The organism is Algibacter lectus (assembly GCF_900112395.1).
In the GTDB taxonomy this organism is placed as follows: domain Bacteria; phylum Bacteroidota; class Bacteroidia; order Flavobacteriales; family Flavobacteriaceae; genus Algibacter; species Algibacter lectus.
On the sequence record NZ_FOLN01000005.1, the window covers coordinates 1 to 57,671 of the forward strand.

The following is a 57,671-nucleotide window of genomic DNA, read 5'->3' on the forward strand; positions in this document are numbered from 1 at the left end:
AATAATTATTTAACTTTTATTTTAAAAAGATTTAATACCTCCCTAACCTAAATACTAAACAATATACTTATGAACTTTCTAGCTAATTACGTTGCCGTTTTTAGCGGCTGCAAACTTACAACCTTTTCTGAAACTCACAATGTTTTTTATTTCTTTTTTTAAAAGTTTTTTACCGCTTTTAAAATCTTAATCAATCAACCTGCTTATGAACGTTACCCGTTTAAAGTTTTACCTTTTTTAGCGGGGTGCAAATATAGATCCCTTTTTGGTTCTGACAACCTTTTTTATGAAGTATTTTTGAATTAATTACTAAAAAAAATGTTACGCAATTGATTTACAGAAGCTTAATTATTATTTTTATACCATAGGGCATTGACTTTTATCTATTGAACAGCAATAAAGCCTTGTAAAAACATTTTATAAGGTGTATTTACTCTACAAAGCACTTCGGGGAGATCGCTTTATTTGATTAAAACCAATTTCCCTCATAATATCTATTATATATATGACTATATAATCTTAGCTGTTCTATATAAGGTATAATATAAACTTGTCTTTGATGTTTAGCTCTCCATAACTAATACTGGTTTTCTTCTCCTCCCCTATTCTTTTTACTATTCAACTTATTCATTATATATAGGTGTATTAATTTCACTTAACAGAGAACCTATATATATATGATGCTTTAGAAATGCTCTTTCCGAATTTATTTTTACGTTAGGGATTGAACGGCGTGTTTGAGCTCCCGACCTTAGGAGGAGCGAGTAGTGAAAGCCCGACTCTATATGCACACTTAAAAGTGCATATAGAGTAACCCATATTTTATTCTATTTTAATTATTACTCTTATATATATTGTGTGGGTTTGTTTATACTATTATCTTTGCATACGGATTTTAATTTATTTTATGATACATATTACATTACCTGATGGCAGCGTGAAAACGTTTGATGAGAACGTGACACCTATGGATGTTGCGAAAAGTATTAGCGAAGGGTTTGCTAGAAACGTGATTTCGGCAAACTTTAATGGTACAACTATTGAAACCGTTACGCCGTTGACCACGGATGGTTCGTTAGTTTTATATACTTGGAAGGATGATGAGGGAAAAACTGCTTTTTGGCATAGTTCTGCTCACGTTTTGGCTCAGGCTATTGAAGAGCTATATAGTGACGCTAAACTAACCATTGGACCTGCTATTGATAATGGTTTTTATTATGATGTAGATTTTGGTGAGCAAACTGTTTCGGAAAAGGACTTTAAAGCCATTGAAAACAAGATGTTAGAAATTGCTCGTGGTAAACATGAGTTTAAAATGAGATCAGCTAGTAAAGCGGAAGCTTTAGAACTATATAAAGGTAACGAGTTTAAAACTGAACTTATTGAAAACTTAGAGGATGGCACTATTACTTTTTGTGACCACGCTACGTTTACAGATTTATGTCGGGGCGGACATATACCAAACACTGGTATAATAAAAGCTGTTAAAATTTTAAGTGTTGCTGGTGCTTACTGGAGAGGTAATGAAAACAACCCGCAATTAACACGTGTTTACGCTACATCGTTCCCTAAACAAAAGGAACTTACTGAATATTTAGCTTTACTTGAAGAGGCTAAAAAACGTGACCATAGAAAACTTGGTAAAGAATTAGAGTTATTTACGTTTTCTCAAAAAGTTGGACAGGGTTTACCACTTTGGTTACCTAAAGGAGCTGCCTTACGTGAGCGCTTAGAGAACTTTTTGAAAGCTGCACAAAAGAAAGCAGGTTACGAAATGGTAATTACTCCGCATATTGGACAAAAGGAACTTTATGTTACTTCTGGGCATTATGCTAAGTATGGTGCTGATAGTTTTCAGCCTATTACAACCCCTAAAGCTGATGAAGAGTTTTTATTAAAACCTATGAATTGCCCACACCATTGTGAAATCTACAACAGTGCGCAATGGAGTTATAAAGATTTACCTAAGCGTTATGCTGAATTTGGTACCGTTTATAGATATGAGCAAAGTGGTGAACTACATGGTTTAACTCGTGTTAGAGGTTTTACTCAAGATGATGCGCATTTATTTTGTATGCCAGAACAGTTAGATAAAGAGTTTAAGGATGTTATTGATTTGGTTCTTTACGTGTTTGGTTCTTTAGGTTTTGAAAACTTTACTGCACAAGTATCTGTAAGAGATCCAAAAAATCCCGACAAATACATTGGTGATGTAGAAAATTGGGAAAAAGCAGAACAAGCCATTATTAATGCTGCCACCGATAAAGGTTTAGATTTTATTATAGAAGAAGGTGAGGCTGCTTTTTACGGCCCAAAACTAGATTTTATGGTGAAAGATGCCTTAGGAAGAAAGTGGCAACTAGGTACTATTCAGGTAGATTATAACCTACCAGAACGTTTTGATTTAACCTACAAAGGCAGTGATAACGAGCTTCACCGCCCTGTTATGATACACCGTGCTCCTTTTGGAAGTATGGAACGTTTTGTGGCATTATTATTGGAACATACAGGTGGTAACTTCCCGCTTTGGCTTATGCCAGTGCAGGTAATTATTTTATCTATTAGCGAGAAATATGAAAAATACTCGGAAAAAGTTTTAAATTTGCTAGAAAATGACGAAATTCGCGCCCTTGTAGACCATAGAAATGAAACTATTGGGAAGAAGATTAGAGAATCTGAAATGCAAAAACACCCGTATATGATTATTATAGGGGAACAAGAAGAGCAAGAAGGCAAAATATCTGTACGCCAACATGGTGGAGAAGATTTAGGAATGATATCCGTTGACGACTTCTCTACAATAATAAAGAATGAGATTAAAAAAACGTTAAAATCGTTTTAACAACAAAATACAATTAAGTTTAATTTAAAATTTTAAGGCCATAGCAATTAGAAGAAGACATCAACCGAGAAGGGTTTCACAAGAGGATAAACACAAGATAAACTCGAAAATTACAGCACAAAAACTGCGTCTTGTAGGAGACAACGTTGAAATTGGTATTTATACCAAAGGTGACGCTATGCGAATAGCTGACACACAAGGACTAGATCTTGTAGAAATATCACCAAATGCTGAGCCCCCTGTTTGTAAGGTTATGGACTATAAAAAGTTTCTTTACGAACAAAAGAAGCGTGATAAGGCTTTAAAATCTAAAGCTACAAAAGTGACTATCAAAGAGATTCGTTTTGGACCTCAAACTGATGATCATGATTACGCATTTAAAAGGAAGCATGCCGAAAAATTCCTAAAAGAAGGTGCAAAGCTAAAAGCATTTGTGTTTTTTAAAGGACGTTCTATTATATTTAAAGAACAAGGCCAAATCCTGTTACTACGTTTAGCTCAAGATCTAGAAGAACTTGGGAAGGTAGAACAAATGCCAAGATTGGAAGGTAAACGTATGACTATGTTTATTGCTCCTAAAAAGTAAATACCCCTAATTTATTAGGATAAAGATAAGTTGCCAAATACATTTGGCAGGAAAATAATTAAGCGAAATAATTAAAATCTAGGAGAAAAAAATGCCTAAAATGAAAACAAAATCTAGTGCTAAAAAGCGTTTCAAGCTTACTGGTACTGGTAAATTAAAAAGAAAGCACGCTTTTAAAAGTCACATCTTAACAAAGAAGTCTAAAAAGCGTAAGCTAGCACTGCGTCATGATACATTAGTACATAAAGCAGACGAAAATAACATTAAAACAATGTTGCGTTTAAAATAAACACAACCTGTTTTAACGTTGGTTAAATAAATTATAAACCCTGGAGTTAGGCTCAATTTATAAAAAGTGTCTATTTATAGACCGCCTACTACAAAAAAACAATTAAAATTATGCCAAGATCAGTAAATTCTGTAGCAAAAAGAGCCCGTAGAAAAAAGGTTCTAAAACAAGCAAAAGGTTACTTTGGACGTCGTAAAAACGTTTGGACAGTAGCAAAAAATGCGGTTGATAAAGCGATGCAATACTCGTATAGAGACCGTAGAAATAAAAAGAGAACATTCCGTGCATTATGGATCACGCGTATTAACGCAGGAGCCCGTTTACATGGTTTATCTTATTCTCAATTTATGGGGAAATTAAAAGCTAATGATATCGAATTAAACCGTAAGGTTTTAGCCGATTTAGCTATGAACAACCCAGAGGCTTTTAAAGCCGTAATCGAGAAAGTAAAATAAGGCGTTCCGCCTATTGTAAAACATATTATTCGCTTAATAAAAAAAAATCCGATTCTTAATTGAATCGGATTTTTTTATGCCTTTTATTTAAAAGAACTAAAGATAGTAGATAGTTTAAAGGTAAATTAACTTCGTTATCTGAAATACCGAAACACAAAGTAACAACACACCAATAACTCTATTTACCCGTGTAGTAACATTGGATACCTTAACCTTTAATACATCGCTAAATTTACTGTATGCGTATAACACTAACAATTTACCAAAGTACGCTCCAATTAGAAACCACACCAATAGCTTATAATCTACAGGGAGATTTAAATCTATTATATTCCTGTTTAAATAAGTGGTTATAAATATCCAATAGATAAGAACTGTTGGGTTAACTAGACCCAAAAAGAAACCCAACATTTGTTTTGAAATTGGTCTTCTTCTCTTCTTAATTATTATACACTCATCATTTTCATCTTTAACGCACTCTGTTCTACCTGAAAGAAGAATGGCACCAACTACAATAAAAATAGCAACAATAGTATACTGTAACCAAATATTCATGTTAATAAACATTTCTATTTGGCTGTTAAAACTGATAGCAAATAATATTAAAATAAGTTCTGCAAAAGCAGCAGGATGTATTATTTTTAGAGCACTATTTACGTTTTCTTTAATAGTTGTGTTTATCACAGCTATATTTGTAGTACCCAAAGGAAGTGCACCAAGTACCGCTGCAGAAAAACCAATAAGTAAATAAAGAATTAAATCCATCACTTCTAACCTTGATTTATACGTTTCCAGTTTATATCTGCCTTTTCCTTTAAGCTATCAGGATATTCATCTAACCAAGATTTAAGCGTATTAATTCCCCATGAATTGTAAAACAAGTACAATTTACCATCTCTAATTTCGTAAGTTTCTGGATCTACGGAAACCTTGTCTCCCTTTACAGCAATGGCATAAGCACAATATCCGCCATATGCCGGAACGTACTTTTCAGGATTTTCATTAAAAGTGTCTAGATTATCTTGTGATGAAAATTTGAACTTCCCGCCTTTGTATTTCGATACATAATCATCATTTCCTTTTTTAGGCGCATTATTAAAATAAGAAACGACATCGAATCCCTCTATTACAAAACCTTTTTTAGTATTAAAATCGATATTTTGAGCTATCATAGTTTGACCAAATATGAAGAAAACTAGAGCTATTAAATTTTTCATTTGCTATACATTTATATTATTCATTTATTTCCCAAGAGTAATTTAAATTATTATAATGTCTCATGGTTACTTAGAAGTCAGTCGCCATGACGAGAACTACCTTTCAAATAAAAAAATTGAAAAGCTTATGTTAAGCTAAAAGAACATCGTATTTATTGCCTATTCTAAAAGTTTGGACAAAAAAAAGCACCTATCTCTTTTAGATAGGTGCTCTTTTCTATTTTATTAGGAATTCTTTTTAATGTTATTTAGTAATTTATTTTAAACACCAAAAGCACTAATAACGATTTGTCTTGCTCCTCCATAATCCCGATGTTCGCATAAATAAATACCTTGCCAAATACCAAGATTTAATTTACCGTAAGTAATTGGTATTTGAACTGATGCTCCTATTAACGAAGCTTTAATATGGGCAGGCATATCATCAGGTCCCTCATAGGTATGCTTGTAATATGGTGCGTTTTCTGGAATCATTTTATTAAAATGACTTTCGAAATCCATTCTAACTGTATCATCTGCATTTTCGTTAATGGTTAAACTTGCTGATGTATGCTTAATAAAAACCTGTAATTGCCCCATTTGAATCTCTACAATTTCGGGAATTGCATGCAGAATAGCATCCGTTATTAAATGAAAGCCTCTTTTATGCGATTCTAATTTAATTTCCTTTTGAAAAATTTTCATCTAAAACAAAAATTTTATCATTATTTGACATCTTTAGCTATTTCTGAAATAGCCTTTTTAAACTCTTTCCAATCAATTTTATCATCACCATCCTTATCATAACCATCAATCAATTTCGATGACACTAAGCCTCGAATAAAACCATTAATCTCAGCTTCCTTAAGTAAAGCTACTATTTCACTTTTAGATAATTTACCGTCTCCACTTTTATCAAAAAAGTTAAATGCGTCTTCTGGAGTTTCAAAATGATTAGTAAGAACTATTTGTATTTTGTTGAGTATTGCTTTTTTTGATGCCATGTTTTTAAGTTTTATGGTTATAAATTAAAAATAAGAGCTACTATGTTTTCTGTTTCTTCTTTTTTGCAGCAGGAAATAACACATTATTAAGAATTAATCTGTAACCCGGTGATGTTGGATGCAAATCCAATTCCGTTTTAGGATCGCCAACACGGTGCTGATAATCTTCAGGATCATGCCCGCCATAAAATGTAAAGAAGCCTTTTCCCTTTATACCATGGATATATTTTGCTTCGCCATTGATTTTATTTTCTCCCATAACCAAAACATTGGATTTTATTTCATCTCGAGTAAAAGATGTTGTTTGCCCCATAAAACCTTTAACTAAAGCGGTATGATTTTGACATAACATAGATGGAATAGGATCCCATTTTGCTGAGAATTCCATAAGAGAAAAATAATCGGTTGTTTTACTTACCTTGCGTTTCTGCGTCATATCAATAGAAGAAAACTCGTAAACCGTAGGACTTCTTTCTAATTGATAATTAGTAAATGCAAATGTTTTATTAAAATCTATTTTATTCTGATACCCTGCATCGCTCCCATCGCCATCAAACATAGGTTCGCAAATATCTACACCTTCGGCAGATAAAGCTATATCAAAACTATCTGTAGCACTACACATAGCAAACATAAAGCCACCACCAACAACATAGTCTCTAATTTTATGAGCTACTGCCGATTTTTCATCAGAAACTTTATTATATCCTAATTTTTGAGCTAGAGTTTCTGCTGCTTTTTTCTCGTTTATATACCACGATGCCGCGCGATAAGCTCCATAGAACTTACCGAATTGTCCGGTAAAATCTTCATGGTGCAGGTGCAACCAATCGAATAATAATAAACCATCGTTTAAAACTTCTTCATCGTAAACAGTTTCATAAGGGATTTCGGCATAGTTTAACACCATAGTTACAGCATCATCCCAAGGCAATTTTCCTTCTGGCGTATAAACTGCAATTTTTGGGGCCTTTTCTAATACAACAGCTTCCATATTTTGGCTAGGGCTACTTATATCTTCCAAAATAGCTTCCGCTTTAGCATTAGAAATAACATCGAAAGATACGCCACGAATTTGACATTCTCTCTGAATAGCTTCCGTATCAGGAAGTAAAAATGAACCACCTTGATAATTAAGAAGCCATTTCACTTTAAGATCTTTATTAAGAACCCAATAGGTAATTCCGTATGCTTTTAAGTGATTTTTTTGATTACCTACACCCATAGGAATAAAAACATAGGATGCGTAGGTTTTACATGCTAAGCATATAAATAATAATGTGAAGATTATCTTTTTCAATTTGAGATTGCCTAAAAATAATTTCTCAGTTAAGTAATAAAAACCAACTGAGAAATTGAATTATATAAGCGAAAGATACTTAATTTTTGTGGGGATAAAAAACAGTATTTATGATTCTATTTGATAAAATCAATACTAATTTTGTACTATTTCTAGGAATAATTTTCCTTTTTTGAGATTGAAAATCTCTATATAAATTCTCTTAGAAACTAATTAATTTTAAAATGGTACTTCGTTATCGTCATCATTAAATGAACTTCCAAAAGCTTGGTCTGGACTCGCCTTAAAATTATCTGCTTGGAAGGTATCATCATTTGCAGCCGCATTCATTTTAGAATGGAATTCAAACGGAGAATCAAAATCATCTAAATTGTCGAACTTACCTAAGTTACCGATAAATTTCAGTCTAATATTTTCTAAACCACCATTACGGTGTTTTGCAATAATAAATTCGGCTTGACCTTCTGTTGGAGAGCGTTCATCATCATCCCATTCATCAATTTTATAGTATTCCGGACGATAAATAAAACTTACAATATCGGCATCCTGCTCAATCGCACCAGATTCACGTAAATCCGATAGTAGCGGACGCTTACTTCCTCCACGCGTTTCCACCGCACGAGATAACTGAGATAGTGCTATTACTGGCACCATTAATTCTTTTGCTAATGCTTTTAAGTTTCGAGAAATCATCGAAATCTCCTGTTCACGGTTTCCTCCATGACTCGATCCACCCGTCATTAACTGTAAGTAATCAATCATGATTAATTTTATACCATGCTGAGAAGATAATCGACGGGCTTTTGCACGTAAATCGAAAATAGAAAGCGACGGCGTATCATCAATAAATAACGGTGCTTTTTCTAAACTCTTTACTTTTACGTTAAGCTGTTCCCATTCGTGTTTTTCAAGTTTCCCTGTTCTTAATTTTTCCGAAGATAAGCCCGTTTCACTAGAAATTAAACGCATAATCAACTGTACAGATGCCATCTCCAATGAGAAAAAGGCAACGGGTACATTTTGATCTACAGCAATATTTCGTGCCATGGATAAAGTTAATGCCGTTTTACCCATACCAGGACGTGCCGCAACAATAATTAAATCGGAAGGTTGCCACCCTGAGGTTAATTTATCTAGTTTGGTAAATCCTGTTGGAATACCACTTAAACCTTCTTTATTAGAAATTTCTTCAATTTTCTTTTTGGCCTGAATTACTAAATCTTGAGCGGTTTCACTAGATTTTTTAATATTTCCCTGTGTAACTTCATATAATTTAGACTCGGCTGTATCTAATAAGTCGAATACATCTTTAGTTTCATCGTAAGCATCTTCAATAATTTCATTTGAAATTTTTATTAAACTACGCTGAATAAACTTTTGCAGAATAATACGAGCGTGAAACTCAATATGCGCAGAAGATGATACTTTTTGAGTTAAAGAAATAAGATAAAAATCGCCCCCAGATTGCTCTAGTTTTGCATTTTTCTTTAACTGCGTTGAAACGGTTAATAAATCGACTGGTTCACTATTTTCAAATAACGTAAAAATAGCTTCAAATATATGTTGATGTGCTTCTTTATAAAATGCATCGGGTGCTAAAATATCGATAACTTCATCGACACCTTTTTTATCAATCATCATGGCACCTAAAACAACCTCTTCTAAATCAATAGCTTGAGGAGGTATTTTCCCTTTTTCGAGGCTTATTAGTGTGCTTTTATCGACTTTATATCCCTGAACGGGGTTTGGTTGTTTCATAACTACGAAAGTAATTAAAATTGAAGTAGGTTTATAGATTTTTACGGCTATGATTGTTAACCATTGGTTAACAATTTAACTGTTAATAACTTAAATATATTGTGAATAAGCATAAAAAAAATCTGAAGTGATACCCTTCAGATTTTTTTCTTAAGTATGTTTTCTATGGTTTAGTCTTTGTAAACCCCCATTTGTAGATATTTATCCATACGTTGGGCAACTAAATCTTTTTCTGATAACTTTTTCAACACCTCATAATGTTTTGTAATGGCATTACTAACCGATGTAAAAGTTTTTGTTCTATCGCGATGTGCGCCTCCAAGAGGTTCTTTTATAATCTCATCAACAATTTTTAGCTTTTTCATATCAGGAGCCGTTAACTTTAAAGCTGATGCAGCTAATTCTTTATACTCCCAACTACGCCATAAAATAGACGAACATGACTCTGGAGAAATAACAGAATACCATGTGTTTTCTAACATCATAACAACATCTCCAACACCTATACCTAATGCTCCACCTGATGCACCTTCACCAACTACTATAGTTATAATTGGCACTTTAAGGCGTGTCATTTCTAAAATATTTCTAGCAATAGCTTCACCTTGTCCTCGCTCTTCAGCTTCTAAACCAGGATAAGCTCCAGGAGTATCTAAAAGTGTTACCACAGGAATTCCAAATTTTTCAGCAGATTTCATTAAACGTAACGCTTTTCGGTATCCTTCTGGATTAGCCATACCAAAATTTCTGTATTGCCTTGTTTTGGTATTGTATCCTTTTTGTTGACCAATGAACATAAAACTTTGATCTCCAATTTTACCTAATCCGCCAATCATTGCTTTATCATCTTTAAAGCTTCTATCACCATGCAACTCTAAGAAAGAATTACCGCAAATAGCTTTAATATAATCTAAAGTATAAGGACGTTCTGGATGACGAGACATTTGTACACGCTGCCAAGCCGTTAGGTTTTTGTAAATATCTTTTTGAGCTTCTTTAAGCTTTTTTTCTATCTGCGTACATGTTTCTGTAACATCCACTTCGCTTTCTTCACCAATAATTTTACATTTCTGTAATTGATCTTCAAGCTCTTTTATTGGGAGTTCAAATTCTAAATATTCCATAGGAAATTTGTTTTGACTAATTATTAGAGTTAGTCTGCAAATATAAAAACTTTAATTTTGTTAATACATTATGAGCGACTTCTTTTTATCTTTCTACAGTTTTTAACTAGCACATTTAACATAACAACAGTAATAATAACAAGGGCTCCGTAATAAAATGATGGGCTCATTTTTTCTTTCTCCGGAAATAAAATTAAGGCTAAAATAATGCCATAAACAGGTTCTAAATTGTAAGTAAGTACAACGGTGTAAGGACTTATGGTTTTCATTATATAAACTGATGCTATAAAAGCATATGTTGTACAAATGGATGCTAAAATGAAAAGATACCAAAAATCGGAAGTGCTTAAACTGAAAAACTCTGCAGAAAACCCTTCTCCAAAGCATAAAATGTAAATAGTAATGAATAATACACCACTTATAAACTCGTAAAACGAGATAACAGTTGCCGAATGCTTTTTAAGAAAGCTTCCGTTAAGTACAGCAAATAATGACGAAAAAAAAGCAGATAAAATACCTAGAATAATTCCTGTGAGATACTCTACTTCACTTTGTGTAATAATGCAAACGCCTACAATAGCAAGTATACCGAATAGAATTTCGTAGCCTAAAACTTTACGTTTATAAACAATAGGTTCTATTATAGATGCAAAAAATGTACCTGTTGAAAATACCGCTAAAGTTGTAGAAACATTTGAGGCATCGATAGCTCCAAAAAAAGTAATCCAATGTAAGGCAATAATAACTCCTGCTAACGAAAGCCGTAATAAAGCCCTCGGATTTACTTTTAAATTTACCTTAGAAAATAACACATAAACCACAAGTAAAACCGATGCCATTAACATACGAAACCAAACCAAAGAAATTGCTTCAATAGTGATTAACTCGCCTAAAATTGCCGTAAATCCAGCAATAAAAACAAGAATATGTAAATGAAAATAATCTTTAAAATTAGCGCTTTGCATGGTACAACAGGTAAGCTGCTAAAACTCCAAAAATTATATTTGGAAACCATACAGCTATAAGTGGATTAAAATCTGACTGCTCGGCCATTACTCCAAATATTTTATCAAAAAACACAAATATCATGGCTATACAAATACCTACAGCAAGATTAACTCCCATACCACCACGACGTTTTTTAGAAGAAACGGCCACAGCAATGATAGTTAATATAAACACTGAAACAGGTAAACTCCATTTTCTATATAGCACCAATTTAAAACGCCCCACATTAGAAGACCCTCTCGATTCTTCTTTTGCTATAAATTGCTTTAAATCACCATACATTTTAGTTTCTGCCGCGTAGATTTCTGGAATTAAATCACCTACGTCAAAGGCGAAAAGCGTGTCTTTTTTCTTTAAGACTCCTAATTCGTCTTCATTTTGACCAATAATACGCTTGGTATAGTTGGTTAATTCGTAAGTTGAAGACGAATCTTTTTCAACATATTTAATTTTATCGGCGGTAATTTTATAAACAAGTTCATTCTCTTCAAAATGTTCTAAAGTAAAATTTCGTCCTATACTGTTTTTAACATCAAAACTACTAACGTATATAATATCGTTATCATTAATTTGCCTAAAAACATTAGTATTTTCTACAGCACTACGTCCCTTTTTTAAATATTTATAACTGAAATCGTTAAACCCTTTACTAGCATTTGGAGCTAAGTACAAGCCTAAAAGAATAGACAAAACACCAACAATTGTAGCACCTATCATATAAGGACGTAAAAACCTTGTAAACGATACTCCCGAACTTAAAAAAGCAATAACTTCTGTATTATTTGCTAGCTTTGAAGTAAACCAAATTACAGATAGGAATAAAAATAGAGGAAAAAGTAGATGTGCAAAATAGATAGTAAAATCTAAAAAATAAATAAGCACTTCTCCAAAAGGCACTTCGTTTTCTAAAATTTTACCAATTTTCTCAGCTAAATGCACCGTTATACCAATGGGTATAAACAGAAGTAACATCATTAAAAATGTAAACAAATAGCGTTTTAATATGTACCAATCTAATATTTTCATACTTATACAGCTTCAATAAACAAGCAGTGTTTCAATATTTTATTTCTTCTAAAGTCTATTAGCCATTTGTTTTACCATTTGGTTTTTCCAGTCATTGAAATCTCCTGCTAATATATGTTTTCTTGCTTCGCGAACCAACCACATATAAAAACCCAAATTATGTATAGTTGCTATTTGCTTACCTAACAACTCGTTAACCGTAAATAAATGACGTAAATATGCTTTACTATATTCTGTATCAACAAAGGTAATTCCCATCTCGTCGATTGGAGAAAAATCTTCTGCCCATTTTAAATTTTTAATATTGATAGAGCCATGCGCTGTAAATAACATCCCATTTCTAGCATTTCTAGTTGGCATAACACAATCGAACATATCTACACCTAACGCAATATTTTCTAAAATATTGATTGGTGTACCTACTCCCATTAAATATCTTGGTTTTTCTTCTGGTAAAATAGAACAAACCACATCTGTCATGGCATACATTTCTTCAGCAGGTTCCCCTACAGATAAACCTCCAATAGCATTTCCTACAGCACCAGAGTTCGCTATATACTCCGCCGATTGTTTTCTAAGGTCTTTATAAGTACTTCCTTGTACAATAGGAAAAAATGCCTGATTGTAATCGTACTTTAAAGGTGTTTTTTCAAGATGATTAATACAACGATCTAACCAACGATGCGTCATGTGCATAGATCGTTTCGCGTAATTATAATCGCAAGGATATGGTGTACACTCATCAAAAGCCATAATAATATCAGCTCCAATAGTACGTTGAATTTCCATAACATTCTCTGGCGTAAATGTGTGATAACTACCATCGATATGCGATTTAAACTTCACACCTTCCTCTTTTATCTTTCTATTTGCAGAAAGCGAGTACACTTGGTATCCACCAGAATCGGTTAAAATATTTCTATCCCAATTCATAAATTTATGAAGTCCACCTGCTTTTTCTAACACATGTGTTTGGGGTCTTAGGTATAAATGGTAGGTGTTTCCTAAAATAATATCGGGGTTAATATCATTCTTTAACTCCCTTTGATGCACTCCCTTAACCGTTCCAACAGTTCCCACAGGCATAAAAATTGGTGTTTCTATTACACCATGATCTGTAGTTAATTTCCCTGCTCTCGCTTTGCTTTGTGGGTCTTTTGCGTTTAATTCGAATTTCATCTCTATATTTGTATCAGTTGGCAAAGATAATTAACTAAAATCCGAAAGCAATATTTAAAAAAAGGAAATAATTTAACTTTGGCAACGTTTTTGTAATAATAAACGAAATCTTAAAACGAACATTATGAAAAATTTATTTTTAATTTTAGTAGTCGCCATTGTTGTCCCATCAGCAGCTTTCGCGCAAACAGCTAGTGGTATTGGTATTAAAGGAGGTTTAAATTACAATGCTAATGGTAAATATGTTGAGTCTGCAACACAAGCTTCTAAAAATCCAGATAGAAATGTTGGATACCACATTGGTCTATTTGGGAAAATTGGTGACAAATTATATTTGAGACCAGAGATTGTTTACACAAAAACAAAAAGTGATTACGATAATGATAGCTTTGAAATGCAAAAACTTGATGCTCCAATTTTGGTTGGATTGAATATTCTAGGCCCGGTTAGTGTTTTCGCTGGTCCATCATTTCAATATATTTTAGACACCGAATATGAAGATATTACAATTGGTGATATTAAAGAAGATTTTTCAGTAGGCCTTAATTTTGGTGTTGGATTAAACTTCAAAAAAGTTGGTATTGATTTAAGATACGAACGTGGATTTAGTAAAAATGAAGGCACCTTAATTGGTAATGATGTAATAAATAGTGGCCGTTTAGATACGCGACCGGATCAACTAATTTTGAGTTTAGCTATTATTTTATAGTCCAAACTTTATAAAAACCAAAAGCCCTAGTAAAAATTACTAGGGCTTTTTTTATGCTTATTTTTAATATTATCTTGTTACTGTACCAGACAAACTTACTACTGGGCCAGCTCCCATATCTATTACGGTGTGGTTCATAGCATCTGCAGGAACTACATGTGCTAAAGGTTTTAGTGTGAAAGGTGCTGCACTATTATCAGGACTTGGTTCTACAGAAATAACAATTGTTCTTTCTTTTAAATCTGTTGGAAAAGTTAATCCTGATGGTGCATTTTGAAGAAAATCTTCTCCTGGATAACCAGGTCCATTACCTGCATCGCCTTTAAAAACTGAAGTTGCAGCATTATTATCTGCAGCATTTGGATCTGTAAACGTACCTGTACTTACTGGAGTACCATCGAATACAACCCAACCTTCATATACCCATCCATCAGATAGTGTTGGTAAATCTAAACCTTGAACAGCTGCTTCGCCAGAGTTATCTAAAAACCAAACTCCACTTTCTTCGTTAGTTTCATCTTCATCTGTAGGTGTTGCAAGAATATATTTCCCTTTAGAAGATGATAAATCTGCAACTATATTATTTGAATTTACACTTGCTGAACTACCAGAAAAATCTCCTGCTAAAATTTTTGTTGCAGCTGGAGCTGGGTCAGAATCTACTGCCGGTTCAATAGAAAGTACAAATGTTGATGCACTTGCTAATTGATCTGCATCGACAGAAAAAGATTGAGGAAAATCTACTGAGGAAAATGTTCCGGTTGAAACTGGTGCTCCATCAACAATTATCCATCCTTCGTAAACAAAATCGCTACCAAGTTCTTCCAAACCTGTAAGGTTGATTGTTAAATTTGCTGTTGTTGGTGCGTTATCGTCATCGCTATCGCATGATGTTGTTAAAACCCCTAGGGCTAACATTGCTAAAATTGTGTTCTTAATCATTTTATCTTTTTTTAGTGATTGTTTTATACTCCAAAGGTATTTCACTAAAACATTATAAAATGTTAGCCAACTAACATTAAGCACTTTTTTTATAAATTCTTATCTCTTTTCTTTTAAATTCAAGTACGTTTTCATCTCTTAATTCATTTAAAAGCACATTTAAAGTTGGTCTAGAGGTACCAATTAACGAGGCGATATCTTTTTGTGTGTATGGATGGTTTACTACCCGATCTCCTGTTTGGTCACAATCGTAACCATAATCGGTGCATAATTCATGTAGAAATTCTAGAAGACGGGTTTTGGCATCTTTAAAAAGTAATAATTGCAAGCGACGTTCCAATTTTTTCAATTTAAAACCTATTACTTTATAGACTTTAAAACTAAAAGTTTGATTGTCTCGCATTAAATTGTGCATAGTATCTACCCCAACAGGGCAAATGCTTGTTGCGTTATCTACAGATTGAGCAAACTCTTCTCGGGTATCATCGCCTAATATGGCCGTTTCTCCAAACAGTTCTCCTTTGGTTAAAATAGCTTTTACAACTTCTACTCCATCTTCATTATAGTATCCTATTTTAACTTTGCCTTTTTCTATTAAATAGACTTTATTGGCAAAATCTTGCTCGAAATAAATATAATCCTGCTTTTTATAAGCATCGAAAGTATGATCTTTTTTATAATTTTTAAACTTATGCGGACAAAGGACTTTAAAAAGATTTACGTCGTCGAAAAACCAAAGTGAGTTCATATTTAAAAGAAATTAATTTACTCATTAATAGACGCAAAAAGGCTGTAATACTTACATAACTGCAAAAAAAAAGCTCCCATAATATGGAAGCTTTCATGTATATTTTAAATAAACTAGTATTTATTCTTCTTCGTCTGCAGCTTTACTTTCTGCAATTTCAGCTTCTAAATTATCTAGTAAATTATTTTTTACTAATAAATTATACCATTGTAACACCTTTTTAATATCACTAGCGTAAACACGATCTTCATCGTAATCTGGTAAAATTTCAAAAAAGTACTCTTCTAATTTATCTTTACCATCTTTAGGCTTAACCGAACTTTCTTGACCGTTTTCTTTGTTTTTAATATTTAAAAACACTTGTTTCAACGGTACTTCTTCTGTTAAAGTATAAATAGCAATTTCGCTTAAAACGCTAACATTTTGACGCACATTTACAGTAATACGTTTTTTATCGATTAACGATTCTGCTATAAAACCACCTCTGGTTTGCGTTACTAAATTATACAAACCTGGTTTTCCAGATATTGATAGAACTTTATCTAAACTCATAAATTATTTTTTGAAAGTCGCAAATATCAAATGTTTATTGATGTCTTGCAAATATTATCGTTTCTTTTTTTGATCAGGAAAGCGCATTCTGTAATCTACTTTTATCTTGCCTTTAGAAATGTTTGAAAGACGTCCTTTTATTAAACGCTTTTTTAGGCTAGATAGTTTATCTGTAAATAAAACACCTTCGATATGGTCGTATTCATGCTGAATTACTCTTGCCACTAAACCATCGAATGTTTCGGTGTGTGCTTTAAAATTTTCATCTAGATACTCAATAGTAATAACAGGTTTTCTAAATACATCTTCACGAACGTCCGGAATACTTAAGCAACCTTCGTTAAAAGCCCACTCTTCTCCTTCTTCTTTACTGATTTTTGGATTTATAAAAACACGTTTAAAACCTTCTAAACTTTTTTGTTCCTCTTCTGTTAATTCTTCATCATCAGCAAAAGGTGTCGTATCTACTAAAAACATACGAATTGGTAAACCTATTTGAGGCGCAGCAAGACCAACACCATAGGCGTTGTACATGGTTTCGAACATGTTATCCACCAAGGCATCTAGTTTTGGATAATCTTCAGTAATATCGGTCGCTTTTCTTTTTAAAACGGGATCGCCGTATGCTACAATAGGTAAAATCATTCTATGTTTTTTGTTAGTAAATGCAAAAGTACAATTCTATAAATTTACTACGAACTTTTTACTTAGAAAAAACAGATTTTAATCTATTAAGTAAAGTCCGGAAAATAATATTGTAATACTTATTTAGAATACAAATAACTCTGTAAAATAAGTGTGGCACTAATTTCGTCTACCAAAGCTTTATTTTTTCTTTGATTCTTTTTCAAACCACTATCAATCATAGTTTGGAATGCCATTTTAGATGTAAAACGCTCATCAACACGTTTTACAGGTATATTAGGAAACTGTTTTTCAAGCTTACTTAAAAATTTTGCAATAAAAACTTCACTTTCAGATGCTGTATTGTCCATTTGTTTAGGCTCGCCTACCAAAAACAACTCTACCTGCTCTTTAGACGTGTAGGTTTTTAAAAAACTAAAAATCTCTTTAGTATTTACTGTAGTAAGCCCAGAGGCAATAATTTGTAACTCATCGGTAATTGCAATTCCCGTGCGCTTGGTGCCATAATCTATTGCTAAAATGCGTGCCATAAATAAGTTTTGTGCAAAAATAGTTTATTAATACTATTGAAAACTGTTTAAAAACAAAAAAGGCTATCTTTTCAGATAACCTTAATAATATAACTCTTTTATTTTTTTAATTATGCTTTTACTCTTTTTTCGATAGTAGGAAACAATAAACCGATGTTGCTAATGTTTCTTTCCCTATTTAAGTAACTTCTAATATCACTTGTAGTACGCGCTAAAATAGCTTCAAATTCTACTGTATCAATTAATGTATTATCTTCATCAACAGTATCAACCGTAACTTGTTTCTCAGTATCTTCAACAGAAACAATTTCACTAGTTTTTACAGCTACATTCTCGCTGTCTACGCTTTGTGCGTTTCCAACAGAAACTGTAAGAAGTAAAATTAATAGTATGATAAAGTTTGTTTTCATGTTTGATGTGATACTTTGTTGCTACAAATATACAGAGCAACAACATGTTGAAAACAATATATTAGTTGTAACCACACAGATTTTCGTTTACTAGAAAATCGGAATGATTTCAACGTTTAACTGTTGAAATAATCATTTTAAACGACTAAAAACAGATGTGAAAAATATTTTACCGACAAAAAGCCTTAAAGAAAGACAAACAGCGCTTTCAAGTGTGTGCATGTGGTGTGTTTTAACCCAAATTTAACGGCTAAAACCGCAATATTATATTTTAATAGTTACCATATTTTAGTTGATACCTATTATATTTGCGAAAAATAAAACACAAAAATGACACAATTACAAGAGATCATAGAAAAAGCTTGGGAGAACAGAGACCTTTTAAATGAAGAAGCAACTACAACAGCCATTAGAAAAGTTGTTGATTTATTAGATGCAGGTGAATTGCGCGTTGCTGAACCTATTGAAGGTGGATGGCAAGTTAACGAATGGGTTAAGAAAGCCGTAGTTTTATATTTCCCAATTCAAAAAATGGAAACCATAGAATGTGGTCCATTAGAATTTCATGATAAAATTCCATTAAAAACAGGTTATGCTGCAAAAGGCATTCGTGTAGTACCTCATGCTGTTGCTAGACATGGTGCTTATATTTCTGCGGGAACTATTTTAATGCCAAGTTATGTAAACATTGGAGCTTATGTAGATGAAGGAACCATGGTAGATACTTGGGCAACCGTTGGTAGTTGTGCTCAAATTGGTAAAAACGTTCACCTTTCTGGTGGTGTTGGTATTGGTGGTGTTTTAGAGCCATTACAAGCTGCTCCGGTAATTATAGAAGATAATGCTTTTATTGGTAGCCGTTGTATTGTTGTTGAAGGTGTACGTGTTGAAACAGAAGCTGTTTTAGGTGCTGGTGTAACACTAACTATGAGTACAAAAATTATTGATGTTACGGGTGATGAACCTGTTGAATATAAAGGTGTTGTTCCTGCACGCTCGGTAGTAATACCTGGTAGTTATGCTAAAGAATTCCCTGCTGGAACTTACAATGTACCATGTGCAATTATTATTGGTAAACGTAAAGAAAGTACAAACAAAAAAACATCGCTTAACGATGCTTTAAGAGAGCATAGTGTAGCCGTTTAAATAAAATATATCTATACCAGACCTAACCTTGTGTCAAAAAATAACATTTAAATATTATTGAATATGAAAATAGGATATGATTCTAAAAGAGCTTTTCACAATAGGTCTGGTTTAGGTAATTTTAGTAGAGATTTAATTAGTATTATTTCTTCTTATTTCCCTAAAAACCAATACGTATTATACAATCCTAAAAAAGCTAAAATCAATTTTAGCTTAAATGAAAACACAACAGAAGTTTTACCAAGTTCTATTTTCTGGAAAATATTCTCATCTATTTGGAGACAAAAAGGAATATTAAATCAAATTAAAAATGATAAAATTGAGATATACCACGGTTTAAGTGGCGAAATCCCTCAAGGCATTCATAAAATGAATATTAAAACAATTGTAACTATACATGATTTAATATTTATGAGATTTCCTAAACTATACTCCCCAATAGACAGAAGAATCTACTTCAAAAAATTTAAATATGCTGCTGATAAAGCAGATGTAGTTATTGCTATTTCCGAAGAAACAAAAAAGGACATTGTGCATTTTTTAAATATTGATCCTGAAAAAGTTTCTGTTATCTATCAAGGATGCAACAAAGCTTTTAAGCAAGTTTATCCTTCTGAAGCATTAGAACAAACAAGAACTAAGTTTAATATTCCGAAGGCGTTTGTTTTAAACGTAGGTACTATTCAAAAAAGGAAAAATTTACTTAATTTAATAAAAGCTATTGAAACGTTAGACATCGACTTAGTGGTAGTAGGTAATGATAAAAGGAAATACACTAACACAGTTAAAGAATACATAAATAGCAAGAACTTAAATCATAGAGTTCACTTTCTTAAAAATGTTAGTACAGAAGAACTTGCACACATATACCAATTAGCAAATATTTTTGTTTACCCAAGTATTTTCGAAGGTTTTGGTATCCCCATAATAGAGGCTTTATACTCTAAAACACCCGTAATTACAAGTAAAGGGAGTTGTTTTCCTGAGGCTGGAGGACCAGATAGTATTTATATTGATCCTGAAAATGTTAGTGAATTAAGATCTGAAATAGAAAACTTACTTAATTCGGAACAAAAGCAACTGCTTATGGTTTCGAAGGGCTTAGAATATGCCCAGAAATTTGAAGATAAACATATTGCTGAGCAACATGTAGCAATCTACAACGCTCTTATTTAATTACATTTTGCTTACTTACAATACAGAATTATAAACCTTAATTGTCTCTTCTGCAACTTTATCCCAAGTAAACCCTTTAGCGTACTCTTTTGCTAATTTCACTTTATCTTTCTCAATATTTCCTAAATCAACTATGCCTCTAGCTATTTCTTCTGGGTTATGAGGGTCTACTAAAAGCGCATACCCATTTGCTACCTCTGGTGCTGCACCAATATTACCTGTTAAAACAGGTAAACCATAAGCCATAGCTTCAATTATAGGAATTCCAAACCCCTCATAATACGTTGGGAACAAAAATGCTTTTGCATTTTTATACAGCACACTTAAAGTCTCATCTGAAATATAACTTGTAAAAACAACATCGTTTTCAAGATCATGCTCCTTCAAAAACACCTTTATTATTTCCATCTCACTTTCAACAATTTTCCCTGCAAAAACCAACTTAGTCGTTTTACGCTCTCCTGATAACGCAAACCCTTTTATAAGATTGAAACTATTTTTTCTTTTTGAAACTCCGCCTACACTTAAAAAGTAATTTTCTTTACCTATGGAGAATGAATTTAATATATCATTTTCATTATCCAATTTAGTTACTAAAGGTTTAAAAATAGGAGCTAGATGCACTACATGAATTTTTTCTTCTGGGTAATCGAACATTTTTAAATAATCGTCTTTAGTAGCCTGGCTAACAGCGATTATTGCATCTGCATTTTTAGCAAAGTCCTGAAATAATTTATAACGTTTTTCTTGAAAATATTTTGAAGCAAAATTAAACTCTGCAAATTCAGGAAGATGCACAGCTAAATCATGAATTGTAGCTATTTTTTTTGTTCCGTTAAGCTTTAAAAATGGCGTATGCAAACTATGAGAAATTGCTGGTTTAAATGTTCTAGAAAACAATATAGAACCAACATACCAGAAATGAGTTTTCTTTAAAACTTCAGGCTTAAACTTGTTTATTTTTTTTAGGTTGAAAGCTAATTCAACTTCAATATTATGCTTGTTTTTTAAAGCTTTTTGAATACTAATTATATAATGAGGAATCCCTGTAAAACCTTTTGTGCTTAATGTTGAGCCTTCAATAATAATTTTCATAAAACCTTTTTTCAAAATACTTATAATTACAAATATATAATTGCTAAGCTATTTAACGTAAAAAAAAAGTACATTTGTGATATAAGGGGCCAAACTCCTTTTAAGACCTATTCTAAAAACCAATTACACCTTTCAAAACTACATGAAAACAATTTGCTTCTTTAATACAACCAAGGCTTGGGGAGGTGGTGAAAAATGGCATTTAGAAACTTGTAAATACATGCACGATAAAGGGCATAATGTTTTTTTTATTACCAACAAAAACAGTCAACTTTATCACAAATTACAAGAATCTAGTATAAAGCATGCAGGCTTATCAATAACAAATCAAAGTTTCCTTAATCCTTTTGCTATAAACGAAGTGAAAAATATTCTTAAGGAAAATAATATTGATGTTATAATTATCAATTTATCTAGAGATTTAAAAATTGCCGCTCTTGCCGCAAAAAAAGCTGGTTTAGACCGCGTAATTTATAGGCGAGGTAGCGCAATACCTATAAAAAACAAATTTCTAAATAGATATTATTTTAAAAATTTAGTAACTGATATTTTAGCTAATTCACAAGCCACAAAAGAGACTGTATTGGTAAACAATTCCAATTTATTTCCAAGAGAAAAGATTGAAGTTATTTATAATGGTTTGGATATAGAGGCGTTTATACAGAAAGCATATACCCCTATATACAAAAAAGCTGAAGGTGAATTTGTTTTAACTAATTTGGGTCGATTAGAAAATCAGAAAAATCAAAAATTCTTATTACATCTAGCCAAAGAGTTAAAATCTAGAAACCTTAATTTTAAACTTATTATTGGAGGAGAAGGATCTTTAAAAAATGAATTACAAAAACTATCAGACGAACTTAACATCAATGATGTTGTTTTATTTCCTGGTTTTATAGAAAACCCGAAGGACTTAATGTATTCTGGAGACCTATTTGTGTTATCCTCTTTTTGGGAAGGTTTCGGGTATGTTTTAGCCGAAGCTTCTTTATGCAGAAAACCAATTATCGCCTTTGATATCAGTAGTAATCCCGAAGTTGTAAAAGATAACGAAACTGGTTTTTTAACACCTTTAAATGATGTAAAATTATTTGCTGATAAAGTTGATTTTTTAAGTAACAACAAAGAAAAAACGAAAAGCATGGGAGAGGCAGGTTTTAATTTTGCTTCAACCACTTTTAACAGTAAAATTACTCTAGCTAAAATTGAAGAATATCTACTAAAATAACATACTTTAATTTGAAAAAATCAAACAACATATCAGCTTTGATGATTGTCTTTAATGAATCGAAACACATCGAAGACGCTATCAACAACATTGATTTTGCCGATGAAATTATTGTTATAGACTCTTTTAGTACCGATGGTACTTTCGAAAAACTTCAGAAATTAAAGCATGTTAAAGTCATTCAGCGTGAATTTAAAAATTTTGCAGACCAAAGAAATTTCGCAATAAGCCAAGCTACTAAAGATTGGATTCTTTTTATTGATGCAGACGAGCGCATAACAGAAAAACTAAAACAGGAACTAAATTCCGAAATTAATACCTCAAATGATATTATCGCTTACATGTTTAAGCGCAAATACTTTTTTAAACAAAAGAGAATACGTTTTTGTGGTTTTCAAACAGATACAACATATCGCCTATTCAGAAAAGGTTTTTTTAAATACGATGAAACAAAAATTGTTCACGAAATGCCCATAATAAATGGCAAAAGTAAAATTTTAAAAAATGATATGTTACATTATTGCTTTGATAGCGCAGCACATTATAAATCTAAAATGGAACATTATGCGAGCTTGAAAGCCTTAGAACTTTTTAAAAAAGGAAAAAAGCCTAACGCATTCCATTTTTACATCCGTCCACTATATAAGTTCCTTGTAAATTATATATTCAGGTTAGGATTTTTAGACGGCGTCGAAGGTTTGCAAATATGCTACCTAAGTGCCTATGGTGTTTATTATAGATATAAAGAATTAGAGAAGTTATCCTCCTAATTCTTCCAAAACAGCCATTTCTTTTTTAATCGTTTTTTACGATAATATTTATATTGAAAATCTTCCGTTTCTTTCCACATTAAATTAAAGATATCATCATAGTTTTCACCAGAACATTTGGCATATTCGTCACTCATAACTTCAACCATGCTTTTATGTATCGTTAATCGAGAGAAGTTTTTTATTCGAGTATCAAAATCCAAAGTTTTAAAGTTCATTCTATTCAAATCCACTAAGTAAAAGTTATAGGTATCACCATTTCTTTTTATCAATGTATTTCCTGGAGAATGATCTAAAAAATGAATCTCCTTTTCATGCAACTTGTAAGTAAATCTAGTAAAAGCTCTTAAAACATTATCGTAATCTGGGTAATCAAAATCTTTGGTAAGTTCTCTGTAAGTTATATCATAATCCTCTTGCTCGCTAATATAATAACTTTCACCAAAACCAAATGTGTTTTTATATTCGAAAAAAGCAATAGGCTTTGGAGTTCCAACACCCATTTTGGTTAACTTATTGGCGTACTCGAAAGACCGCTGTGCTTTACTTTTTCTAAAAAAATTATAAGCAACTCTATTTATTAAATTTGGAATTTTAAACGCTTTAATATTTAAATTTACACCATCAATATTTATAATTTTAATGATGTTTCTATTACCAACACCTCCATCATAATTATCGAAGTTATGAATCATTTCTGTCAACTTATTTTTATAAGCTTCAGTTAAATCGTTATTAAAAACTTTAATTTCCTTCATTTAAAAAAGATAGAATATATTTTCTATTGTAAATTTGCAACACTGCAAATATAAGGTTCAAAACATGAATGAAGAAATAAATAAAGCTATACAAATTTTAAAAGAAGGCGGACTTATACTCTACCCTACCGATACCGTTTGGGGAATTGGCTGCGATGCCACAAACCCCGAGGCTGTAAAAAAGGTATACCAATTAAAGCAGCGTGAAGATAGCAAGGCATTAATTTGTTTAGTGACCGATGATAGAATGCTTAAAAAGTATGTAAAAAGCATTCCCGAAGCAGCGTTAACCATTATTGATGTTGCCGATAAACCTACCACCATTATTTACGACGATGCCCAAAATTTAGCTCTGAATTTAATTGCTGAAGATGGCTCCATTGCTATTAGAATTCCAGACGACGAATTTTGCTACCAACTTAGCAGAAGATTAAATGGAGCTCTAGTATCTACTTCTGCAAATATTAGTGGCTTTCCTACACCTAAATCCTTTAAAGAAATAGCGCCAGAGGTTTTAAAAGGTGTGGACTATGTTGTAAATTTGCAACGCGAAAAAACATGTGCGAATCCGTCGTCTATTATAAAATTGAGTAACAGTGGTGTTGTTAAAATTATTCGTAAATAATTAATACCAATAAATTCATCACAAGTTTTCAAATAAGGTCTATCTCATCTAAAAAAAGAAATAATTTTTTAAGATAAAATAAGCCTTCAATAAATGGATAACACCATGTTTAAACTATTAAACATTTAGTAAAACCAAATAGCCATTTCAGTAAATTTCTAAGTAGAATATTTACAAAAACAGCATAATTATTTTTTAATAATTTGTTATTAATGGCCACACACAGTATGAATTATAAAGAAGCATTAACAAACCCAATTTTCAAAATCATCTCACAATCTGCCAAAGAATTAAATTTGGATAGTTACGTGATTGGTGGCTTTGTTCGCGATTATATTTTAGAACGTGGTAACGCCAAAGATATCGATGTGGTAGCCATTGGCGACGGTATACAATTAGCAAAACAAGTGGCGAAAAACTTGCCAAACAAACCAAAAGTGCAAGTTTTTAAAACCTATGGAACGGCCATGCTCCGTTACCAGGATATTGAAATTGAATTTGTTGGAGCTCGTAAAGAATCATATACCGAAGATAGCCGAAATCCATCTGTAGAAAATGGCACATTGCAAGACGACCAAAACCGTCGTGATTTTACCATAAATGCCCTAGCTTTAAATTTAAGCGAAACCAATTTTGGGGATTTATTAGATCCTTTTGGTGGCATTGATGATTTAAATAAAAAAATAATCCGTACGCCATTAAACCCAGACATCACTTATAGTGATGATCCTTTGCGCATGATGCGTGCCATTAGGTTCGCAACACAATTAGAATTTACTATTGAAGAAAAATCGCTTAAAGCTATTTCTGATAATTGTGATAGAATTAAAATTATAACCAAAGAACGTATTGTTACAGAATTGAATAAAATTCTAGAAAGCAAAACACCTTCTATTGGTTTTTTACTGTTAGAAAAAACAAAATTACTTCAATATATTTTACCTGAAATTACGGCTTTAAAAGGTATAGATGAAGTTGAAGGTCAACGCCATAAAGATAACTTTTATCACACTTTAGAAGTTGTAGATAATATTGCCAAAAATACCGACAATCTTTGGTTGCGCTGGGCTGCTCTATTACATGATATTGGTAAGGCCCCAACAAAACGTTTTAGTAAAAAAGTAGGTTGGACCTTTCATGCACATGAATTTGAAGGCTCCAAAATGGTGTATCATTTGTTTAAAAGACTAAAAATGCCATTGAATGAAAAAATGAAATTTGTTCAGAAAATGGTGTTTATGAGTTCGCGTCCTATTGTTTTGGCTCAAGACGTAACAGACTCTGCTGTTAGACGTTTAGTGTTTGATGCTGGCGAGTATGTAGAAGATTTAATGACGCTTTGCGAAGCCGATATTACTACCAAAAACCCTAAGAAATTTAACAAATACCATAACAATTTCAAAATTGTAAGAGAGAAAATTATTGAAGTTGAAGAGCGAGATCAGGTTAGAAACTTTCAACCTCCTGTTTCTGGTGAAGAAATTATGAAAGCTTTCAACATGAAACCATCTCGAGAAATTGGTATTATTAAAGATTTTATCAAAGAAGCCATTTTAGAAGGAGACATTCCGAACGAATTTAATGCTGCCTACCAACTCATGTTAGAAAAAGGAAAAGCATTAGGATTACAAATTGCTGAATAAAAAATATAATAGCATGAAAAAAGATAATAAAAAAGTGATTTATTGGCTCCTAACCGGGTGCTTTTTAATATTTATCATGGTTGTTGTTGGTGGTATTACTAGGCTTACGCATTCTGGTTTATCAATTTCTAGTTATAAATTAATTTCAGGAACCATTCCGCCTATGAACGATGCTGAATGGACCGAAGCTTTCGATTTATATAAACAATATCCAGAATATCAAAAGCTAAACAATCATTTTAATCTAGAAGATTTTAAAGATATTTATTTTTGGGAATGGCTGCACCGCGTAATTGGTCGTTTTATTGGTTTAGTGTTTTTCTTACCTTTCCTGTACTTTCTAATCACAAAGCAACTCACAAAATCTACCATAAAAAAAGCTGTTATCCTTTTAATCATGGGTGGCTTTCAAGGTTTTCTTGGTTGGTATATGGTAAAAAGCGGTTTGGTAGACAACCCAGATGTAAGTCATTTTAGGCTATCTGCACATTTAACAACCGCATTTTTAACTTTCGCTTATACATTTTGGGTAGCGCTCGATTTAAAATTTCCATGCAGAAAAACAGTAAATACATCTTTCAGAAATTTTATAAGGCTAGGTTTAGTTGTTTTACTTCTCCAAATTATCTATGGTGCTTTTGTTGCCGGTTTAGATGCTGGTTTTATACACAACCATTGGCCTTTAATGAACGAGGGTAAATTTATGCATGAAACCGTATATATTGAACAAAATCCGCTTTACAAAAACTTTATAGAGGGTAAAAGTGGGGTTCAGTTTGTACACCGCATGCTAGCATATCTTGTCGCTTTTCTGCTCGTATCTATTTGGTATAAAGCTAGAAAAATGGAAACCACCAAAATGCAAAATTACGCCGTAACAGGTCTTTTAATTATGGTAGGTGTTCAGTTTTTATTAGGCGTATTAACCCTTATTTTTCACGTACCTGTTTGGTTAGGTGTGGCTCACCAAGTTGGCGCATTTTTCCTTTTAAGTATCACAACATTTACTTTACATCGTTTCAGTAAATAATTATAAAAAGACTTACCTTTGCACCATATTTTTTTACAATGATTTATAGATTTAGAGTAATACTTGATAACGATACAGACGAAGATGTATTCCGCGATTTAGAAATTCGTGAAAATGATACACTCGAAGATTTACACAACATTATCACGCAATCTTTTGGGTTTGATGGTAGTGAAATGGCATCTTTTTACCGTAGTGATGACCAATGGAATCAAGGTGAAGAAATATCTTTATTTGATTTGAGTGATGATGGTTCTGCGCGTTTAATGAACGAAACTGCCATTAACGATGTTACTTTCGAAATGCAAACGAAACTGATTTACGTTTATGATTTTTTAAGCATGTGGACGTTTTATGTTGAATTAGCTGAAATTGTTGAAGAAGCTGAAGGATCAGATTACCCGAACTTAATGTTTGTACAAGGGCAAGTACCTGACGATGCCCCAGACAAAGTGTTTAAAGCTGAAAATGATGATGATTTTAATGAATTTGACGATGAATTAGATCTTGATGATTATGAAGATTTGGACTTCGATGAACATTGGAATTAATATAGTAAGCAGTAAGCAGTAAGCAGTAAGCAGTAAGCAAAACTAATAATTGCGCTATTACAAACAATTTGGTGCAAGAAAATCATCCTTTTACAAGTTCGATTACGGAATCAACGAACATACTTCTTAAAGGAGAAGTTAACTTCATTGAGCAACATAGTAATTGGATAATTAAAGTTAAATGCTCTTGGGGGAAAACATGGTTATCAATCAATATAGCATCACGTAAAACAGATTTAAAATCTCATTTCTTACCTTGCCAATTAAAGCAAGCATCCCTTTTAAGTTTTTTAACAAGAAGTAGTGCTTTTAACTTTTATGGAGAAAAAAGTAAATATTCAGAATTACTTTTAAAAAGTCCTGAAACACGTCATATACTAGCCAGTAAAAGGAGTTGCATTCTTCTTGATGCAAATAGCTTAATTTATAAAGGTTCGGTACGTAAAAAAGACACCAAGAGTTTATCTAATATTTTCATTCTAATAGAAAGTTTACATAACAAAATTGATAATTTAGACCGTGTGCCTTCCGTCTAAACACAAGTCTTAGTTTTTATTCAAGTTTAATTGAACCAAAGCATACATCAATTGGCATAAAAATTCAATAAAATTCCGAATAAAAACTTCATATTAAAAATCAATGTAAACGGCTCATAAACAACGTATATACCTTCATGTTTTTTTATTAAAACAATTAACCTTTTTTATTGTTTTCTTTTATAAAAAAACTAATTTTACAGCGTCTGAAATTAGACACAAAAAGATGAATTTAACCATAGAAAACATATTATTAGTTGGGTCTCTATTACTTTTTATAAGTATTGTAGTAGGTAAAACCTCTTACAAGTTTGGAGTACCAACTTTAATACTCTTTTTAACTATCGGTATGCTCGCAGGATCCGATGGTATTGGTGGCATACGTTTTAGTGACTCTAAAATGGCGCAGTTTATTGGTATCGTTTCCCTTAACTTCATCTTGTTTTCTGGTGGACTAGATACCAACTGGAAAGCGGTTAAACCTATTTTAAAAGAAGGTCTTGTTTTATCAACCATTGGAGTGTTACTTACAGCAGTTTCATTAGGGACCTTTGTTTGGTTTGTAACCGATTTTACCATTTTTGAAAGTATGTTACTTGGTTCTATTGTTTCTTCTACAGATGCAGCGGCCGTATTTTCAATTTTACGTTCAAAAAACTTAGCGTTAAAAAATAATTTAAGACCAACATTAGAGTTAGAAAGTGGAAGTAACGACCCGATGGCCTATGTGCTTACACTTACCTTTCTAACCTTAGTTACTAGTCAAGACGAAAGCATTTGGAAGATTATTATAATGTTTCTTCAGCAAATGATTTTTGGTGGTGTGGCTGGTTTTGCCTTCGGAAAGTTGAGCAAAATAATTATCAATAAAATTAAATTAGGTTTCGAAGGGCTTTACCCTGTTTTAGTTATTGCTCTAATGTTTATAACATTTTCGGCAACAGACCTTTTTGGTGGTAACGGATTTCTTGCCATTTACATTTGTTCGGTATATTTAGGAAACCAAGATTTAATACATAAATCGACTATTTTAAAAATGTTTGATGGTATTGCATGGCTTATGCAAATTGTATTATTCCTAACCTTAGGTTTACTTGTTTTTCCTTCGCAAATTATACCTTATATGGGCATTGGTTTACTAATTTCAGTATTCTTAATTCTCGTTGCACGACCAATAAGTGTCTTTCTAAGTTTAATGTTTTTTAAAATGAAACTTAGAAGGCGTTTTTACATTTCGTGGGTTGGCTTACGAGGTGCGGTTCCTATTGTGTTTGCCACTTACCCACTTTTAGCAGGTATTGATAAGGCCAATATTATTTTCAATATTGTATTCTTTATCTCTGTAACATCAATATTAATTCAAGGTACAACACTATCTATTATTGCCAAGTGGCTAAATGTAGCATTACCAGAAGAAGTTAAACCTATAGCAGAAAATGACAGGTATATTCTAAATTTACCGAAATCGGAAATGGAAGAAATAACCATAGCTCCAGGAAGTTTTGCTGTAGAAAAACGAATTATAGACTTACATTTTCCGCGATCTGCATTTATTGTTATGATTAAGCGCAACAAAAAATTTGTGCGCCCAGGAGGCTCAACAGTCATTGAGGCCAACGATACCTTGGTGCTTTTACTAGATAATGAGGCTAGTTTAAATGAAGTGCACACCATTCTAGACCAAACTCCAATAGCATAAATGAAAAATTGGAATAACATATTAGGTGTTTTTCTGCTGGTTTCAATATACTGTTTCGGCATATACACTCCTGCGCAAACATTACCAAGTTCTAGTTTTCAATACATAGAGCAAAGCAACGGTAGCATGCCTAAAGAAAACTTAGAAGCTAATTCTAAGTTATTGCAGCCACATACACAGCAATTCGAAAACTTATTTTCGGATGTAGCCGAGCTCTCTTTTCCGGAGTTAAAACTACCTTACAATGGCTTTTGGGCTATTATTTGCTCGAATGATATATTGTTTAATGCTAAGTTCAAACAGTATCAAAATCATTTAAAAACCATTCTGATTAGGCACAGAAAGTCTGATCTTATTTTTCCTTTCCACAATTTTTGGTAATACACTTTAATAAAAATCCACCGCTTAGGTGATTAAAATTAAAGTATTGATATGTTGCGAATTACCGCTTCATACAGAAATTATATTATCAAAATTTAAAATATTATCAAAATGGAATTAGGAACAACCCTTATCGGAATTATATGTGTTGCAATTTGTGCAATGCCATTTGTATTAACTAACAGAAGCAAAAAAGCGATTGTTAAACGTCAATTAATCGTGTTAAAAGATTTAGCATCCCAACATAACAACACCATTACACAAAACGAAATTAACAGCTTCTATGCCATTGGTATAGATGAGAGCAAAAAATCTGTTTCGTTTATCTTGAAAGAAGAAACTGAAGTTGAACAACAGTTTGTAGACCTTTCTACAATTAAAAGTTGTGAGATTGTTAATATTACTAAATCGAAACACATTGATAGACTGTATTTAAAGCTTATACCTCACGATAAAACTAAAAAAGAGGTGAATTTAGAGTTTTTTAATGCTGATGTAAGTTACCAATTAGGAGAAGAATTACAATCTATTGAAAAATGGAATAAAATAATCAATAACTTATTGGAGACCAAACAGTAAAACCTTTAATAAACATGTAAGCAATAGCGGATTTGAGTTAACAATTTGAAAATATTTATCAAAATCATAAACTCGAATCCGCTATTGCTTATTTATAAGTATTACAGTACAAATAAAGTCTAAAAACAACAAATTTCCTACACAAATCTATTTACAACTAAATTTTAACACGATTAAAAACACATTTAACCGTTTATCGTATATTTTCTAGTTAAAACAAAAGGTTATCTCATAAAAAATCAATAAATTTGTTTATCTTATACTACAAAACAGTTTCTATGGGGAAAATCTACACTATAACTCTTATTTTATTTTTCAGTTTCCTCAACTCAAACGCACAAACAAAAACCGTTGAGCAGGAAACAGAACATGCAACTAGTGCTTTACTTAAAAGTAAAGATGTCGATAAAGAAGATTATACAGCTGCTAAACCTCCAAATTTAAATGAGGTAGCGCTTTCTACAGAAAATAATGTTACAGCTAAACGAGATATCAATATATCTCCAAATCCTTCTAGTCATTTTATTCAAATTTCAGGTTTAAAAAACACCGAGCAATATAGAATTTATAATATTTTAGGAAAACAAATTGCTAAAGGGCTTATTTCAAATAATGCAACTATTAATATTGAAAACCTTAAAAAAGGTTTGTATTTATTAAAAATCAATAATGCAAATTCTAGAAAATTCTTAAAAGAATAACCTTGTATAATCTACCTTAACCGCTAAACTGCTGCTAAATAATACTTAGTGGCAGTTTTTTTTATGTCTTCTAAAAATTATGAGGACATAAGTTAATAAACAAAAAAATCTCAGATAACTTAAATTACCTGAGGTTTTTTATTTTATACTGTTAATAGAAAACTGAAATACTTGTTATAAAATTATAGCTCTCCTAAAACAGGAATATTTATTAATGTATCGTGCTTAGCAAACACCATGTTTTCTTTATAATTATTGAAAGCACTTATAGAATTACCGCCTCTAATCCACTCTATATATATTGCAGCTGTATTAATACCTGCTTCATGCGAAAAAGGATAACCTCCTCCAAAACGTGGATTGAACTCTAATACATATATTTTATCTTCATCTACAAAAACATCGCAATCTAAAATGCCTAAATGTTTTAGTTTTTCTGAAATAGCCTTACCAACATTACTAATATCAATGTTTATTACAGATTTAGCTTTATCGGTTTCACCACAACGCATAGAGAGTTTTTCTCTTGCAAATGATCCGTAATAATTACCATGAAAATCATTCAGAATATCCATTCCGAATTCTTTTCCTCCTAATTTTTCTTGAATTAAAATGGCGTTATTCATATCAATCACACTCGTTTTACCAGCATTAGATCTAGAAAGCTTAATTTTTAATAATTGATAAGATAGCATAAGCTCCTCTTTACTTTCAACAATATCCACACCAATAGAAGCACTACCCCATCTTGGTTTTAAAACCAATGGAAAGTTTAATTTATTATCTTCTAAATCAACCAAAGCTTTATTTAAATCTATATAAGTTTGTGGTGTTAATAAATTATTAGCCTTTAAAAACTGATAGGTTTTCCATTTATCGAAAGCCGTATCAATAACCTCCTCATTAGACACTATAATTTTAGTACCAAAATCTTCAAATTCTTTTTTATGTTTTGATAAAATTGGTAACTCTAAATCATTTAAAGAAATTACGGCAGCTACTTTGTGAGTTTTACAAACATCTTTTAAAAACGAGATATAATTCTCGTCAAATATACTTGGTACGGTTAGAAAAATATCAGCATCAATTAAAGCAGACGCGTTAACATCCATATCTACAGCTATAACAGAGCCGGTTCCGTTTAAGGCTTGTTTAAAGTAATTTATAAGGTAATTTCGTCTACCAGCACAAGTGAATAATATATTGGTTTGGGGCATTTATTATTGTTTGTATAAGTTAACTGATATCTTTCTTTTTCCCGACTTTAGACTAGGAATTTCATCTACATATTGAATGTCTACATGAGCATCTGTACCTATATCATTTTTAAAATTTTCTATTAGTAGGGATTCGCCTTCAAACATTACATTTGTATTTACTTTTATTTCATATTTTTTCTCCTTATGCTGTATGAATTGTAATTGCTTAATTTCAGGAAAATCGTACACATACGCATGCATAGTAAATGGATTTAGCATATCCCCATTGGTTTTATACAAGGCATCCATTTTTCTTCCTTGAATACTTTCTAGTTTAGGTATGTTATCTGTAGAGTTTTCATCGTTTACAAAAGCACCAATATCTCCAGTATCATAACGAATCATAGGCGTTGCCAAGTTATACAGATCGGTTATAATGATACGTCCAATAGTACCATTTGGAACGGGCACATCGCTTTCCAAATCTAAAATTTCAACCACATAACTCGCCCAATTTATTCTAAAAGCATTATCATTTGGCATTTGCTGCGCTATTATTCCGTTTTCAACATTAGAATAGCGAGATACTGTTGGAGCCTTAAAATAGTATTCCATTTTAGATTTCACCTCTGGACTCAAGCCTTCAGCGATCGCTATTATAGATTTTATATTACAATCTAGAGGCTTTGCATTCAAAGCATCTAGTGATTTACAAATAGATTCAAATCCCGAAGGGTAACCAATCCAACCTTTAGGCGATTTATCTTTTTCTAAGCGATCTACCATAGCCTTAACATAAGTATTGTTTAAATCGCTAACATCAAGTTGCTCCGTGTTTTGCAACCAAGCAATCATTTTTGGCTTTTTATAATAAGCCGCCCATAACCTTAGATATAATAATTTTTCTCCAAGGGTGTAGCCTGCCAATTTTGCAAAATATAGTGTATCGGCTGTATTTCTATTTTTTTTTCTTTTAGTCTGAAAGATTGAAAAAGGAGATCCTGTTGATCCACTTGTTTTTACAGGAAGATAATTGCTTTCCTGATCTTCAAAAGTGATATCATCAAAATGATCTTTAATGATGGATTTATTTACAATAGGAAAATCTGAAAGACTTTTGTAATTTTTACAGCCTGAATAGAACGTAGAATTATTTACAACAGCATTGAGCAAATTGTCTAAAACCGGTTTTTGATGCTCTTTTAATGACGTAAAGGATGTATAACCAAATATCTTTTCGATATCCTGAAAATCCTTTTTTACCTCTCCACCTTTTAAGGCATCTATGCTCCAATAAGCAAAATTTCTAAGCGTGTTTAAAATCTCCATAAGTCTAATACACAAAGCTTTAAAAATAGGTCTTTTTCCGGACTCTATTATCTCTATATAAATATTTACCATATATTTAACAAGCTATCATAGTCGTAAATAATCATTTTTTATTACTGAATAAATTCAATAACTTCGTTTTAATATTTTATAATTAATTTATAGAATTACGACTACAACAAAACACTTATTACAAGTCTAAGATTTAGGCTAATCAACTTTTAATTAATGTTATACATTTCCTTCAATATATTGGATACTTTAAAGTTTAAAGACTTTAAAAATCTACATAAACATATGGTTAATGTGCGGAAACCTAATTATGAGTTTCCAGATGATTCTCCCAAAATTGATTGGGATAGCAAACAGACGCAAGAGGAAGTCGATATAGCTGTAAAGGAATTAAGCGACTACTTAGATATAGCACCAGAAATTCACAGGCGTAAAGCTTTTATTCCTGATTATGCCATCACGTATTTAGAAAAATATATTAACGCTGATAACGCTAAATTAGAAGCATTAGGTTTACAAAACGTAGATTCTATATTCAATTATTTAGAATATGGATTTGACGTCGATATCGACAATTTGGAAAAGCTTAATGCAAATAGTGCTCTTATTAATTTTTCTACTGGTAATTATCCTTTTGGAGGTATTGAACGTTTTATAATAACGTTAAAAGCCTTTGGATTAACAGCTACAGAATGTTTTGATGGTTTTACCATCTCTAAAATAGAATGGCGTTCTGATATAGAATATAAAACCACCGAACTACCAGAAAAAACTAAAGCGTATTTACAACCAACGCATTCAAAAAACAAGACAGCGCTTATGGAGCTTTTATCTCATTTTTTAGCTAGCGAAAAATCACTATACCTTGCTGCGGGAATTATTGGTATTATTTCGGCCGTTGTAGGATTACTTTTATATTATTTTCTAATCATAAAAGTTTTGCCGTAACCTTGATTTTTATAGGACTCATAGAAATAGCTGCTATGGTTCTTGCTTATTTTAAATACCAACAAAAATTTGACGACAAGGTTTCCTTTTATGAAACCGACCAGATAGCTTTTGCTCAATCTGAAATTGAAACTTCCGAAAAGGCTCTAAAATCTTTCTTTTGGCTAAAATTAATTTATGGCGGTTTAATTGTGATGCTTATTTTGGCCATGTCTTTTATTAGTCCAGAATCTATACTCTTTGGGATATTTACAGCGCTTATTTTACATCTTGCCTTTGCGATTACTATAGATAATTTTGGAGAAAGATATACTAAAACTTATTTAACTGAATTACAATCGGTGGAGTTTTAAGAGGGTTAATAATTTACACATTTCCTGTTAAAAACAAATACCACAAACTAGCCTGCGTTAGGGATTGATGCGGCATCCTTTTTTTTACTTCTAACCAAACCATGATTAAAAAGAAGTAAACCTCAATGTTAAAGTTTAAATTACTTAAACAAAACCAACCTTAAAAAAGATATAGCGGAAAGCCCGACCCTTTTCGGGTAACGCCCAAAATAATACGCATAAAAAAAGTCCAACCTTTCAGTTGAACTTTAATTTTATAGTACTGTTTATATTACCTTGAATAGTTTGGTGATTCTTTGGTAATGGTTACATCGTGCGGATGACTTTCGTTAATTCCACTTGCTGTAATTTTAACAAACTGTCCTGTTTCTTTTAACGTCTCAATATCTTTAGCTCCACAGTAGCCCATACCTGCGCGTAAACCACCGATAAATTGGTGAATACTCTCGTATAAATCGCCTTTGTAAGGCACACGACCAACAATACCTTCTGGTACTAATTTTTTAATATCGTCTTCTACATCTTGGAAATAACGGTCTTTACTACCTTCTTTCATAGCCTCTACAGATCCCATACCACGGTAAGATTTAAACTTACGTCCTTCGTATATAATGGTTTCTCCTGGAGATTCTTTTGTTCCTGCTAAAAGCGACCCTAACATCACGGTATCTGCTCCTGCTGCAATAGCTTTAGGAATATCGCCCGTGTAACGTATACCACCATCGGCAATTACCGGTACTCCGCTGCCTTTAATAGCTGCTGCTACTTCTAGAACTGCAGAAAACTGAGGAAAACCTACACCTGCTACAACACGTGTTGTACAAATAGATCCTGGACCAATACCAACTTTTACAGCATCGGCTCCGGCTTCTACTAAATATTTAGCAGCTGCGCCAGTTGCAATATTACCTACAATAACATCTAGGTTTGGAAATTTTGCTTTTATAGTTTTTAATACAGAAACCACACCTTTTGTATGCCCGTGCGCAGTATCGATAACTACGGCATCTACTCCGGCGTTAACTAATGCCTCGGCACGTTCTACAGCATCTGCAGTAACACCTAAAGCGGCAGCCACACGCAAACGACCATATTGATCTTTGTTTGCATTTGGTTTCTGACTTAATTTTGTAATATCTCTAAAGGTTATTAATCCTGATAATTTAAAATTATCGTCTACAATTAATAACTTTTCAATTTTATGTTCTTGAAGTATAAGCTCAGCATCTTTTAAAGAAGTTCCTACAGATGCAGTAACTAGTTTTTCGCTTGTCATGACTTCGCTAATGGCACGTTTGCCATTATGCTCGAAACGTAAGTCTCGATTGGTTACTATACCTTTTAATGTGCCATCTTCTGCAACAATTGGTATACCGCCAATACTATATTCTGCCATGTATTTTTTAGCATCGCTAACTACTGCAGTTACAGGTAGGGTTACCGGATCGATAATCATACCGCTTTCTGCACGTTTTACTCTGCGCACCTTTAAGGCTTGCGCCTCTATAGACATGTTCTTGTGTAGCACACCAATACCTCCTTCTTGCGCCATGGCAATTGCCATTTTACTTTCGGTAACGGTATCCATTGCAGCCGAAATAATAGGGACGTTAATGGTGATGTTACGTGTAAATTTTGTTTGAATACTAACTTCTCTAGGGAGTACTTCGGAGAACGCTGGAACTAAAAGGACATCGTCGTAAGTTAGCCCTTCTCCTACTATTTTATTTTCGTGTGCAGTCATGTTGCAATTACTGTTATAATTGCGTACAAATCTAAGCATTTTTTTCGGTTTAAATTAGCTTTATTAAGATGAAATCCTTAATAAAGCCAATTCTTAACATTTAGCTCATAGACTGCACGGCATATTAAAAAAAGCAGAGATATTATCTACCGCGTCTTCCGCCACCATAACCACCTCTTCCACTTGGACTATCTGGTCTCACATTCATGTTTTGCCCTGCAATTCTACCAAATTTATAAGAGAATGTTAGCATAAAATATTGCTCTAAAATTTTGTTTTCTATATCTTGAATATAGGTTTCGGTAACCGAACGTCTGTATCCATTATTCTTACCTAAAATATCGTATCCTACAAGGGTTAATGTACCTTTATTATTCCAAAGTTGCACACCCAAACCTGCATTCCAAAATACAGCATCGCCATCAAAAGCATCTCCTACTCTACTGTTATATTGGTATGCTATTTTATTAGAGAAAAAAGCATTTTTAAAGAAAAAGATAGAGGTATCTAATTTTAAATTCTGAACAAAATATTCGTTATCATTAAAAGCATCCGTATCATACAAAGTTTCATTTACAGAATAGCTATAATTAATTCCGAAATCGAATTTGTTATTATAAGAGTACTTAAAACCTACAGAAGGCTTGTAAACGGTATTTTTTCCAGAAAATTTCACTCCATTCTGAATAGAAATATTGTTATCGTATGATGCCGCAAACTTAGCACTCATATTAATATTTGTGTTTTGACTGAAATATGATTTAGAAATAGAAGCATTACCACTAAGCGAATAATCGCCGTTAATATTATCATAGGTGGTGTACTTAATTAAATCGGCATCTGTAATAGTCGAATTAATAATTTTATCTTCTACAAACTCTGCTTTTGTTTCTGCATTAATGGTAATATTATTAAAGGCAATATTGTTTTGATATCGGAATCTTAAATTATGACTTAAACCTGGTTCTAAATCTGGATTTCCAGTGTAAATATGCGTTTGGTTACTTACATCAGCAACAGGTTGTAATTGTGTTGATGATGGCAAATCTACATTTTGATTATAATCTAAAGAGATATTTTTATAGCCTTTATCATCACGATAACGAATTCTACTTGAATAAGTTATGTAATCGAATTCTGCATTAAAATTTCTTTCAGTAATTAACTCATCGGTATATTTTCTAAAAGTATTTGTATACGCACCTTCTACTTCAAACCTAAAATCTTTATACTCGTATCTAAACCTTAATGCAGGCTTTAAGGTTGTAGTTACATATTTACTATCAAAACTTTGTTGCTCATTAAAATCGGAATAATCATTATCTATTTCATTAAAATCGAAAACGTTTTTCTCATTTTTATTATGGTAAATAGTAGCGCTATACTTTGGTATAATTCTGAAATTAGTAAATAACTCTTTAAACCAATACCCATTAAAATTAATGTTTGAGGTTGAATTATCTGTACTTCTAACTTGATCTTGAATTTCCGTTGTATTTCTTTGATACAATATATTTTCTGAGTAATTTTTAGAATCACTCTCTGAATTATCAAAATTGGTGCTTAATTTAAGATTGAAAAAATCACGTCCTTTTCCTGTTCTCACAATAGCTCCTATGGTATTATCAATGCTATTACTAATAGAAGTCGATTCGCTATTGGCATTATAATCGCTAATATCTTCGCCATCGTTAGATTTAGATTCTGTAGCAGAATCGGAAAAAGAATCGCTAGTATCTCTATTAAAATTAAGTTCGTTAGATAGCTGTATTTTATTGTTAGACGATTTATTTTTTGAAGGAATAATAAATTTTAAATCCAAATCGCCACTATGGTTATCACTATCTGTAGTGCTATTACTTACCGTTTCGGTGGTGTAATTTAAGTCTGGCAAAAAGTTATCTCTAAAACTCAAACTACTATTATCTACATTATTTGCGCTGTATTTATAATTTGCGTTTACACGAGTTTCGTTCCATTTTCCTTTGGAGTAATTGGCTCCAACAAAATCCGATTCTACATAACCAGTACTAGACTTGGCATCTGGCAAGGCCGTAAAACCACGGCGCATATTTATATTATTGGTTCCCGAAATAAACCCAATTTGTTTACCATCTATCATTTGGAATAAGTTGGCATTGGCCTGATATTTATCATCGGTACCTACACCTCCATTTAAATCACCAAAAAACGCTGTATTCTTACCTTTTTTAATTTTAATGTTAATCTCCTTGGTTCCCGAATCGGACTCTTCACCTGTAAACTTTTGTAAATTGGTTTTGTAATCGGTAACTTGAACTTTACTAATTACGTTACTGGGTAAATTTTTAAGAGCAATATCTCCCATTTTTTCACCAAAAAACTCCATACCATCCACATTAATAGCTTCCACCTCTACGCCATTTACCGTAATATTTCCGTCTATATCAAACTCTACGCCTGGCAGTTTTTTAAGTAAATCTTCTGCACGATCATTAGCCAACGTTTTAAAACTATCGGCATTATATTCAATAGTGTCTTTTTTAATAACAATTGGTGGAGCTTTCCCTATAATAGAAACCACATCTAATTCTTCTATTTGATCGGATAAGGTAACCGTACCCATATTAAATTTATTTTCCGTAGGCACATCAATATCTTTAGAATACGGTTGGTAGCCTAAATAAGCAACATTAAATAAAAGTTTCGTTTCTTCTTCTGCATTAATATTTATCGAGAATTGCCCTGTTTTATTAGTAATACCATAAGCCATGGTAATACTGTCTTTAAGGCTTTGTACATAAACTGTGGCACCTTCTAAGCTGATGGCGTCCGGATCTTTTACTTGGCCTTCTAAAGTAAAACGTTGAGCAAAGAGCGTAGTGCTAAATGCTAATAAAAGAAATAGAAATAATTGTTTCAAACTGATTGGTTTTTGCTTGGTTTAGTTTTAGACTAAAGCTTTTACCAAAGGTTTAAATCAAAATGACAAATATTTTTAAAATTTAATTTGAAGTGTGGTATACCAATTTCTTGGCGATGACGGGATAATTCCCGGTCCTGGGTAGCCAGTAGCTCTACGTGTAAAATATGCGTTATCTAAAACGTTATTTACTCCTGTTTCTAGTTTGAAATTTTTATAACTGTAAGAAAGCGATACATCTAAAATATCATATTCAGGTATTTCACCTACAACACCGCTTTCACTAGCCTCTATAGAATTTGTAGCATCGGTAAACTGACTACCTAAATAACTATATTGAATATTAGCCAATAGGTTTTTATAACCACCGTTAAGTCCCATTTTTAAATTTAAATCAGGAACAAACTCTACTTTATTTCCTTTAACACCTGCTTTTTCAGAATTGGTATATTCCGAATTAATAACCGATGTATTTATAAAATAATTAAGCTTAACATTATTATTTAAGTTGAAAATTTTCTTCAAATTAAAATCGAATAAAGATTCTACGCCATACATTACTGCATCCCCAATATTACCACGCTCGTTTTTAATACTTCCATCGGTATCTACAATGGTTACAAAACCAATTCTTTTTTTATAAAACAGTCCAAAAACACCCAAATCGTAAGACACCATATTATTGAAATTCCCACGAATACCTAAATCGGTTGTAAAACCTTCTTCATCGGTAATATCCGGACTAATTAAAAACGCAGGATTGTCAATATTTATATCAGAAAACGTAACCGAACGGTAGTTTTGAGATACATTTCCGTAAGCTTCAAAATTGGTATTAGGTTTGTAACTAAGCCCCAAACCTAATAAAATAAACGAACGCTCGAAGTTTTGGTTATCTTCAACCGTTTCTTCAAAAATAACATTGCCAGCAGCATCGGTATTTATGTTTTTATAAAAACCATCACTTTGGGTTTTTATATATTCAAATCGAAAACCTGGTGTTACCGAAAACTTATCGGATACATAAAAAATATTTTCACCAAAAACAGAAACGTTTAAATTAGGTAAATCGAATTGCGACTGGTTTGGATAATTAGGATACTCGTCGTTGGTAAAGTCAAAATCTGGACCAATACCATCACTAGCAGGGCCTTGTTCTTGATAGTTATCGGCTTTGTAAAATTTAGATCCAATTAAAAACGTAGCATCCTTATTAAATACTTTGTATTTGGTAAGCAAACGCGACTCAAAACCAAAGTTTTTAAAGTCACCTTTAATTAAATCGCGTTCTTGGTTAGAATCTACCTGACTTACTCGGTTGGTTCTAAAACCTAAAGCATCACGAGAGGCATTCAACCCAAAAAAGTTAAAAGTAAAATTTGTTTTATCAGAAAATTTATGATCTAATTTTAGATTATAAAGCAACCAATCTACCTGAAACCAGTTTCGAGCACGGTTACTTTGGTACGGATCTTCGTTAAACATAGCATCGGTTAATCCGCCAGCTTGTTGGGCTAAATAGCGCATGTAGGTTATCTCGCCTGTTAACTTTGTTTTTTCGTTAAATTTATACCCTAAATGTGCGAATACATTTTTAGATTCAAACTCAGAGTTTGGACGAAACCCATCTCCTTTTTTATAGTTGAAATAACTATAATAACTCCATTTGTTTTTAGTACCACTAACACTTGTAAAATTGGTATACAACCCATAACTCCCCAAAGTGAATCTACTAATCACTTCTAGAGGTTTATTCGGGTTTGGTTCTTTCATTTTAAAATTAATTAAACCTCCAAACTGCGTTCCGTATTGTAATGAAGCCGCACCTCGAATCACCTGAATTTCTGACAAACCCTCCGAAGCTGGTGTGTAATAACTTTCTGGATATCCTAAAACATCCGCGCTAATATCATAACCATTTTGTCTGGTATTAAAGTTAGCCGTACGGTTTGGGTCTAAACCACGACCACCAATATTTAACTGCAATCCGGCATCGTCATTTTGGTAAATATTTAAACCTGCTACCTGACTATAAATTTGTCTTGCATTATTAGATGCTAAATTTGCCATAGACTGATCTACCAATACCACTTCCGTTTTTTTACCGGCATAAATAGCAGTGCCCTCAACATCATTTAAACGTTTTAATTCGAAAATGCGTTGCTTACGTGCTGTAATTTCAACTTCAGATAAATTCTGAGTTAAATCTTTTAAAGTAATATTTAAGATTGAAGCGTTTTCGGTTTCAATAGTAACTTCTTCCACAGCATATTCAAAAGAAAAAAACACCAAGGTTAATTCTTTTTTAGACGTTTCAAATTTAAAAAATCCTAAATTATCTGTAGTTGCAAGAACTCCCGATGTTTTATCGTAAACTTTTACATCGGCCACTGGTGCATTTGTTTTCGAAAAAGTCACCGTTCCAGAAACGTTGTGCTGTGCAAAACCTAACGCACTAATTAAAAGTGCTAGTATTATTTTAAAGTCCTTTAATATCATCCTTAAATGGTAAAATCCAGTGTTTTGGTTTAAATGATTCTTTTTCCGCGTACAAATCTACGGTTTTATTGATATATGGAGCGCTTAATCTACCATTTAATGCCACATAGCTCTCCACAAAAACCTGAACATTTTTGTGTCCTTGCTCCGTAAAGTGATCGCCTAAATAATGTGCGTATTCCAAAATAAAATCAGGTTGAAAACTCATTTGTTTTTCCTGAAAAGGGGTTAAAAAATCTTTATTATTCACGTAAAAAAAGCGTCCTGTATCGGCATCTACAATCTTGAACGTTGCAATACCCATTTTTTCCATAAGCATAACGCGCCATGAAAAACGATACCCTTCTTCGGTCCAAAATAGTTCGTTTGGGTATACTAAATAACGAAACGGAAATACCAATTGAATACTGAAAAACAGAACAAATAATGGAATAATAAGCGATTTACTTTTAAGTTGAAACTGGGAATAAACATTTAATTTGCTTGCTTGCAATGATGGTTTCCGAAGAGATAACGCATTTAATAGGCGTTTTAAAAGCCTTATAATATTCTGATGAAAACTAGCATCGAAAAATATTAAAGTTGAAACAATCATAATAAACGGGAACATACCAATAGGAAATAAAACCCGAGTAAACACATGAAAAACAACTACCAAAATAAAGGCAAACCAGCGTGTTTTTTTGTACAATAATAAAAACGGAATACACAAATCGTATAGCATACCGCTCCAGCTCATTACGAAATGAAACCAGTTTTGTTGCATGAGGTTTTCGCCAATAAACGGTAAATCATATTTTGAAGGCAACCAAATTTTTAAAGGCATGGCTTTAAATAACCAATCGCTATTAAGTTTTGCTAAGCCAGCATAAAAATAGACAATTCCTAAAAGGAGTTTTATGCTATCAATAGTCCAATTTGGAATGCTTTGATACGTTTTTCTTCTGAATATATTATCTACCGAGAAATGCGCATTGGCAGGAAGAAAAATCATTATAAAACTAAGTAAAGTAATAAAGTAGTAATGATTTAAATAGGTGGTTTTATCCATTAATTCAATGTAAGTAAAACTTAAAAAGAATGTAATAATGGCTATCCTATATTTAAAACCCAAAGCCACAAAAAGGGCTGCGATACCGCAAATTGCAAACAATACATAGGTATAAACGCCTAGTGGTTTTATAAATTCAAATCCAAAATACGTAAAATGAAACTTAGGTTGTATATACAGTAAATCGATCCAATCGTTATACCAAAACCGAACTATACTTAAGCACATCATGATACCAAAGAAAACACGAAACACAGCCAATGGGGCTGCGCTTGTTGTTTTATTTAGATATGTACTTATATTCAATCTCATTAAAAGTATGCCATTTGAATTTAGTGATACGCAAAAAAGGTTGTCTTTTTTAATAGACAACCTTTTTAGTAATATTTATATGTTTTTAATCGCCATCGGCATCAACATAGTCGACGCTCACATTGAAAGCTTGTAGCATATCTACTTTTAATGATACTACTACTAATTGTAAAGCATCATAAGCTTCTGTCATTTTAACATTATCGCTATTTACTTGTGAGTAAAAATTATCATCTAAAAGATTAACTTTTGCTCTTGCGGCATCTATTCTTGTATTCAATAAAGTACTTAAATCGGTACGTTCCAATTCGGTTAAATAGGTTTTAAAACTTTCGCCAGTAGCACTAGCACTATAATAAGTACCGTTTAATGTATTTTGAAAAGCTGCTAAAGCCTCTAAAGCTAATGTTTTTGAAACTTCTTGATTATAAAAAGCTTCTACTTTTTCTGGTAACGGATCTGTTGAAAAAACACCTCCTGGAATTCCAAACTTATTCGCTCTTAAACTTTTTTCGAAGTAAAAGATATAATCGTTTACAAACTTATTTAAAGAACTCGTTACTGTATTGGAAGTCGAGCTAACAAAAGTTGCACGGTAGCTAGAAGTCCAATCTGTTAAAACTGTTTCGGTTAAGCTTTCCATTTGGTTTACTAAATCTGATAAATAAGCCTTATACTTATCATCTTCATACTTAGTTAAAATAGCAGCATCACTATCTGCAACACCGTAAAGCATATAATCTACAGCAGGAAAACCAACGGCATCGTTATTATTAACGTGTGTTAAATCGGCATTTCCAGCAGAAATATTAGCTTCAACATCTGTAGTAGAAACCGGATAGATATTCATTTGAAAACTATAGGTTAACTCTTCAGCTTTACCAATATTGAACATTTCAACATGTTGCCAAACTTTATAAGCTTCTAACCAAGATGCTCTTAAGTTATCTAAATTAGTTTGATTTGCATCGGCTATAAAAGCATCCTTATCTGCCGTTAACGTCGTTAATTTTTCAGACAAATCTTGATATGCAGGAATAATGATATTATCTGCCAAATTGGTTAATAAGGCGCCTCTATCAAAATTATCGGGACTTACCGATGGACTATCATCAGATGATGATGATGAACTACATGCCACAATAAATGTTAAGGTTATTACTGCTAAAAAAATCTTTTTAATCATACTACATGTTGTTTTAATTCTAAAAACTAAAGTTTCTAGTTAGAGGCTTCTTCTGTTGTGAAACCAAATTTAGCAGAAATCTCATCTGAAATTTCATCTAAAGTATTAGTCGTAACATCCCAGAAACCATTACCTTCCATAAGCTCTTCTAAATAAGCATCTACTTCTGTTTTTGTTAAATAAGGTGAATTTGAATTTGGTTGTCTGGTAAACTGAAGACTGTAAATAAATCCGTAAGCTTCTGATAATGCATGAAATGCAGATGCATTATCTATACCTAAATTATTTTTTCCTGATTGTAAATAGTACACCGCTCTAACTGCTGGTATTACTGAAATATTTTCTTTAATAATCTCTGCTTGTGCATCACGAACTGTATAGTTGTTAGCAACAATTGCAGCACGACCTAATATAAAAGCATTGTATATTTTAGAAGCGATACCCGCAAAATCTTCGTCTGCTTCAACGCGATCTAAATATTCACTTAAAAACTGATCTACATCTAAAACAGGGTTAGCAGCGTCTGCTTCGTTTCCGTATAAATATCCGAATGCTTCATCCCATTTATGCTCCATAGAAGTGTATGTTTTACCTTCTTCTAAAACCTCACTATCATTATCTGCAATATTTGTACCTGCATCTAAAACTGCTGGACTTAAATAGTTGTTAAGGATTTGATCGACCATTAATCCACCAATTAAACCTTTAGCAAAAGCTTGGTTGTATTCTAATCCTTTTTCGTTTAAGTAACGGGTTGTACCACCACCAGCTTGTTGTAAAGCGCCTGCCTCTCCAGCTGCTGCTGTAAAGCTCCAGTTAGGAAAAACATCATTTACTTGTGATGCAATCCATCCGTCAAAATCAGCTTTAATTTCGTTAGCTTCTGTAGTGTTAGCAGAGAAAAAATCTGTTGAAGCTGCTACTTTACTACGCACACTTTTATCTGATGCGTTTAAATCTGCATCACTAAAATCACTTGCTCCTTCTATATGAGCAAACATAGCGTCTAAAGTCTCTTCTGTGTTTGTTTCAACTTTTAACCCAGCAACCAACTCTTCTGCCATTAAAATTCTTGTGGTTTGTCCACTATAACTTACCGACGAATTTCCATCTCTTAAAAAGGTGTATGTTGTTGGTGCTTCTACTTGAGAAGTTTGTCCTCCATCATCATCACTTGAACAAGATTGAAATAATGCTGATGCTACAAAAAGACTGAATACTATTTTTTTCATTATAAGTTATTGTTTTATTTAGACTTATTACAAATAATTTTTAATTTGAAGTTGCAAATATAAAACACAGAATAACTTCAACAAAGTTTATTTAGAACAAATTAAAATAAAGAAACACATGATTTCATGTAAATACAAAAAAAGGTAGATATATCAAGCGTTTACAAAGCATAGAATGATGAAAATAAATTACTTGTAATTTTTACATATAACAATAAGCGCCTTGGTATCTAAGACAATTTTAAAACTAAAAATTAAGATTTATCTCACTTTTTATAAGTAAGAAATTCAAAATTAATGATAAACTTTGAAGATTTTTGAAGCTTCATTATAAGCACTTTCAAAACTAAGCGCGTTTAAATCATTGTTTTTTTGTGAAGTAAAATAAGATAGAAGTTTTTCGGTTGGCATATTTCCTGTTAATTCATCTTTCGCCATTGGGCAACCACCAAAACCTTGTATAGCACCATCAAATCGGTAACATCCTGCTTTGTAAGCCGCATCTACCTTTTCAAACCAACTCGTTGGTGTGGTATGTAAATGTGCACCAAACTCAATCTCTGGGTATTTAGGAATTAAATTTGAAAATAAGTAATTAATACTTTCCGGATCTGATGTGCCAACAGTATCACTTAAAGAAAGTATTTTAACACCCATATTGGCTAATTTTTCTGTCCACTCACCTACTATATCTACATTCCAAGGATCACCATACGGATTTCCGAACCCCATAGAAATATAGACTACAACTTCCTTACTAGATTTATCTGCATGCTCTAAAATTTCAGAAAGTGTCACCACAGATTCTGCTATGGTTTTATGGGTATTACGCATTTGAAAATTCTCTGAAATCGAAAATGGATATCCTAAATAATCTATAACGTTTTCCTGACACGCATCTATTGCACCGCGAGTATTAGCAATAATGGCTAATAATTTACTAGTAGTTTTACTTAAATCTAACTGCTCTAAAACCTGTGATGTATCTACCATTTGCGGAATAGCTTTGGGAGAAACAAAACTCCCAACATCAATAGTATCGAAGCCTACACGCAAAAGCGACTGAATGTATTGTACTTTTTTTTCCGTTGGAATAAAAGCCTTAATACCTTGCATAGCATCACGAGGGCACTCAATAATTTTTACGGGTTTTTGCATAAACAGTTAAAAATATAGTTGTTAAAAATACTATTATTTTTCTGAAAAAAGAATAGATAGAAGTCTTGTTTTAGGTTCTCTAAAAATGTAAATGATAAAACGACTTCTTAAAGAAACCTCAAAAACACATAACATTCTAAAAACCCATTATTTATATAAAAACTAAACCCATTTCCAAGCTTTTAACTTAAAAAGCATAAACAAATCTGCGAGACTATAAAACCTATACCCTTCATTTATAAAAGATTACACCAATAAATAATGTTAAAATTTAACACTTTTGAACCTAAAAAATTACCACTTGGTACGCTGAACGAGTATATCAATAAGTATAACGTTTTTATTCTTACTAATCCGAATTATGAAATACATTTGATTAGAAATTACCCCAAACCTAAATACCATTCGTGAATAAAGCATCATTACTTTTTACATTCATCTTTACATTGTTCGTTAGCGTATTTAGCTATGGACAAAATGAAGTTGTACAAGAGTGCCAAACGGTGACTTCTCCCGAAACTTCAAACTATTTCAAAACGCATAAAGCTGAACTCCAAGCTGCTAAACAATCGATGTTTCAACAACGATCGGCTAATAGCAAAGGAGATGTGTCAAATGCTCAAGATGTTTACATAAAAGTTCATGCCATTCGTTATTCTAATGGTTCTGGAGGCTTACGTGCTTACGATTTGGAAAAAGCATTTCAAAACTTAAACAACATGTTTGATGGCGCCCTTGTAAACTTTATACTTTATGAAGGTGTAGATTATATTGATGATAGTGACTTAATGCAGTTTGAAAAAGGTGACGAAAAAACCTTATTAGAGAACCATTATATTCCTGGTATTTTAAACGTTTATTTTGCTGAATATTTAACAAACTCATCAAAATCTTCAATTTGTGGTTATAGCGATAATGCGGATAATAGAGATATTATAGTTGTGAAAAATAGCTGCTCCATTAATGATTCTACTTTAGCACATGAAATTGGACATATATTATCTCTAGTGCACACACACGGTGTTAGTAACACGCAATTAACTACAGAACTGGTTGATGGTAGCAACTGCGATACTGATGGTGATGGCATATGCGACACTCCTGCAGATCCAGGATTATCAAGCGATAACGTTGATAATTTTTGTAACTACACAGGTAGCGCTACCGATGCAAATGGTGATACTTTTAATCCTGATACTAGCAACATGATGTCGTATTCGTTAAAAGCTTGTAGAACATACTTCTCTAAGGAACAAATAATACGCATGTATACTTATTTTACTTTAGAAAAAAATAGATTTACGCAACCTGGCGTTGTTCCAGAAATAGTTATAGAGGAAGAGGATTACGATAAAGATAGTTTAACTGCAGTTAAGCTATTCCCTAACCCTGTACAAAATGGTAATATTTACCTATCGTCTACCAAAATAGAAACCGCAATAAACTTCAAAATTGTTAACCTACAAGGTCAAGCCCTGGCAAATGGTTATGTTGAAAATAATGAAATTAATGTGAACCGTTTACCTGCTGGAAGTTATATTCTACAACTGCAAAACGGAAACTCTACTGTAATTAGAAGGTTTGTTAAATAACTAACCTCTATTCAAAATTGCTTTATTAATTTGTTTCACCAAACTAGGACCTTCATAAATAAATCCGGTATAAATTTGAACTAAATCGGCGCCTGCGTCAATTTTCTCTAAAGCATCTTTAGCAGAATGTACACCACCAACTCCAATAATAGGAAAGGCTTTATTACTCTTTTCAGATAAATATTTAATAACGGCTGTACTTTTATCCTTAACAGGTTGTCCGCTTAAACCACCATTACCAATACTTTCTAAACGCTCGGGAGAAGCTTTTAAACCACTTCTATCCATAGAGGTATTACTTGCAATTACACCATCTAAATTCGTGTCTTTTACCAATTCAATAATCTCATCTAACTGCGCATTATTTAAATCTGGTGCAATTTTTAAAACTATAGATTTTTGAGTTGCAAACGTGCCATTGGCTTTTTGTACCGCTCCAATTAACTCTTCTAAATAATCTTTATCATTTAACTTAGCATGCGACCCCACATTAGGGCAACTCACATTAAGTACAAAATAATCTACATAAGGGTGCAAGGCGTTAAAACACTCTAAATAATCTTTAGTATAATCTTCAGGTTTTGTTTGCGTGTTTTTACCAATATTCCCACCAATAATAAGTTTTCCCTTATTCTTTTTAAGTTGAACAATAGCAGCTTGTAAGCCTTCATTATTAAAACCCATTCGGTTAATAATACCTCGATCATCTTTTAGACGAAACAAACGCTTTTTAGGATTTCCCTCTTGCGCTTTTGGAGTTACAGTTCCTATTTCAATAAAACCAAATCCAAAGTTTGCCAATTCATTGTATAGCACGGCATTTTTATCAAAACCTGCAGCTAATCCCACTGGGTTTTTAAAAGTTAGCCCCAATACATTTCGCTCTAATTTAGGGTTTTCTATAACATATAAACTCCTGTATATAGATTTAAAACCAGGGATTTTAGAAGTGAATTTTACTAATGAAAATGTAAAATGGTGAATTTTTTCAGGATCGAAAGAAAAAAATATCGGGCGCAGTAATTGTTTGTACATCAGGATTATTTGTGCAAAAATAGGTTTAATTAAAAAATTGAACAATTCTAACGCCTGAAAATTTAAATATTTGAATCTTGTCTCCTAATTATTTGAATGAAAACATTCGTGAATTCATGGCTAAAAATCGTATTTTTGAAATATTAAAATCAAGAACATTTTTTCCCTCAAATACATTAAAATTTTTCTAAAATGATTTCAAAAGAACATATCATAAAACGTTTTGTAGGTTATGTAACTGTGGATACCGAGTCTGATCCAGAATCTCAAACTACACCAAGTACAGAAAAACAATGGGATTTGGCTAACAAACTTGCCGAAGAACTTAAACAAATTGGTTTAGAAGATGTTAGCATCGACGAAAACGCATACATTATGGCTACATTGCCTAGCAACGTAGATCACAATGTACCAACTATTGGGTTTATTTCTCATTTTGATACATCGCCAGATTTTACAGGTAAAAACGTAAAACCTCAAATTATCGAAAATTACGATGGAAAAGATATTGTTTTAAATGAAGCTGAAAACATTATTCTATCTCCAGATTATTTTGAAGATTTATTACAATACAAAGGACAAACGATAATTACCACAGATGGCACAACGCTTTTAGGTGCAGATGATAAAGCTGGAATTTGCGAAATTGTTTCTGCCATGGAATACTTAGTGCAACACCCAGAAATTAAACATGGAAAAATTCGTATTGGATTTACTCCAGATGAAGAAATTGGAAGAGGTGCTCATAAATTTGATGTTGAAAAATTTGGAGCCGAGTGGGCCTACACTATGGACGGTAGTCAAATTGGTGAATTAGAATACGAAAACTTTAATGCAGCTGGAGCGGTTGTAAAAATTAAAGGCAAAATTGTGCATCCCGGTTATGCTAAAGGTAAAATGATAAACTCCATGTATATTGCTACCGAGTTTATTAATTCTCTACCACGTATGGAAACACCTGAGCATACTACAGATTATCAAGGTTTTTTCCATTTACATAATATGGAAGGTGATGTTGAAGAAACCACTTTAAAATATATTATTCGCGATCATGATAGTGGCCATTTTGAAGCTAGAAAAGAAGTGATGCTAAAACTTACTGCTGAACTTAATTCGCAATATGGAAACGAAGTGATTACTACAGAAATTAAGGACCAGTATTTTAACATGCGTGAAAAAATTGAACCTGTAATGCATATTGTTGATGTTGCAGAAAAAGCGATGAAAGCATTAGATATTGAACCGTTAATTAAAGCCATTAGAGGTGGTACAGACGGATCGCAATTAAGCTACATGGGCTTACCTTGTCCTAATATTTTTGCTGGTGGCCATAACTTTCATGGGCGTTATGAATATGTACCTGTAGAAAGCATTATAAAAGCTACTGAAGTCATTTGTAAAATTGCAGAGTTAACAGCAGAAGAAGCTCGAAACTAAGAACTTCAACACATATACTTATTTATAAAAATAGCGCTAAGACCTGAAGGTTTTAGCGCTATTTTAGTTTATATCCAAAAGATAATATATAGTCTAGAGTAAGCCTCGTGCTTTAATTTCCAGATATTTATTTATAGTATCTATAGTTAAATTTTCTGGAGTTGTTAAAATGGAATAAATACCATATTTCTTCAGTTCATTAACGATAAGACGTTTTTCGAAAGCAAATTTTTCTGCTATTACTTTATCATAAGCTTGCTGAACAGTTTCGGCCTTTTCATCTATTATACTATCTAACTCTGTATTTTTAAAGAATATAACGACTAATAAATGACTTTTAGCAATTCCTTTTAAATAAGGTAATTGGCGGTGTAAACCATCTAAGGTTTCAAAATTAGTATATAGCAAAACAAGACTTCGTTGCGTAATATTACGCTTTACATCGGCATACAAACGTCCAAAATCACTTTCGTAATAATCGGTGTTCACGTTGTAAAGCGCCTCTAAAATCAAATTCATTTGAGATGTTCTGCGCTCCGCAACGACTCTATTTTCTACTTTTTTGGAAAATGAAAAAATACCGGCTTTATCTTGTTTCTTTAAAGCCACATTAGATATTACCAAAGCAGCATTTATAGCATAATCTAGTAAAGTTAAGCCATCAAAAGGCATTTTCATAACACGTCCTTTATCAATTACAGAATATATAGGCTGAGATTTTTCATCCTGAAACTGATTTACCATTAATTGATTTTTCTTGGCAGTAGCCTTCCAATTTATGGTTCGTAAATCATCACCTAAAACATAATCTTTAATCTGCTCAAATTCCATGGTGTGCCCTAACTTCCTTACTTTTTTAACTCCATACTGTAATAAATTATTACTTATGGCAAGTAAATTATATTTACGCAATTGAATAAAACTTGGGTACGTAGCAATCATTTGGTCATCATCAAACCAAAAGCGTCTTGCAATTAATCCAAAAACCGAAGTGGCATAAATATTAAGTTTCCCGAATTGATATTCTCCACGCTCCGTTGGGCGCAGTTCGTACTCTAATTCTGTTAAGCTAGAAGCATCTAACTTTCTATCTATTTTGAAATCACGCACCTGAAACTGTACAGGAATTTCATCTATAATTCTAATAAAAATAGGGAATGTGTAGAAGTTTTCAATAGAAACACCAATAGCATTTTGATCACCATTAGAGAATTTTTCCGGTAAATTTCGTTTTCCTTTTATACCTTTTTTTGCAACGAATAATAAAATAGCATCTAAAAACGTAAGAGCAAACAAACATAGCAATAACAACTTCACTAAATTAAACAACCTAGGAAACACAAAGCTTAACACAAACAAGACCATAACAATCAGGCATCCGTAGAAAAATCTGTTTTGTATGTAAAAAGGTTTAATACGTTTCAATTTTTTTGATTATTGGTTGATGGTTATTAGTTACGTGTTGTGCTTGTTACTTATTTTTTTGCTGAATACGGCAAACTGAGTACTTCACTCCTTATCTCGGAATCTCTACAGCTTCTATAATTTGTTTAATAATTTGTTTAGAAGTTACGCCTTCCATTTCGCGCTCTGGAGTAACAATAACACGGTGCTGCAATACCGGAATAGCGGCTTGCTTAATATCTTCGGGTGTTACAAAATCGCGTCCGTTCATGGCTGCAAAGGCTTTACTTGCTTTTAATATTGCAATAGATGCACGTGGCGAAGCGCCTAAATACAAAAACGGATTACTTCGTGTGTTAACAATAATATCAGCTATATATTTTACTAAATGCGATTCGATAATTATTTGACTCACCAAAATCTGAAATTTAGAAATATCTTCTTTACTTAAATGTGCCGTAATCTTTTCGGTTTTTGTGCCACCTTGCAAGGCTTGTTCTCTATTTATAATTTCAATCTCTTCTTCTAAATTAGGATAATCTACATCTATTTTAAACAAAAAACGGTCTAATTGTGCTTCCGGTAAACGGTAAGTTCCTTCTTGCTCTACAGGGTTTTGTGTTGCCAAAACAATAAATGGTAAATCCATAATAAATTTATTACCATCGATAGTAATTTGGCGTTCTTCCATAACTTCAAACAAAGCAGCTTGCGTTTTTGCAGGCGCACGATTTATTTCATCAATAAGAATCATATTCGAAAAAATAGGTCCTTTTTTGAATTGAAATTCAGATGATTTCATATCGAAAACCGAGGTTCCTAAAATATCACTTGGCATTAAATCGGGTGTAAACTGTATACGACTAAAACCAACATCTAATGATTTTGCCAATAACTTAGCCGAAATGGTTTTGGCAACGCCCGGAACACCTTCTATTAAAGAATGGCCGTTAGCTAAAATAGAAGCAATTAGCATATCTATCATCCCTTTCTGCCCAACAATAACTTTTCCTATTTCATTTTTTATAAGTGCTATACCTTCTTGTAGCTCACTTAAATCAATACGACTCTTAAAATCTAAATTAGAATCTTGTCCGGCTTCTTTCCCTTCAATAGTATTTTCAAAACTTTGTTGTTCTGCTCCTAAATCTAAATTATCGTTGCTTGGCGTGTTGTTTTCGTCCATAATTATTTATTATAAAAAGCCTCAATAGCTTTGTTTAACCTTAACAAATCGGCCTCTTCTAGATGTCGTTTGGCTTTCAATTGTAAAATTAAATTAATTAATCGTTTTATAGTATCTTCTTTTTTATTTGATTTAAGACTTAAATTTTTAATGAATTTTTCATCTAAAATCTGCGTATCTAAAAAGTATTCTCGTCTTAAGAACTCTAAAAAATAAGTGATTTTTTTATCAATAATAGTATCATGCTCCTTGGTTTCGTAATACAAATTACCAATGGTTTTGGTGAATGCCACGGTTGTATTCTCATAAGATTTTATAATTTTAACAATACGCTGTCTGCGCTTTGCATTAAAAATCATGAAGCAAACCATTGTAAACAAAGCCAAATACCAAGCCCAACGCAAGGCCGGTGTTTTTAAAATAAACCTTAACGGTGAACTGCCTAAATCTTGCCCTATTTTATTAACCGAATCAAAATGAATGGTATCGTTTTCTACATAAGACAAAGCTGCTTCGGCATATTTTTTATTGTTCTTTTTAAGTAAATGATAATTAGTAAACACAACAGGTTGGAGATGTAAATAGAAATTCCCTGCTCCATATTCTATTTTTACATAATTAATATTTTGGATAGAATCGAATTTTTGATAGCCTAAAACAGTTGTTGATGCTGAATCTAATTTCGTGAAATAATAATTCCCTAAACCTTTTTCAACGGTTATAGAATCGGTTTTAAAGTTTGGATTAGCAAAGCTTAAAAGCGCTTTTCCTTTAAAATTATAATCACTTTTAATATCGACTCCTAAAGAATCTTGAATGTTTTTAGAAGGAAAATGAGACGCTATAAAAACATCGTTTCCATGCGCAGCAAAGTCTAATAGTTCTTGTGAAGACACATCGTCTAAACCAGAAAAATTATTAACCGCCATATACGTTCCGCTCGTATCGTAAAGACTATCTTCAAAATTGTAAAGCGCATCAAAATATTCGTAGGGTGTTGTTTTAATTGTTTTTATATCACTTTCCGGAAATAGATTTTTAAGTTCTTCGTAGAAAATAAAAGTACCATATGGAATTTTATCTGTCTCGTCAAAGCTTCTATTCCAGTCTATAGGTTCCTCTCTAGTAAACTCTATAGCGGCGGCTCCAGCAAATAAAAAGACGAGCAAAACGATATATATTTTTATTGTTTTGTTCATGCTTTTATCGATTTTAGAAATTGAATAAAAGCTTCTTTCGCTTTATTAAACTCATGCTCGTTAACATCAAATTCGCCATACCATATGTAGTTGTACAAATAAGATGTGTATGAAAAACCCTTTTTTAAATCCTGCGAAACAATTTCGTTTTGATAATCACTATTTGTTTTTTCAACGTCGTATTCAATAATTTCGGCCGTAGTTAATCCTTTTAAAAGCCATAAATAATAATACCGAATAGCCAATCTATAATTGTGTTCTGTTTCCGCGGAAGCGATAAGTGTTTTAAAATCTACAGCATGAATATTAGCTTCTATATCACTAACAGGAATAATACTTTTATCCGATCCTTTGCCAAAAACCCATTTGCCTTCGCTATTCATTACAGCTTTAAAAATAAAGAAGATGACTAACAGAATAACGAGAACGGCTCCTATTTTAAGAGCTATATCTGCAAATGCAAAAGATTGCCCTTTATCTTTAATTTCAAAGAAATCGATAAAACGTTCATTTAACCATTGCTTAAATCGTGTCCACCAACCAGAACTCTCAACGGTTCTATCGTAAACAAATTCTTCACCAGTATAGATTTCTTTTAAATTTTCGAAATGTCGTTTTTCGCCCCAAGTGGTATCTATTTGCAAACTATCCTGCTCAACCAAAACCACCTCTAAAGTTGTGATGCTTTTAGCCGAAATAGTTCCTGAAGATAAAAACAATCCAAATACTAAAAAAACGATATGTAAAGCTTGCTTCCTATTCACCCGAACCTATTTGATCGATAACACTTTTGGTATTTATATTCTCTTTATCTTCTTTTAAACTGTAAAATACAATACCTTGATTAAGCTGTACCACGTTACTTAAAACTGCACTAACAAAAAAGGTTAAGAAAAATATAGCTAGCATAACCACAGTCATGGTAGCCCCAATATCTTCGTTAGAAGGTACATCTTGTACCGTAGTAAACATGCTTGCCATACCAAAAAAGTAAGGAATTATTGAAATTATATTCTGTATAATGTAAACTATTAAATAGAACAAACCAACGCTACCTACTGCTGCCCAAAATTTAGATTTAAGCAAATCCCATGAGTATGAAAAACATTCCCAAATGCCTTTTTCGTCTTCTAAATATTCCATTAATGCCATGCCATAAAAAAGCATAAATGCACCTGCTAAAAGCGGAAGCGCCATAATACCGATTATGGTAACCGTTAAAATTATAGCACCAATAGAAAAGATGATTAGCATAGGAAAACCAATTAGAAAACAACAAAGTATAAATGTAAAAAGCTTACCTAGGTTCGCTTTATAGGCTTTTAAAATATCTCGTGTTTCGAAGTTTGTACCGCTGTTATGGTTATATAATTTTAAATAAACAAAAGGAAATGCATAAGATACTACTCCGGCAATGACAGCAACAATAACGAAAATAAAAACCATAGCCATAAATAGCACAAAATTATCATTTAAGTACTCATCTAAAAGCGTGGTGCTATTATTGTTTAGAATGCTTCCGAAAACAAAATCGCTATAAAACTTCGTAAAGAAATAGCCTAAAACCGCTAAAACCAATAAAAAGATACCATTTATAATAAAATATTCTCTAAAAAAGTGTTTTCCGCTTTGTTTTATAAACGCGAAAGTATCTTGAAAAAACTCACTAAAA

General features: G+C 32.4%; 55 protein-coding genes (1 of these 55 running past the window's edge). 22 read left to right on the plus strand and 33 right to left on the minus strand.

Translation table 11 applies throughout. From position 1 onward, the window contains the following. The first annotated feature begins 907 nt into the window (after positions 1-907). From thrS to rplT, 4 genes are all read left to right on the plus strand, one after another. Positions 908-2,842 (plus strand): threonine--tRNA ligase, encoded by a 1,935-nt coding sequence (gene thrS, locus BM246_RS09910; RefSeq protein WP_074937581.1) that lies wholly within the window; start codon positions 908-910, stop codon positions 2,840-2,842. 46 nt (positions 2,843-2,888) lie between these two features. Then, entirely contained in the window at positions 2,889-3,428 is a 540-nt protein-coding gene (gene infC, locus BM246_RS09915; protein ID WP_074937583.1) for a translation initiation factor IF-3, read from the plus strand. Between the two features lie 91 nt (positions 3,429-3,519). Beyond that, complete coding sequence (gene rpmI, locus BM246_RS09920) at positions 3,520-3,717, plus strand: 50S ribosomal protein L35 (protein ID WP_042495462.1); 198 nt, start codon at positions 3,520-3,522, stop codon at positions 3,715-3,717. Between the two features lie 110 nt (positions 3,718-3,827). Continuing rightward, a complete protein-coding gene (rplT, locus tag BM246_RS09925; protein WP_042495466.1) occupies positions 3,828-4,172 on the plus strand; it encodes a 50S ribosomal protein L20 in 345 nt (114 codons plus the stop codon). Between the two features lie 114 nt (positions 4,173-4,286). Here rplT and BM246_RS09930 read toward each other — a convergent pair whose 3' ends face one another. The 10 genes from BM246_RS09930 to tgt all read right to left on the minus strand — a co-directional run bounded on the left by BM246_RS09930 (position 4,287) and on the right by tgt (position 13,767). Continuing rightward, positions 4,287-4,937: a hypothetical protein gene (locus BM246_RS09930; protein WP_074937585.1), complete on the minus strand. Its 651-nt coding sequence runs from the start codon at positions 4,935-4,937 to the stop codon at positions 4,287-4,289. Positions 4,938-4,942: 5 nt separating this feature from the next. Next, complete coding sequence (locus tag BM246_RS09935) at positions 4,943-5,389, minus strand: YHS domain-containing (seleno)protein (RefSeq protein ID WP_074937587.1); 447 nt, start codon at positions 5,387-5,389, stop codon at positions 4,943-4,945. A gap of 261 nt (positions 5,390-5,650) precedes the next feature. Then, complete coding sequence (locus BM246_RS09940; RefSeq protein WP_074937590.1) at positions 5,651-6,073, minus strand: secondary thiamine-phosphate synthase enzyme YjbQ; 423 nt, start codon at positions 6,071-6,073, stop codon at positions 5,651-5,653. 20 nt (positions 6,074-6,093) lie between these two features. Beyond that, complete coding sequence (locus BM246_RS09945; RefSeq protein ID WP_074937593.1) at positions 6,094-6,372, minus strand: EF-hand domain-containing protein; 279 nt, start codon at positions 6,370-6,372, stop codon at positions 6,094-6,096. Between the two features lie 40 nt (positions 6,373-6,412). After that, positions 6,413-7,597, minus strand: a complete 1,185-nt coding sequence (locus BM246_RS09950) for a hypothetical protein (RefSeq protein WP_042504755.1) — start codon at positions 7,595-7,597, stop codon at positions 6,413-6,415. 294 nt (positions 7,598-7,891) lie between these two features. Next, a complete protein-coding gene (gene dnaB / locus BM246_RS09955; RefSeq protein WP_074937595.1) occupies positions 7,892-9,430 on the minus strand; it encodes a replicative DNA helicase in 1,539 nt (512 codons plus the stop codon). A gap of 170 nt (positions 9,431-9,600) precedes the next feature. Further along, a complete protein-coding gene (locus BM246_RS09960; protein WP_042504757.1) occupies positions 9,601-10,554 on the minus strand; it encodes an acetyl-CoA carboxylase carboxyltransferase subunit alpha in 954 nt (317 codons plus the stop codon). 68 nt (positions 10,555-10,622) lie between these two features. After that, positions 10,623-11,519, minus strand: coding sequence for a DMT family transporter (locus BM246_RS09965; RefSeq protein WP_074937597.1), 897 nt, complete (start codon positions 11,517-11,519; stop codon positions 10,623-10,625). Then, positions 11,506-12,588 carry an LptF/LptG family permease gene (locus BM246_RS09970; RefSeq protein ID WP_074937599.1) on the minus strand — a complete coding sequence of 361 codons (1,083 nt, stop codon included), beginning with the start codon at positions 12,586-12,588 and terminating at the stop codon, positions 11,506-11,508. Before BM246_RS09970 ends, BM246_RS09965 begins: the two co-directional genes overlap by 14 nt. Before the next feature lie 48 nt (positions 12,589-12,636). Beyond that, positions 12,637-13,767 (minus strand): tRNA guanosine(34) transglycosylase Tgt, encoded by a 1,131-nt coding sequence (gene tgt / locus BM246_RS09975; RefSeq protein ID WP_074937601.1) that lies wholly within the window; start codon positions 13,765-13,767, stop codon positions 12,637-12,639. 124 nt (positions 13,768-13,891) lie between these two features. Here tgt and BM246_RS09980 point away from each other — a divergent pair, with 124 nt between their 5' ends. After that, the gene (locus BM246_RS09980; RefSeq protein ID WP_074937603.1) at positions 13,892-14,476 is read left to right on the plus strand and encodes an outer membrane beta-barrel protein; all 585 of its coding nucleotides are present in this window, start codon (positions 13,892-13,894) and stop codon (positions 14,474-14,476) included. Positions 14,477-14,545: 69 nt separating this feature from the next. Here the strand turns inward: BM246_RS09980 and BM246_RS09985 are convergent, their stop codons facing one another. From BM246_RS09985 to BM246_RS10010, 6 genes are all read right to left on the minus strand, one after another. Further along, positions 14,546-15,418 (minus strand): anti-sigma factor, encoded by an 873-nt coding sequence (locus BM246_RS09985; RefSeq protein WP_074937964.1) that lies wholly within the window; start codon positions 15,416-15,418, stop codon positions 14,546-14,548. 76 nt (positions 15,419-15,494) lie between these two features. Next, the gene (locus BM246_RS09990; RefSeq protein ID WP_042504760.1) at positions 15,495-16,166 is read right to left on the minus strand and encodes a Crp/Fnr family transcriptional regulator; all 672 of its coding nucleotides are present in this window, start codon (positions 16,164-16,166) and stop codon (positions 15,495-15,497) included. A 120-nt stretch (positions 16,167-16,286) separates the two neighbouring features. Continuing rightward, a complete protein-coding gene (locus BM246_RS09995) occupies positions 16,287-16,718 on the minus strand; it encodes a DUF5606 family protein (RefSeq protein WP_042495484.1) in 432 nt (143 codons plus the stop codon). A gap of 54 nt (positions 16,719-16,772) precedes the next feature. Further along, positions 16,773-17,363, minus strand: a complete 591-nt coding sequence (gene def, locus BM246_RS10000; RefSeq protein WP_074937606.1) for a peptide deformylase — start codon at positions 17,361-17,363, stop codon at positions 16,773-16,775. A gap of 119 nt (positions 17,364-17,482) precedes the next feature. Then, positions 17,483-17,893 (minus strand): Holliday junction resolvase RuvX, encoded by a 411-nt coding sequence (ruvX, locus tag BM246_RS10005; protein WP_042495487.1) that lies wholly within the window; start codon positions 17,891-17,893, stop codon positions 17,483-17,485. Positions 17,894-18,003: 110 nt separating this feature from the next. Next, positions 18,004-18,303: a hypothetical protein gene (locus BM246_RS10010; RefSeq protein ID WP_074937608.1), complete on the minus strand. Its 300-nt coding sequence runs from the start codon at positions 18,301-18,303 to the stop codon at positions 18,004-18,006. A gap of 330 nt (positions 18,304-18,633) precedes the next feature. On the opposite strand from BM246_RS10010, the gene BM246_RS10015 reads away from it, so the two are divergent. Together BM246_RS10015 and BM246_RS10020 are read left to right on the plus strand one after the other, a co-directional pair. Continuing rightward, positions 18,634-19,449, plus strand: coding sequence for a 2,3,4,5-tetrahydropyridine-2,6-dicarboxylate N-succinyltransferase (locus tag BM246_RS10015; RefSeq protein WP_042495492.1), 816 nt, complete (start codon positions 18,634-18,636; stop codon positions 19,447-19,449). A gap of 63 nt (positions 19,450-19,512) precedes the next feature. Next, positions 19,513-20,625 (plus strand): glycosyltransferase family 4 protein, encoded by a 1,113-nt coding sequence (locus tag BM246_RS10020; RefSeq protein WP_074937611.1) that lies wholly within the window; start codon positions 19,513-19,515, stop codon positions 20,623-20,625. A 15-nt stretch (positions 20,626-20,640) separates the two neighbouring features. Here the strand turns inward: BM246_RS10020 and BM246_RS10025 are convergent, their stop codons facing one another. Then, positions 20,641-21,720, minus strand: coding sequence for a glycosyltransferase family 4 protein (locus tag BM246_RS10025; RefSeq protein WP_074937613.1), 1,080 nt, complete (start codon positions 21,718-21,720; stop codon positions 20,641-20,643). 142 nt (positions 21,721-21,862) lie between these two features. Between BM246_RS10025 and BM246_RS10030 the strand changes: the two genes are divergently transcribed. Both BM246_RS10030 and BM246_RS10035 read left to right on the plus strand, forming a co-directional pair. After that, the gene (locus BM246_RS10030; protein WP_074937615.1) at positions 21,863-22,948 is read left to right on the plus strand and encodes a glycosyltransferase; all 1,086 of its coding nucleotides are present in this window, start codon (positions 21,863-21,865) and stop codon (positions 22,946-22,948) included. Between the two features lie 11 nt (positions 22,949-22,959). After that, positions 22,960-23,718 carry a glycosyltransferase family 2 protein gene (locus BM246_RS10035; protein ID WP_227805427.1) on the plus strand — a complete coding sequence of 253 codons (759 nt, stop codon included), beginning with the start codon at positions 22,960-22,962 and terminating at the stop codon, positions 23,716-23,718. Here the strand turns inward: BM246_RS10035 and BM246_RS10040 are convergent. After that, complete coding sequence (locus BM246_RS10040; RefSeq protein ID WP_074937617.1) at positions 23,715-24,476, minus strand: lipopolysaccharide kinase InaA family protein; 762 nt, start codon at positions 24,474-24,476, stop codon at positions 23,715-23,717. The two genes, BM246_RS10035 and BM246_RS10040, sit on opposite strands and share 4 nt — an antisense overlap. A 64-nt stretch (positions 24,477-24,540) precedes the next feature. On the opposite strand from BM246_RS10040, the gene BM246_RS10045 reads away from it, so the two are divergent. The 9 genes from BM246_RS10045 to BM246_RS10085 all read left to right on the plus strand — a co-directional run bounded on the left by BM246_RS10045 (position 24,541) and on the right by BM246_RS10085 (position 32,221). Further along, on the plus strand, positions 24,541-25,101 hold the full coding sequence (locus BM246_RS10045; RefSeq protein ID WP_074937621.1) for an L-threonylcarbamoyladenylate synthase: 561 nt from the start codon (positions 24,541-24,543) through the stop codon (positions 25,099-25,101). 227 nt (positions 25,102-25,328) lie between these two features. Continuing rightward, positions 25,329-26,744 carry a CCA tRNA nucleotidyltransferase gene (locus BM246_RS10050; protein ID WP_074937966.1) on the plus strand — a complete coding sequence of 472 codons (1,416 nt, stop codon included), beginning with the start codon at positions 25,329-25,331 and terminating at the stop codon, positions 26,742-26,744. Between the two features lie 13 nt (positions 26,745-26,757). Beyond that, positions 26,758-27,774, plus strand: a complete 1,017-nt coding sequence (locus BM246_RS10055; protein ID WP_074937623.1) for a COX15/CtaA family protein — start codon at positions 26,758-26,760, stop codon at positions 27,772-27,774. Positions 27,775-27,812: 38 nt separating this feature from the next. After that, the gene (locus BM246_RS10060) at positions 27,813-28,325 is read left to right on the plus strand and encodes an IS1096 element passenger TnpR family protein (RefSeq protein ID WP_074937625.1); all 513 of its coding nucleotides are present in this window, start codon (positions 27,813-27,815) and stop codon (positions 28,323-28,325) included. Positions 28,326-28,393: 68 nt separating this feature from the next. Beyond that, positions 28,394-28,861 (plus strand): hypothetical protein, encoded by a 468-nt coding sequence (locus BM246_RS10065; protein WP_042504770.1) that lies wholly within the window; start codon positions 28,394-28,396, stop codon positions 28,859-28,861. A 226-nt stretch (positions 28,862-29,087) separates the two neighbouring features. Then, on the plus strand, positions 29,088-30,560 hold the full coding sequence (locus tag BM246_RS10070; RefSeq protein WP_074937628.1) for a potassium/proton antiporter: 1,473 nt from the start codon (positions 29,088-29,090) through the stop codon (positions 30,558-30,560). Further along, positions 30,561-30,941, plus strand: a complete 381-nt coding sequence (locus BM246_RS10075; RefSeq protein WP_074937630.1) for a hypothetical protein — start codon at positions 30,561-30,563, stop codon at positions 30,939-30,941. A 111-nt stretch (positions 30,942-31,052) separates the two neighbouring features. Continuing rightward, positions 31,053-31,520: a hypothetical protein gene (locus BM246_RS10080; RefSeq protein ID WP_042495507.1), complete on the plus strand. Its 468-nt coding sequence runs from the start codon at positions 31,053-31,055 to the stop codon at positions 31,518-31,520. A gap of 278 nt (positions 31,521-31,798) precedes the next feature. Continuing rightward, complete coding sequence (locus tag BM246_RS10085; RefSeq protein ID WP_052415352.1) at positions 31,799-32,221, plus strand: T9SS type A sorting domain-containing protein; 423 nt, start codon at positions 31,799-31,801, stop codon at positions 32,219-32,221. A gap of 182 nt (positions 32,222-32,403) precedes the next feature. On the opposite strand, the gene BM246_RS10090 is transcribed toward BM246_RS10085, so the two are convergent. Together BM246_RS10090 and BM246_RS10095 are read right to left on the minus strand one after the other, a co-directional pair. Beyond that, the gene (locus tag BM246_RS10090) at positions 32,404-33,438 is read right to left on the minus strand and encodes an ATP-grasp domain-containing protein (RefSeq protein WP_074937633.1); all 1,035 of its coding nucleotides are present in this window, start codon (positions 33,436-33,438) and stop codon (positions 32,404-32,406) included. 3 nt (positions 33,439-33,441) lie between these two features. Then, positions 33,442-34,821, minus strand: coding sequence for a phenylacetate--CoA ligase family protein (locus BM246_RS10095; RefSeq protein ID WP_083415760.1), 1,380 nt, complete (start codon positions 34,819-34,821; stop codon positions 33,442-33,444). Positions 34,822-34,977: 156 nt separating this feature from the next. On the opposite strand from BM246_RS10095, the gene BM246_RS10100 reads away from it, so the two are divergent. After that, positions 34,978-35,709, plus strand: a complete 732-nt coding sequence (locus tag BM246_RS10100; RefSeq protein ID WP_139221876.1) for a hypothetical protein — start codon at positions 34,978-34,980, stop codon at positions 35,707-35,709. A 2-nt stretch (positions 35,710-35,711) separates the two neighbouring features. Beyond that, positions 35,712-36,062, plus strand: a complete 351-nt coding sequence (locus BM246_RS10105) for a hypothetical protein (RefSeq protein ID WP_074937639.1) — start codon at positions 35,712-35,714, stop codon at positions 36,060-36,062. A gap of 271 nt (positions 36,063-36,333) precedes the next feature. Here the strand turns inward: BM246_RS10105 and guaB are convergent, their stop codons facing one another. The 7 genes from guaB to BM246_RS10140 form a co-directional block, all read right to left on the minus strand. Further along, positions 36,334-37,806, minus strand: a complete 1,473-nt coding sequence (gene guaB, locus BM246_RS10110) for an IMP dehydrogenase (RefSeq protein ID WP_042495518.1) — start codon at positions 37,804-37,806, stop codon at positions 36,334-36,336. A gap of 142 nt (positions 37,807-37,948) precedes the next feature. Beyond that, positions 37,949-40,708, minus strand: a complete 2,760-nt coding sequence (locus BM246_RS10115) for an outer membrane beta-barrel protein (RefSeq protein ID WP_074937642.1) — start codon at positions 40,706-40,708, stop codon at positions 37,949-37,951. Between the two features lie 75 nt (positions 40,709-40,783). Further along, positions 40,784-43,207 carry a TonB-dependent receptor domain-containing protein gene (locus BM246_RS10120; RefSeq protein WP_074937645.1) on the minus strand — a complete coding sequence of 808 codons (2,424 nt, stop codon included), beginning with the start codon at positions 43,205-43,207 and terminating at the stop codon, positions 40,784-40,786. Continuing rightward, positions 43,188-44,570, minus strand: coding sequence for an HTTM domain-containing protein (locus BM246_RS10125; RefSeq protein ID WP_175489789.1), 1,383 nt, complete (start codon positions 44,568-44,570; stop codon positions 43,188-43,190). Before BM246_RS10125 ends, BM246_RS10120 begins: the two co-directional genes overlap by 20 nt. Positions 44,571-44,655: 85 nt before the next feature. Beyond that, positions 44,656-45,756, minus strand: coding sequence for an imelysin family protein (locus BM246_RS10130; protein ID WP_074937648.1), 1,101 nt, complete (start codon positions 45,754-45,756; stop codon positions 44,656-44,658). A 35-nt stretch (positions 45,757-45,791) separates the two neighbouring features. Continuing rightward, positions 45,792-46,988 (minus strand): DUF4856 domain-containing protein, encoded by a 1,197-nt coding sequence (locus BM246_RS10135; protein ID WP_074937651.1) that lies wholly within the window; start codon positions 46,986-46,988, stop codon positions 45,792-45,794. A gap of 294 nt (positions 46,989-47,282) precedes the next feature. Then, positions 47,283-48,146: a hydroxymethylglutaryl-CoA lyase gene (locus BM246_RS10140; RefSeq protein ID WP_074937654.1), complete on the minus strand. Its 864-nt coding sequence runs from the start codon at positions 48,144-48,146 to the stop codon at positions 47,283-47,285. A 407-nt stretch (positions 48,147-48,553) separates the two neighbouring features. On the opposite strand from BM246_RS10140, the gene BM246_RS10145 reads away from it, so the two are divergent. Further along, on the plus strand, positions 48,554-49,738 hold the full coding sequence (locus BM246_RS10145; RefSeq protein ID WP_139221877.1) for a zinc-dependent metalloprotease: 1,185 nt from the start codon (positions 48,554-48,556) through the stop codon (positions 49,736-49,738). Here BM246_RS10145 and BM246_RS10150 read toward each other — a convergent pair whose 3' ends face one another. Further along, entirely contained in the window at positions 49,739-50,773 is a 1,035-nt protein-coding gene (locus BM246_RS10150; RefSeq protein WP_074937658.1) for a quinone-dependent dihydroorotate dehydrogenase, read from the minus strand. A gap of 192 nt (positions 50,774-50,965) precedes the next feature. Here BM246_RS10150 and pepT point away from each other — a divergent pair, with 192 nt between their 5' ends. Beyond that, positions 50,966-52,210, plus strand: coding sequence for a peptidase T (gene pepT, locus BM246_RS10155; RefSeq protein ID WP_074937661.1), 1,245 nt, complete (start codon positions 50,966-50,968; stop codon positions 52,208-52,210). A 93-nt stretch (positions 52,211-52,303) separates the two neighbouring features. On the opposite strand, the gene BM246_RS10160 is transcribed toward pepT, so the two are convergent. The 5 genes from BM246_RS10160 to BM246_RS10180 all read right to left on the minus strand — a co-directional run. After that, positions 52,304-53,635 (minus strand): DUF58 domain-containing protein, encoded by a 1,332-nt coding sequence (locus BM246_RS10160; protein ID WP_074937662.1) that lies wholly within the window; start codon positions 53,633-53,635, stop codon positions 52,304-52,306. Between the two features lie 91 nt (positions 53,636-53,726). Further along, entirely contained in the window at positions 53,727-54,800 is a 1,074-nt protein-coding gene (locus tag BM246_RS10165; protein ID WP_083415763.1) for an AAA family ATPase, read from the minus strand. Positions 54,801-54,802: 2 nt separating this feature from the next. Then, positions 54,803-55,999, minus strand: coding sequence for a DUF4350 domain-containing protein (locus BM246_RS10170; RefSeq protein WP_074937664.1), 1,197 nt, complete (start codon positions 55,997-55,999; stop codon positions 54,803-54,805). Further along, entirely contained in the window at positions 55,996-56,763 is a 768-nt protein-coding gene (locus BM246_RS10175; protein WP_074937666.1) for a hypothetical protein, read from the minus strand. The genes BM246_RS10170 and BM246_RS10175 overlap by 4 nt, the downstream gene beginning before the upstream one ends. After that, a protein-coding gene (locus BM246_RS10180) for a hypothetical protein (protein ID WP_074937668.1) crosses the window boundary here: on the minus strand, positions 56,756-57,671 show its 3' portion. Its footprint extends 23 nt past the window's final position; 916 of the gene's 939 nt are visible here — the last part of the coding sequence; its start codon lies off the right edge, out of view — the gene reads right to left on this strand; its stop codon occupies positions 56,756-56,758. Before BM246_RS10180 ends, BM246_RS10175 begins: the two co-directional genes overlap by 8 nt.

Coding starts and splice junctions, on each gene's coding strand:
- thrS (WP_074937581.1), top strand. CDS start 908: ATGATACATATTACATTACCTGATGGCAGCGTGAAAACGTTTGATGAG.
- rpmI (WP_042495462.1), top strand. CDS start 3,520: ATGCCTAAAATGAAAACAAAATCTAGTGCTAAAAAGCGTTTCAAGCTT.
- rplT (WP_042495466.1), top strand. CDS start 3,828: ATGCCAAGATCAGTAAATTCTGTAGCAAAAAGAGCCCGTAGAAAAAAG.
- BM246_RS09930 (WP_074937585.1), bottom strand. CDS start 4,937: ATGGATTTAATTCTTTATTTACTTATTGGTTTTTCTGCAGCGGTACTT.
- BM246_RS09935 (WP_074937587.1), bottom strand. CDS start 5,389: ATGAAAAATTTAATAGCTCTAGTTTTCTTCATATTTGGTCAAACTATG.
- BM246_RS09940 (WP_074937590.1), bottom strand. CDS start 6,073: ATGAAAATTTTTCAAAAGGAAATTAAATTAGAATCGCATAAAAGAGGC.
- BM246_RS09945 (WP_074937593.1), bottom strand. CDS start 6,372: ATGGCATCAAAAAAAGCAATACTCAACAAAATACAAATAGTTCTTACT.
- BM246_RS09950 (WP_042504755.1), bottom strand. CDS start 7,597: ATGGGTGTAGGTAATCAAAAAAATCACTTAAAAGCATACGGAATTACC.
- dnaB (WP_074937595.1), bottom strand. CDS start 9,430: ATGAAACAACCAAACCCCGTTCAGGGATATAAAGTCGATAAAAGCACA.
- BM246_RS09960 (WP_042504757.1), bottom strand. CDS start 10,554: ATGGAATATTTAGAATTTGAACTCCCAATAAAAGAGCTTGAAGATCAA.
- BM246_RS09965 (WP_074937597.1), bottom strand. CDS start 11,519: ATGCAAAGCGCTAATTTTAAAGATTATTTTCATTTACATATTCTTGTT.
- BM246_RS09970 (WP_074937599.1), bottom strand. CDS start 12,588: ATGAAAATATTAGATTGGTACATATTAAAACGCTATTTGTTTACATTT.
- tgt (WP_074937601.1), bottom strand. CDS start 13,767: ATGAAATTCGAATTAAACGCAAAAGACCCACAAAGCAAAGCGAGAGCA.
- BM246_RS09980 (WP_074937603.1), top strand. CDS start 13,892: ATGAAAAATTTATTTTTAATTTTAGTAGTCGCCATTGTTGTCCCATCA.
- BM246_RS09985 (WP_074937964.1), bottom strand. CDS start 15,418: ATGATTAAGAACACAATTTTAGCAATGTTAGCCCTAGGGGTTTTAACA.
- BM246_RS09990 (WP_042504760.1), bottom strand. CDS start 16,166: ATGAACTCACTTTGGTTTTTCGACGACGTAAATCTTTTTAAAGTCCTT.
- BM246_RS09995 (WP_042495484.1), bottom strand. CDS start 16,718: ATGAGTTTAGATAAAGTTCTATCAATATCTGGAAAACCAGGTTTGTAT.
- def (WP_074937606.1), bottom strand. CDS start 17,363: ATGATTTTACCTATTGTAGCATACGGCGATCCCGTTTTAAAAAGAAAA.
- ruvX (WP_042495487.1), bottom strand. CDS start 17,893: ATGGCACGCATTTTAGCAATAGATTATGGCACCAAGCGCACGGGAATT.
- BM246_RS10010 (WP_074937608.1), bottom strand. CDS start 18,303: ATGAAAACAAACTTTATCATACTATTAATTTTACTTCTTACAGTTTCT.
- BM246_RS10015 (WP_042495492.1), top strand. CDS start 18,634: ATGACACAATTACAAGAGATCATAGAAAAAGCTTGGGAGAACAGAGAC.
- BM246_RS10020 (WP_074937611.1), top strand. CDS start 19,513: ATGAAAATAGGATATGATTCTAAAAGAGCTTTTCACAATAGGTCTGGT.
- BM246_RS10025 (WP_074937613.1), bottom strand. CDS start 21,720: ATGAAAATTATTATTGAAGGCTCAACATTAAGCACAAAAGGTTTTACA.
- BM246_RS10030 (WP_074937615.1), top strand. CDS start 21,863: ATGAAAACAATTTGCTTCTTTAATACAACCAAGGCTTGGGGAGGTGGT.
- BM246_RS10040 (WP_074937617.1), bottom strand. CDS start 24,476: ATGAAGGAAATTAAAGTTTTTAATAACGATTTAACTGAAGCTTATAAA.
- BM246_RS10045 (WP_074937621.1), top strand. CDS start 24,541: ATGAATGAAGAAATAAATAAAGCTATACAAATTTTAAAAGAAGGCGGA.
- BM246_RS10050 (WP_074937966.1), top strand. CDS start 25,329: ATGAATTATAAAGAAGCATTAACAAACCCAATTTTCAAAATCATCTCA.
- BM246_RS10055 (WP_074937623.1), top strand. CDS start 26,758: ATGAAAAAAGATAATAAAAAAGTGATTTATTGGCTCCTAACCGGGTGC.
- BM246_RS10060 (WP_074937625.1), top strand. CDS start 27,813: ATGATTTATAGATTTAGAGTAATACTTGATAACGATACAGACGAAGAT.
- BM246_RS10070 (WP_074937628.1), top strand. CDS start 29,088: ATGAATTTAACCATAGAAAACATATTATTAGTTGGGTCTCTATTACTT.
- BM246_RS10075 (WP_074937630.1), top strand. CDS start 30,561: ATGAAAAATTGGAATAACATATTAGGTGTTTTTCTGCTGGTTTCAATA.
- BM246_RS10080 (WP_042495507.1), top strand. CDS start 31,053: ATGGAATTAGGAACAACCCTTATCGGAATTATATGTGTTGCAATTTGT.
- BM246_RS10085 (WP_052415352.1), top strand. CDS start 31,799: ATGGGGAAAATCTACACTATAACTCTTATTTTATTTTTCAGTTTCCTC.
- BM246_RS10090 (WP_074937633.1), bottom strand. CDS start 33,438: ATGCCCCAAACCAATATATTATTCACTTGTGCTGGTAGACGAAATTAC.
- BM246_RS10095 (WP_083415760.1), bottom strand. CDS start 34,821: ATGGTAAATATTTATATAGAGATAATAGAGTCCGGAAAAAGACCTATT.
- BM246_RS10100 (WP_139221876.1), top strand. CDS start 34,978: ATGTTATACATTTCCTTCAATATATTGGATACTTTAAAGTTTAAAGAC.
- guaB (WP_042495518.1), bottom strand. CDS start 37,806: ATGACTGCACACGAAAATAAAATAGTAGGAGAAGGGCTAACTTACGAC.
- BM246_RS10120 (WP_074937645.1), bottom strand. CDS start 43,207: ATGATATTAAAGGACTTTAAAATAATACTAGCACTTTTAATTAGTGCG.
- BM246_RS10125 (WP_175489789.1), bottom strand. CDS start 44,570: ATGAGATTGAATATAAGTACATATCTAAATAAAACAACAAGCGCAGCC.
- BM246_RS10130 (WP_074937648.1), bottom strand. CDS start 45,756: ATGATTAAAAAGATTTTTTTAGCAGTAATAACCTTAACATTTATTGTG.
- BM246_RS10135 (WP_074937651.1), bottom strand. CDS start 46,988: ATGAAAAAAATAGTATTCAGTCTTTTTGTAGCATCAGCATTATTTCAA.
- BM246_RS10140 (WP_074937654.1), bottom strand. CDS start 48,146: ATGCAAAAACCCGTAAAAATTATTGAGTGCCCTCGTGATGCTATGCAA.
- BM246_RS10150 (WP_074937658.1), bottom strand. CDS start 50,773: ATGTACAAACAATTACTGCGCCCGATATTTTTTTCTTTCGATCCTGAA.
- pepT (WP_074937661.1), top strand. CDS start 50,966: ATGATTTCAAAAGAACATATCATAAAACGTTTTGTAGGTTATGTAACT.
- BM246_RS10165 (WP_083415763.1), bottom strand. CDS start 54,800: ATGGACGAAAACAACACGCCAAGCAACGATAATTTAGATTTAGGAGCA.
- BM246_RS10170 (WP_074937664.1), bottom strand. CDS start 55,999: ATGAACAAAACAATAAAAATATATATCGTTTTGCTCGTCTTTTTATTT.